A 57,671-nucleotide genomic window follows, 5' to 3' on the forward strand; every position below is an offset into this window, starting at 1 on the left:
CCTGACTCCGATAGAATATCGAACTCAGGCCTTGAAAGCCGCTTAACAGAAATGTCCAACTTTACGGGGTCACTTCATAATGATCGGCTCTTATTAACTATCTTTTAGCTGAGTTAAATGGTGTCCCGCTTATTTAGCGAATTCAACACCAATCTCAATATCGCCATTTAGCGTTTCTAGCATGCTGTCTAGTGCATTGCGTTCGAAGTCGCTCAGTTCACCGTAGCTAAGAATCGCTTCTGCGCCCTCTTTGCCTAGCTTAACTGGCTGTGCAAAGAACGGTGCGTGCTCGCCTTCACCTTCAACGTATGCACACTCAATCACGTTCTCTTCGCCTTGAAGCGCTTTCACTAGAGCAAGACCGAAGCGACAAGCCGCTTGACCCATAGATAGTGTTGCACTGCCGCCGCCAGCTTTAGCTTCTACTACTTCAGTACCCGCATTTTGGATACGAGTTGTTAGCGCTGCGATTTCTTCATCAGTAAACTCTACGCCTTCAACTTGAGAAAGTAGAGGAAGGATCGTTACACCTGAGTGACCGCCGATAACAGGAACACGGATGTCGCTTGGATCTTTATCTTTCAGCTCAGCAACAAACGTTTCAGAACGAATAACATCAAGAGTAGTAATACCGAATAAACGACGCTTGTCGTAAACGCCCGCTTTCTTAAGTACTTCAGCAGCGATTGGTACTGTTGTGTTTACTGGGTTAGTGATGATACCAACACAAGCAGTAGGACAAGTAACTGCGATTTTCTCTGCAAGAGACTTAACAATGCCAGCGTTCACATTGAAAAGATCCGCACGATCCATACCAGGCTTACGAGCAACACCCGCAGAAATAAGCACAACATCCGCACCTTCTAGTGCTGGTGTTGGATCTTCACCCGCGTAACCTTTGATCGAAACAGGTGTTGGGATATGGCTAAGATCGGCAGCGACACCCGGTGTTACCGGAGCGATGTCGTAAAGTGCAAGATCTGAACCAGCAGGTAGGCGGTTCTTTAGTAGTAGGGCTAGGGCTTGACCGATGCCACCAGCGGCACCAATAACAGCTACTTTCATTGTTATTCTCCTTGAGAGATTTCTCTTATAAATTCTTGGTAGGGTAGTTCTTGAGCTAAATTATGGTTAAAAAAATATATTAATCACAAAGTGATTACAATCAATTAACGCCAGCTTTGCGACTTCGCGCAAGTCAATAAAACCGTGCTACACAGCAAGTTCGCATTATGGCGATAATCGACTGAAATAACAAAATAAGTCGACACTAATAACACATTATTCTATTAAATTTTTACAGTGATATGACTAACAAATTGCCGTGATATTTTAGCTAAAATTGAATATGTATGCGAGAATATGCAAACATCTTTGTTAATGAATAAGAATGACATATGCGCAATACAGAAAAACAAGACAACTTAGTTCGTGCTTTTAAATCATTACTAAAAGAAGAACGTTTTGGTTCGCAAGGCGAGATTGTCGATGCCCTCAAACATGAAGGTTTTGAAAGTATCAACCAATCTAAAGTTTCGCGTATGTTAACTAAGTTTGGTGCAGTTCGAACTCGTAATGCAAAAATGGAGATGGTTTACTGTCTTCCTGCTGAACTTGGTGTTCCGACAGTTTCTAGCTCTCTGAGAGAATTAGTATTAGATATCGACCACAACAATGCATTGGTGGTGATACATACCGGCCCAGGTGCGGCGCAGCTTATTGCTCGTTTATTGGACTCATTAGGTAAGTCGGAAGGTATACTAGGTGTCGTTGCAGGCGATGATACTATCTTCATCACGCCAACCTTGTCAGTTACCACGAAGCAATTGTTTGATTCTGTGTGCGAACTGTTTGAATACGCAGGATAATTGGTCACAGTTTCATAACCATAAACCTGATTAATGGATCACGAACACCGATTCGCTTCGTGATCCAAATCACATCCTAGAATATCTATCTCCCCCTCTTCAAACACCACTAAACCATTGATTTTAAAAAACTCAGTAGCAAATCAAACACAAGATCTAACCGTCATTTGTTAGATTTTTTAGCTATATCTTTTAACATTTGAGTAATTTTCTGCCAATTTTTGATATTATTCAGCCACTTTTTCATCACATGGATTGAAAAAGGTGCCGTTTCCAAATAGGAAACTCCAGAAACGACTACACTTGTTTCAGGGTTAATAATGAATAAAGGAAGGGAAATTCATGGCATTTACCAAACTTATTAAAGTTGGGGCTATTGCAGCTGCTGTAATGGGCGCTGGCGCAGTTAACGCTCAAGAGTTCATCACAATTGGTACAGGTTCAGTAACGGGTGTTTACTACCCAACTGGTGGTGCTATTTGTAAGCTTGTGAACAAAGGCCGCAAAGACCACAACATTCGTTGTTCTGTAGAATCTACTGGTGGTTCGATCTACAACGTTAACACCATCCGTGCTGGTGAACTAGATTTCGGTGTTGTTCAATCGGACTGGCAATACCACGGCTACAACGGTACAAGTAAATTCAAAGATCAGGGCGAATACAAAAAACTTCGCGCTATGTTCTCTCTACATACAGAACCGTTCAACATCATCGCTCGTACCGATGCTGGTATCAACAATGTGTCTGACCTAGCAGGTAAGCGTGTAAACATTGGGAACCCAGGCTCTGGTGACCGTGCAACGATGGGTGTTGTAATGGACGCTATGGGTTGGACTAACGATAGCTTCAAGCTTGCTTCTGAACTTAAAGGTTCTGAGCGTTCACAAGCTCTTTGTGACAACAAGATTGATGCATTCATCTACATGGTTGGTCACCCGAACGGATCAATCAAAGAAGCAACGACTTCTTGTGATGCAAAACTGGTTTCTGCAACTGGTCCACAAATCGACAAGATCGTAGCTGAAAACCCATACTACGCATACAGCACAGTTCCAGCTGGCATGTACCGTGGTACAGATGCTGACGTAAACAGCTTCGGTGTTGCTGCAACTATGGTAACAACGTCTGACGTTTCTGATGAAGTCGCATACAACGTTGCTAAAGCGGTATTTGAAAACTTCGCTACATTCAAACGCCTGCACCCAGCATTTGCGAACCTGAAGAAAGAAGACATGGTTAAAGCGGGTATCTCAATCCCTCTTCACCCTGGCGCAGTAAAATACTACAAAGAAGTAGGCCTTCTAAAGTAATTCTACTTTAAGCCTGCTCTACCAATAAGGAGGCATGTCCTCCTTATTGGCTTTTCACGTTTTATAAAAATAACCCAAGTGAAAAGAGACAAACCTTTAAGTTTCTCCAATTTGGCGAACTTACCTTCGTATCAAGCCTAAGACAAAGACGAACAAAAAACGCATTTCCCTATCCATTCGCTACACTAGATAGGAAATAAATAACGTCTCGTTGTTCGTAAGAAAGGCAGACCATCAATAATAAGGATAAAGTACATGACGCAGACAACATCACCGTCTCCAGATGTGCAAGAAATGGTGGCACAATCAGACACTGGTGCGCGTAGCCCTCGCGGTATCCAAGGCCGTATTTTATGGTTTGTGCCTCTATGTTGGTCACTGTTCCAACTTTGGTATGCATCTCCGCTGCCGTTCATTTTTAACTTCGCAATTTTAAACGACACTGAAGCTCGAGCAATTCATCTTACGTTTGCCATCTTCCTAGCCTTTACCGCTTACCCAGCCATGAAAAATTCACCTCGGGATAGAATTCCTGCGGTCGACTGGATATTAGCGCTGGTTGGTAGCTTTTCAGCTTCGTATATCTATATTTTCTATACTCAACTCGCTGAACGTTCAGGCGCACCAACAACATTCGATATTGTTGCTGCTGTATTTGGTATGGTTCTACTGCTTGAAGCAACACGACGCGCTTTAGGTCCACCTCTTATGGTTGTGGCTGCAGTATTCCTACTTTACACCTTTGGCGGTCCACACATGCCAGACGTTATCGCCCATAAAGGTGCAAGCCTGAACAAGGCAATGTCGCATCTGTGGCTAACAACTGAAGGTGTATTCGGTGTTGCTCTTGGCGTATCAACATCATTCGTATTCTTGTTTGTACTGTTTGGTGCAATGCTAGAACGCGCAGGTGCAGGTGCTTACTTCATCAAGGTTGCGTTCTCTTTACTTGGCCACATGAAAGGTGGCCCAGCGAAAGCAGCCGTTGTTGCTTCTGGCCTATCCGGTCTTGTGTCTGGTTCATCTATCGCTAACGTGGTAACCACGGGTACTTTTACGATCCCTCTAATGAAAAGAGTCGGATTCTCAGGTGAAAAAGCCGGTGCTGTAGAAGTTGCCGCTTCAACCAATGGTCAATTAACTCCACCAATCATGGGTGCTGCTGCATTCTTGATGGTTGAATATGTGGGTATCTCGTATGTAGAAGTGATTAAAGCGGCGCTATTGCCTGCTCTTATCTCTTACATCGCCTTGATTTACATTGTTCACTTAGAAGCATGTAAAGCAGGTATGACTGGCCTACCTCGTCGCCACACACCAACTATCGTACAGAGCCTGCTGTCTTTCACTGGTACCATTCTTGGGCTTTGTGTCATCAGTGCTGCGGTTTACTACGGTGTCGGCTGGACGAAAGATGTCTTTGGCGATGCAGCGACACCTATTGTTACCGTTGCTCTATTGATCTCTTATGTAGCCTTGGTTCGAGTATCAGCAAAATATGCCGCTGAAGGTGGCATGGACATCGATGCCGAGCTAACAGAAGTACCCGATCCAGGCCCAACCATTAAATCTGGCCTGCACTTCCTACTGCCTATCGTGGTGCTTGTTTGGTGTCTGACTGTAGAGCGATTCTCTCCAGGCCTTTCTGCCTTCTGGGCAACGGTATTCATGATCTTTATTTTGATTACACAGCGTCCTTTGATGACTCTGATGAACAAATCGGACGATCTTGCAGAGCAAACTAAAGCCGGTTTCGTTGACCTATTAGAGAGCTTGGTTTCAGGCGCGCGCAACATGATCGGTATCGGTGTAGCAACAGCTGCTGCGGGTACGGTTGTTGGCGTGGTGACTCTGACGGGTATCGGCTTGGTAATGACGGACTTCGTTGAGTTCATCTCAGGCGGTAGCATCATTCTTATGCTGCTATTCACTGCGGTAATCAGCTTAATCTTAGGTATGGGCTTACCAACAACGGCGAACTACATAGTTGTATCAACGCTGATGGCTCCGGTAATTGTTACTTTAGGCGCGGCGCATGGCCTGATCATCCCTCTGATTGCGGTTCACTTGTTCGTGTTCTATTTCGGTATCTTAGCCGATGATACACCTCCGGTTGGCTTGGCAGCCTTTGCGGCCGCCGCGATTGCAAAATCAGATCCGATCCGTACTGGTATTCAAGGCTTTACCTACGATATCCGAACCGCGATATTGCCATTCATGTTCATCTTCAATACCCAACTACTGTTGATGGGCATTGATTCTTGGTGGCATCTATTCCTCACTATCTTTTCTTCTGTGACCGCGGTACTTATCTTTGCCGCTGCAACGCAAGGTTGGTGGTTTACCAAGAACAAATGGTGGGAAACGATCCTACTATTGGTTCTAACTTTCTCTTTCTTCCGCCCTGGCTTCTGGTGGGACATGATTTATCCAGAGAAAGTTCTTTCACCTGGAGTTGAGATCGCTCAAATCACAGAAGGTCTATCTGTGGGACAATCTCTTGAGTTAAGAGTGGGTGGCGAAAACTTAGAAGGTAACTATTCTGAGAAGACGGTTCGCCTTCCATTTGAAGATTCTGCGACAACAAGTGAAGACCGCATTGCTTCAATGGGCTTAATGTTGACGAAATCTGAAGGCAAGATGATTGTCGACATGGTTGAATTCGGTAGCCCAGCAGAAGCGGCTGGCATTGACTTTGATTGGGAAATTAAATCAGTTATCCAAGACGCAGAAAGACCAATGAAAGAGTGGGTATTCTTACCATCCCTACTCATTTTGATTGGCTTAGCGATGAACCAAAGAAGGCGTGCTCGTAAGGATGAGATTAGCGCGTAATGGATAGAGCCAAGTAGCGCTCAACTCTATTTGGCTTTATTACATGGAAAGGATAATCACAGCGCTTAGTCAAGACTAAGCGCTGATAAAAAAGAGAAAAACACATGTATAAACAAATCCTTGTTCCTGTTGATCTTAACGACAAAGGCTTTTCTGACAAAGCTGTTGAATTAGCGGTATGGCACGCAAAGCACAGTAATGCTGAAATCCATATTCTGAACGTACTACCTGGCATTCACATGTCGATGGTGGCGTCTTACTTCCCGAAAGATGCAGCAAACCAAATGAAGCTCGATGTGAAAAATCAGCTGAAAGAGTTTGCAGACAAGTACATCGACGATGAAGTGGTTTATAAGGTTCACGTTGCCGAAGGTAAAACCTACACAACGATTCTAGATTACGCAGAAAAGCTTGGGGCAGATCTGATTGTGATGCCTAGTCATAAGCGCTCGAAAATCGACAAAGTGGTACTGGGGTCAGTGGCGAGTAAAGTCGTACAGAATTCACCAATCAATGTATTGGTCATCAAACCTCAAGGCTAAGGCTTCTGACTTCTGGCTTCTGGCTTCTGGCTTCTGGCTTCTGGCAGATAAGCTAAGTCGAACTAAAGACAAAACATCTAAAAAGGTTGGCTCAAAGCCAACCTTTTTTATGTCTGAAGCTGAGTGTATAACCGCTCTTACTGCGAATTAACTGACGAGATTCTGCGGCTTACCAGAAACAAAGGCATCAATGTTATCGATTAAGATATCAGACAGCTTTTGAATTGAGCTATCACTGCCCCACGCTACATGTGGCGTTAATAGTAAATTTGGCAAATGACTATTAGCCAGTAATGGATTTGAGTTGTCAGCCGGTTCTTGTGTGAACACATCCATACCCGCGCCCGCAATCTCTTGATTTTTCAAAGCTTCAACTAAGGCTTGTTCATCCACGAGTCCACCGCGGCCAGCATTAACTAACACCGCATTTGGTTTCATCATTGCTAGCTCTCGCTCTGAAATCAGGTCTCGAGTCGCTTTGGTCAATGGACAATGTAAGCTGATTGCATCTGCTTGTTGTAACACCGTATCAAAAGGCAGATACCCTTCTCGACAAGAGTCAGCCCCTTTACGCTCAGCAAAGATGACATTCATACCAATTGCTTTAGCCAATATCGCTGTTGCTTGTCCTAAGCCACCACTACCGATTAAGCCTAATGTACTGCCTGCAACATCTTGAATCGGATGAGTAAAGAAGCAGAATTGTTGATCCTTTTGCCACTCGCCGGCTTCGATGTCTTGATGATAACCAACGAGATTTCGTTTTAACGCAAACAACATAGCGATAACATGTTCAGGTACCGATTGAGTCGCGTAGCCTTGCACGTTTGTCACCGCGATATTGTTACTCTTACAGTAGCCAACATCGACATTGTTTACACCTGTAGCTGAAACGGCTATTAGCTTGAGCTGTTGTGCTTGAGCTAAATTCGATTCGTTGATCACCACCTTATTGGTAATAACCACATCAGCGCCTTCAATTCGTTCAGACACTTGCTCCGGCGAAGTGAAATCATATTCAACCCACTGATGTTCAAAGCGGAGAGGTTTTAAATGAATTTGAGATGGGATGGTGGCTCGGTCGAGAAAGACCACTTTCAACTTCGGCATTGTACGTCCTTGCATTGGTATTGATTTAACCATTCTAAGCTTTTAGCTTGCTGTAGTCTGGAAGCTCTGGCGCAATTTCAAAGTGCTGTTCAATTTGCGGTGATGCTTGAGGGTAAAACTCACACGGAACAAAGGCTTTGAAAAGCTGATGATTAGCCGGATGATAAAAGCTCAGTTCACACGCGTGCAGAGCTAACCTGTCACTATAGTTAAACGCATCTGGCGTTGCATAAAACTCGTCGCCAACGATTGGATTCCCTAGTTCCATGCAGTGAACACGTAACTGATGAGAGCGGCCAGTGATCGGAAGCAACTTCAACAATGCCGTTTGAGCCTCTTGTTGCTCCACCACATAGCGAGTCTGTGATGGCTTGCCATCCTCGAAGCACACCTTTTGTCTTGGTCGATTTGGCCAATCACAAATGAGCGGCAGATCAATCAAACCTTCTGCTTCTTCTACTGAACCCCATACTCGGGCGTAATAGAGTTTGTGTGTCAGTCGATATTGAAATTGCTTCTTCAAATGACGCTCAGCTTGTTTGTGTTTAGCGAGCAGCATCAAGCCCGATGTCGACATGTCCAGTCGATGCACCACCTGAATCTCCGCAAATTCGACAACCAACCGACTCCACATACTGTCGTAGTGCTCAGGCAATCTCCCCGGCACCGAAAGTAGGCCAGCAGGTTTGTTCACCACTAGAATATCGTCATCTTGATAAACAATATCGATCCACGGTTCACGCGGTGGTGTGTACTGTTCTAACGCCATTAAAGCCTCTTAATTACTAGTAAATAAATAATTTACGGTTGATTCGTTTATGAATAAATACAATTTTCGACATTTTTGTACATAAAAGTTGACGACCTTACAAAACATGGTATTGATAGGGTAACGGATAATAAGAAGTCAGCATCAAAGGAAAAATGATGGAAAGTACGGTTAAAACTACCAGCACAAAAACACCAACCTCAGCTCCCCTATCAAGTTTAATTAAGTCTCTTGGCCCAGGCATTATGATGGCCGCAGCAGCGGTAGGTGGCTCTCACTTAGTAGCCTCAACCAAGGCTGGTGCGATTTATGGTTGGCAGCTAGCCGCGCTTATTATCCTCGTAAACATATTTAAGTACCCGTTCTTCAAAGCTGGTATCCAATACACACTAGGAACGGGGCAAAGCTTGGTGGAAGGTTACTCTAACCTAGGCCGCCCATACCTTGTGATCTTTTCGATACTGAGTGCTATTTCCGCAGTCGTGAATACCGCAGCCTTGCTGTTATTCAGTGCGAGCCTACTCAGTTACTTTATTCCTTTCGATTTAGCCACCAGCACCTTGTGCATGATCGTTTTAGCGACCTGTTTGATCATTCTTTTTGCGGGCCATTACCGCGCGCTCGACACTCTCTCTAAAGCGATAATGGCGATCCTGACCATCACAACCTTAGCTGCTGTTGCGATTGCTATTGGCTCTCCAGTCGAACCTGATGCCGCTTTTGTGCCACCATCACCTTGGTCATTGGCAGCTATCGGATTTATCGTGGTGACGATGGGTTGGATGCCTGCGCCTATCGAGATCTCAAGCATCACTTCTATGTGGCTAAAAAGCCAAAAAGAGAAACAAGACGTGACCGCTCAATCAGCACTGTTCGATTTCAATGTAGGCTACATTGGTACGGCATTGCTTGCATTGGTATTCGTTGCTTTAGGTGCTCTGGTACTTCACGGCTCGGGAGTTGAATTGTCTCGCTCTGGCGTTGGCTTCACTCATCAGTTGGTCGGTATTTACGCCTCGACAATTGGTGAATGGTCTCGTCCACTGATCGCAATCGTCGCCTTCTTCTGTATTTTTGGCAGTACCATTACCGTTATCGATGGCTACTCACGCGTACTTGCTGAATCACAGCGTCTACTGCTTAAAAAAGAGAGCAGCCCAAGAATGCTACAAGGGTGGATAATCATCGTATCTATCGCTGCGCTAGCAATCGTAATGTTCTTTAGTGCAGCCTTGATGCCAATGCTCGATTTCGCGATGATACTCGCCTTTATCACGACCCCATTCTTCGCATTACTGAATTTCATTTTGGTGAGCAAAGCAGAGCTACCTAAAGCGCTTGCGATTGGCACTAAGCTAAAATGGTTGTCTGTAGCAGGCCTGGTTTACCTATTTGGCTTCTTAGCTCTGTTCGTTTGGTGGAAATGGTTGATGTAATCAGCTCTCCAAATTATTAGCCAAACTGCTAACCGAACTCAGAACTAAACTGTTAACCAAGCTACAGATACAAATAAGGCCTTCGTGATGAAGGCCTTATTTCGTTAAAGCGTAAAGCTAGCGATATTCGAGTTCTTGGCTTAGTTGTGAGAAACCACAATCAAGCGTAACGAATCCAGCTGAACCTGAGCCTTACTGATGTAACCCGTCAGTTCATTGATTTGAGCTTCGATAACTTCTAGCTCTTCATCACGAATGTTAGGGTTCACCGCTTTAAGCGCTTGTAGACGCTCTAGCTCACCGTTCAAGTTGGTTTGCATATCTTTCTGGGCTTGCTGACGAACTTCTTCAACCTTCGGCAGTACATGCGTCTCACCAGCTTCAATTAGCTTGTGAATTTCACCCTGTACTGAATTCACCAACTTGCTTGCCAAGTGACGGTTCACAGGACTTAGCTGACGGTTAAAGCTATCGAACTCAACCTGAGCAGATAAATCGTTACCACGACCATCCATCATCAAACGAATCGGCGTCTTAGGTAAGAACTGGCTGATACCGCTGCGCTTTGGCGCTTGTGCATCAACAAGGTAAACCAGCTCAAGCAGGATAGTACCAACAGGTAACGCTTTGTTTTTCAATAGCGATACCGCAGACGCACCCACACCTTCGCTCAATAGCAGATCAATACCGCCCTGAATCATTGGGTGTTCCCAGCTAATGAAGTTCATGTCTTCACGAGAAAGCGCAGTTTCACGATCAAACGTGATGGTTGCACCTTCATAAGGTAGACCTGGGTAGCTTGGAACCATCATGTGCTCAGATGGCGTTACAACTAGCGCATTTTCACCTTTATCGTCTTGGTTCAAACCAATGGTATCGAACAGACTCAGTGCAAAAGACACTAGATTAGTATCACCGTCAGTCGACGCGATCTTTTCTGCAATCTCATGCGCTTTTTCGCCGCCATTTGAGTGCATTTCTAGTAGGCGATCTCGGCCTTTTTCTAGATCCGATTTCAGGCTTTGGTTTAGCTTCGCTGACTCTTCAATCACTTCATCAAGTTGTTCGGTGTTACCAGAAGCCAACATCTCAATAAGAACATCAGAGTACTTGTCGTAAACTGTGCGACCCGTCGGACAAGTTTCCGCAAATGCATTCAGACCTTCATCGAACCAACGCGCTAGAATCGCTTGCGATGTGCCTTTTAGGTAAGGAACGTGAATGTCGATATCACGCAGCTGACCGATACGGTCCAAACGACCAATACGTTGCTCAAGCAAGTCTGGGTTGAATGGCAAATCGAACATCACTAACTGGTTAGCAAACTGGAAGTTACGACCTTCAGAGCCGATTTCACTACAGATAAGAACCTGAGCACCACCCTCTTCTTGAGCAAAGTAAGCCGCGGCTTTATCACGCTCTAGAATTGACATGCCTTCGTGGAATACGGTTGCACGCACACCTTCACGCTCACGCAGTGCTTGCTCTAATTGAAGAGCAGTACTCGCACGAGAGGCGATCACTAGGATCTTTTCGCTGCGCTTATCTTGAATCTTTTCAATCAACCAGTTAACACGTGAATCGAACTGCCACCAGCTTGAATCTTCACCTTCAAACTCTTGGAAGATCTCTTCTGGGTACAGCATCTTCATCGCACGAGCTTCGGGAGCCATTTTGCCACCGATCATGCCTGATACACGCATAGAGGTTGTGTACTGCGTTGGGATATCCATCGGCAGTAAGTTTACATTGCGCTTAGGAAAGCCTTTGATTGCAGCACGTGTGTTTCTGAAAAGAACACGACCTGTACCATGGCGATCCATAAGATTATCAATCAGTTCTTGGCGAGCTAACGCTTGCTCTTCTTCGCTGCTATCGCCCTCGATAACGCGGAATAGAGGCTCAACATCTTGTTCAGATAGAAGCTCAGTGATCTGATTCTTCGCGCTGTTTTCAAGCTTCACGCCAGAGAACAATGCCGTTACAGCATCAGCAACTGGCGCATATTGGTCTTCTTCTTCAACGAATGCTTCGTAATCGTAGAAGCGATCAGGATCAAGCAGACGCAGACGTGCAAAGTGACTCTCACGACCCAGCTGTTCAGGGGTTGCTGTCAGTAGCAGTACGCCAGAAGTATTTTCAGCTAATCCTTCAACCACTTGGTATTCGCGGCTCGGTTTATCTTGGCTCCACTCAAGGTGGTGCGCTTCATCGACAACCAACAGATCCCACTCACCTTCAAGTGCTTGCTCGTAGCGCTTGCGGCTCTTACGTAGGAAATCCAGTGAACACAGAACGTATTGCTGAGTATCAAATGGGTTATCTGATTCAGCAAAAGATTCAATGCAGCGCTCTTCATCAAAGATAGAAAAGTGTAGATTGAAACGACGCATCATCTCGACAAGCCATTGGTGTTGTAGCGTTTCAGGTACCACAATCAGAATGCGTTCAGCACGGCCAGACAACACCTGTTGGTGAATGATCATGCCTGCTTCGATGGTTTTACCTAGACCCACTTCATCAGCCAGTAAAACGCGTGGTGCGTGACGACGACCTACTTCATGAGCAATGTACAACTGGTGAGGAATCAAACCAGCGCGCATACCACACAAGCCACGCATCGGGCTCTTATGTTGTTGGTATTGATTGCTTAACGCGCGGTAACGTAGGACAAAGTTATCCATACGGTCGATTTGACCTGCGTACAGCTTATCTTGCGGTTTGTTAAAGCGGATCTGGTTGCTTAAGAATATTTCACGCAGAGTCACCTCTGTCTCTTGAGTGTCTTCACGAGTGCCCAAATAAGTCAGTAGCCCTTTATCTTCGATAACTTCTTCGACAGTTAGAGACCAACCTTCTTGGCATTCGATGACATCGCCAACATTAAACGTTACTCGGGTTACGGGAGCATCAGTGCGTGCATAGACACGATTCTCTTCTGATGCTGCAAACATTACTGTCACTGTTCGAGCATCCATTGCTACAACGGTACCTAAACCTAAATCGCTCTCCGTATCGCTTATCCAGCGTTGCCCCAAAGCAAATGTCATGAATCGACTACCTCAATCTTATAGTTGGAATTTGGTCATGTTAACTGCAGTTTTAAACAAGAGCGTTATCGCGCTTGAACTAAAAATATAGCTAAAGATGCCTAGTTTGCAGCCACTTTTTAAGTGCGCTCTTAATAATAAATATCTCGAGAAAATGGTGCAGAAAAAGGTCGCTAATCTTACTCGATGCTGTGATTTAGGTCACGCCTAAAGGAGATGATTTCATACTTTTTTTCTGTTTTCGCCAGTGCAATCAAACTGTCAAAAAATCATGGGTAATCTATAGGTAGCAGATTGCTGCTCTCAAACGAATACGCCATATTCATTCACAACGATATGGCGATATTTCTCTAGATGAAGTTTAGGTGAGTAGTTGACTATCACCGGAATGAGATACTAATCTTTATATGAGCTTTATCTACGTTCAATGAATGCAAGGCAAGCCGCACGTCGGCAAGGAGATGCTATGGGCGAGACCAACCGGAAGCTATTTGTTTTAGACACTAATATCCTACTTCACGAACCCTTCGCTATATTTTCTTTCCAAGAGCACGATGTCGTTATCCCCATGACCGTGCTAGAAGAACTCGACAGAATCAAAGACAGTAAAAGAGACGTTGCTCGAGATGCGAGAATTGCGATTCGAACGCTCGAAGACTTGTTCAGGGAAGCCACACCAGACCAAATATCGGAAGGCATTCCTTTTTCTAAAGACATAAACGCATCTGGCAGTATTTCAATACTCGCTGATTACGAACTTCAAGAAAGCATCAAAGCGTTCGCCGATGACAAGGCAGGCGATAACCGAATCCTCAACGCAGTCCTCTACCTTCAAAACAAACGCGCGCCACGCGAAGTGGTTCTTATCACTAAAGACATCAACATGCGCTTACGAGCCAAAGGCGCTGGGGTCCGCTTTGTTGAAGACTATCAAACCGACCAATTGATTGATGACATCCAATACCTCACTAAAGGCTTTCAACAACTCGAAGGCTCATTCTGGGATGGCGTCGATAACGTCGAGAGTAGAAGTTTAGGCGGAAAAACGCTGCACACCCTCGCAAGAGCACCTTTCGACCCAACCTTCCTCAACCAATATGTGATTGACGAAGAAAGTGACTTTGCTGGTCGTGTAGAAGAGATTGAGGCCGAACGCATTACGCTCAGAGATCTCAGTAGAGAAAGGTTAATGAACCGCAAGACATGGGACATTACACCTAAGAATGTCTATCAAGGGATGGCGATTGATGCACTGCTCGACCCTGACATCGATCTGGTGATTCTAACGGGCGCTGCAGGTAGTGGTAAAACACTGTTAGCCATGGCTGCCGCACTTGAACAAACCATAGAGCGTAAACAATTCGATAAGATCATCGTAACCCGAAACACGCCCGATATCGGTGAGTCGATTGGGTTCCTTCCCGGCACCGAGGAAGAGAAAATGCTGCCTTGGTTAGCGGCGGTGACCGATACACTGGAAGCTCTGCACAAGAACGATCACTGCACCGAAGGGTCAATGAAGTACATCTGTGACAAAGCCAATATCCAGTTCAAATCGATTAACTTCATGCGAGGCCGCTCAATTCAAAATGCCTTTGTCCTTTTGGATGAGTGTCAGAACCTCACCGCTTCACAAATCAAAACCATCATCACCCGTTGTGGTGAAGGCACCAAGATCGTCTGTTCAGGAAACCTAGCTCAGATAGATTCATCCTACTTAACCCCTGTAACTTCAGGCTTAACCTACATGGTCGAGCGTTTTAAAGACTTCGAAGGCAGTGCCAATATTCACCTCAATGGTGTGGTACGAAGCCGACTGGCCGAGTTTGCTGAAGAGAACATGTAACGGTTCGGTTTAGTAAATCGTACTCCATAAACAGAAAAACCAGAAACAGAAAAGCGCCTCACATTGGAGGCGCTTTTAACTTTTAGCTTTTAGCTTTTAGCTTTTAGCTTTAACTGCAACTGTAATTTCAACTAGCTTGCTATCACAAATTTGCTGAAGTTGGTCTGAATTACTCAGTACCACCAACCGTTAACGAGTCTAGTTTCAATGTTGGTTGACCAACACCGACTGGTACGCTTTGGCCAGCTTTACCACACACACCAACACCACGGTCAAGGCTTAGGTCGTTACCCACCATAGACACTTGCTGCATCGCTTCGATACCCGAACCGATTAGCGTTGCACCTTTCACTGGGTGAGTGATCTTACCGTTTTCAATCATGTACGCTTCAGAAGCGGAGAACACAAACTTACCAGAAGTAATATCCACCTGACCGCCACCAAAGTTCGGCGCGTAGATGCCTCTTTCAACCGTCGAGATAATCTCTTCAGGAGTATGCTCACCTGGCAGCATGTAAGTGTTGGTCATGCGCGGCATAGGAAGGTGTGCATAAGACTCACGACGACCATTACCTGTAGGCGCTACACCCATTAGACGAGCATTAAGCTTATCTTGCATGTAACCTTTTAGGATGCCGTTTTCGATTAGCGTGTTGTACTGACCATTAACGCCTTCATCATCGACGTTCAATGAACCACGTAGATCCGTTAATGTACCGTCATCAACAATCGTACATAGGCTTGATGTAACTTGCTCGCCCACTTTGCCAGAAAATACTGAAGACTCTTTACGGTTGAAGTCACCTTCTAACCCGTGGCCTACCGCTTCATGCAGAAGAACGCCCGGCCAACCCGAACCAAGAACGACAGGCATTGCACCAGCAGGTGCAGCAACCGCTTCAAGGTTAACTAACGCTTGGCGGATTGCTTCATCAGCAAATTGATAAGCAACCTGAGAACCATTAGCATCACTTAAGAAGAAGTCGTAACCAAAACGACCACCGCCACCAGCACTGCCACGTTCACGACGATCGCCTTTCTGAGCTAGTACGCTAATAGACAAGCGAACCAGCGGGCGAATATCACCAGCGAAAGTACCATCAGTTGCCGCAACCAGCATCTGCTCATGTACCCCACTTAAGCTTACCGATACTTCAGTTACCATCGGCTCTTTAGTACGAATGTAAGCATCAAGCGCTTTAAGCAATTCTGTCTTTTGCTGCTTTTCCCAGCTTGCTAGCGGGTTTACCGCGTCATAGTAAGCTTGGTTAGAGTTGCGCTTGAAAGCTTGTACCTTGCCGTTTTGGCCTTGTTTAGCGATACCGCGAGCCGCGATTGCACTCTGTTTAAGGCCATCCAATTGGATTTGGTCAGAGTAAGCAAAACCGGTTTTTTCACCAGAGACTGCTCGTACACCAAGACCACAATCGATATTGAAAGAGCCGTCTTTAATAATGCTGTCTTCTAGCACTAATGACTCGTGCCAGCTTGACTGAAAGTAAATATCAGCATAATCAATTTGGCGGGTAGCAATGCTCGCCAATGTATCTGCGATATTTTGCTCCGTCAGCCCTGTTGGGGTAAGTAGCGCTTCTTCAATTTGATTAATGCTCATAAATGGCTCTTGTTTGTAATTAAAATTGATTGGTAAATCGAGAGTGTTGCGCGATTGGCATATTTTGCCTAATTGATTCGCAACTGGATGTGTCTATCTCAACCACCATACTTTTAGGATCTTGGTCTAGCTGTGCGACCACTCGTCCCCATGGATCAACCACCATTGAGTGTCCCCATGTTTCTCTTTGACAAGGATGTTTCCCCCCTTGCCCCACCGCGACAATCCACGATTGTGTTTCGATCGCGCGGCATCTTAATAATGCTTCCCAATGCGCTTGACCCGTTACTGCCGTAAACGCTGCTGGTACCACTATGATTTGCGCACCTTGCTTGCGTAACTCTGAATACAAGTGAGGAAAGCGCACATCATAACAAATACTCAAACCTAAGCGACCAAAAGGCGTTTCCGTCGTCACAACTCGTTCACCCGGCGTGAAAATATCCGACTCTCGATAGCACTTGTGCGCATCGGCGACATCCACATCAAACATGTGTAGCTTATCGTAATGAGTCACTAGGCACCCAAAGTCATCAATCACTAGGGTTGTAGTGGTCACACCTTCAGTTGTGCTTATCGGCATACTACCGACAACGATCCACATTCGGTGAAGCTTAGCTAACTCAAATAATTTCTTTTGTAGTGGGCCATCATTTAGAGGCTCTGCATACTGGTGATAGTCGGCTTTACTGCCAAAAACTAACGCGTTTTCAGGACACACAACCCACTTAGCCCCCAACGCTTTGCACTTTGCTACTTCTTGAGCAAGGTAAGCAAGGTTCAATTCAGGGCTAGGGCCAGATGTCATTTGAATCAACCCAACACTATCCATGTGTCTCGCTCCTCTATTCATTATGATTCAGAAATCGGCATTTGACCGTATATTAACCGACTGGCTTGTTATCAACTACTCAGCTAATTTTCTCAATTTTTCGGGTAGCTGGAACTCGCCAGAACTACGAGAAAGCTCACTTACCGTAGGTGAATCCAATGGGCCTTTTACCGAGTAATTCACTTGAGTAAAGACTTCAACCACCGGCGATATAACCGTAGTCACGGCCAATACATACAGCGCCGTTTGAGGCGTTACCGCAAAGGCCGTTAATACTGGAATACCCGAGGTAATATCAGGAGTAAAGTTCACCTCAGCATCGACCAAGCGCGTGTTGAGGTTAGCGATTCCTTTGATCTTCATCTCACCCGCGACCGCATCCATATTCAGATCGTTCGTCAGGAAGATACCATTTTGAATCTTGCCCGTTCCTGTGATGCTATTGAATGCCATGCCTTTATCAAACACATCCGAGAAATCGAGCTGCATCTTACGGATAATCGAATCTAGGCTAAACAACCCCAGCAATCGAGCCGCGCCACTGACATCCGAGATGATACCTTTACCAAACTTAGTTTTAACGTTGCCATCAAGGGTATCCATTTTGATCCCCCATGGCGAACCATCCCAGTTCAGTTGGCCTTCTAACTCGAATGGCGCTTTTTGAATTCCGGATGTAATGCCGAAGCGCTCCATGAGTTCGCTATTGTTTTCACCTTCAATATCAACGGTTAGCGATGAGTGACTCTTGTCACCATTCAGTGCCCACCAGCCACTCACGTCGGCTTTATTGCTCCCGCTACGAACTTGAATCTTGTTCCACTCAAGCCGATCGTCTTGTCTAGTTAACTCAACATCGACGGTACCGACCTTATAGCCTTGTAGCCAAAAATCGTTCAGCGCTAACTTCAGATTAGGCATCGCATCATAGATTTCTCTATCTAGCTTAGAGATCAATGGTGCTTCTTGTTCTTTACGTTGCAGTAGTTGTTCTTGGTTTGTCTTATCACTCCATTCAGGAACAAACAGATGCAGGCGATCCAGAGAAACGGTTAAATCGTAAGGAGGCAGATAATTAATATCTCCTTCGATCTCTTGGCTAGACACTTCCATTTGCCAAGCTTGTTTGTTCTTGCGGGCGCTAAAGTCGACATCATTCCAAGAAATACCACCTAAGATCAGCTCTTTACTCTCAAAGGTAATACGGCTTGGCGCTGGAATGGTTGGCGTGTTCATTTGGCTAAGTATTGCATCTGACGGTTGCACTGGCTCCATCACCACTGATAACCAATCATCAGCATTGAATTTATCCGTACGAATCAACGCATGATGCCCAACGACAGGGCTAATTTTATAGCCACCACGACCCAGCACTAAATTAGTCGCCGTTAACTCGGGAACATCGCCGGTAATATCAATCTCAGCTTGGTATTTAGTGTTCGGCAGTTGCAGACGCGCGGTAATAGCTTCTTGATTACCTGATGCTTGTAGTCGAGCAGAGCCGCTCTCCAAGGATTTTTTAGCCAATGGATACGGGTAATCACTGGCTAAATATTTAAGATCTGACTGTAAGTCTAACTGGTAGCTAAAACCGATATCGTTAAGTTGAATTTCAATCTGGCTTTGCCATTGCGCATGACCTGACAAGCGACTCATCCACTGTTCACCAATATATGGTTCTAAAGGCTTAACGTCCCAATCGCCCAATACATCAATATCAACGGCATAACCAGGCCCATCATTGAGCCCTTTAAAATCGACAGAAATCCCTTGCTTTAATAAATCGGCAGCGAGACCGTTGGCCGTAATCACATCATTATCAAATTCAATACGCCCAGTGGTATTTTCAAGCACCATTGGCGGCGCTTCAATCTCTACATGGTTATCTTTGAGATCAGCATAACCCCATGCTCTTGGCTCTTTTTCGGAATCAAAAGGAATATTGAGTTGGAATTCAGACGATACATCACCACTCACTTGCAGCGCCGTTAAGGCGGCACCCACAGAATCAACCAATGGTGAAGCCGTCATGTAATCACGAACCGCATTACCTGACGCCGTCGCTTTAGCTTCAATTTCAATATGGCCGCCTTCCCCTAAATAAGGAATGCGTCCTGTGATTCGGTCTGCCGTCACATCCATCAATTGAGCGGAACGAGAATCTAAATGCATCGCATCATTTTCAAACAACAGATCAAGTTGAAGATCGGTAATCAATGGCCAGGCGGTATCAAAGCTGAACTTAGCGTCCTCTAAGCCAACCCAAACTTGGAAAATACCATCGTGGTTGGTGTATGGATACTGAGACAAATCGCCATGCCACAACAGTTTTACGGTATCCGCTTTACCCGCTTGAATCGCAGTAGAAAGGTAGTCGGTGAGATCTTGTCCAAGTGCCAATGTAGGTAAGTAACGCCATGTCTCGCCGACATTGTAAGCATCAGCTTCGCCGTAGAAGGATAAGAATGGGCTAGCATCCTTTGGAAAGTCCAAGCGAAATGCGCCTAGGACTTGTAAATCTGGCGTGGCTGCTGTGATTTTATCGGACCAAAGCTTCCAACCGTTTTCATCTTGCTGCCAAACAATATCAACCTGACCTTGTTTGATATTCAAAGGGGCTTGGAATACATCACCATAAGGAAACACATCGTCAATCACATGCAGGCTAGCTTTCGCTTGTGACGCCGAGCCAAACACACTGCCTGAAACTTGGCTAAAGCCCGGAACCAACTCCCATTGCTCAATGGCAAGATCACTAAAACTCGCTGAATAACGTAAGCTTTCGATGCCAGAATCCATTGAGACCCGAATATCAGAAACGGAGCCACCAGGCTTCAACGAATTGATCATTTTGGTTGATTGCGCAGAATCTGGCAGCAACTTGATTAACGGGGTAATAGTTTCTACATCAAGCTCAGAAACATTAAGTTCCCATGGGCCTTTATTCCACTTGAAGGCAACATCTAACTCAGGCCAAGGCCTATCATCCGTTCTGAGATTAAGTGAGTGACCATTCACTTGCCATCCATCATCAATTGGAGACAACTTAAAGACCCCTGACTCAAGCATCAGATCATGTTGGCCATCTTCGTTCCAAGTCAATTCAGAAGGTAACACCTCAACATACGCACTCACTGGTTTGCTGTTTCTCAAGGTCAGCCAGCTATTCAAACTCACTGTACCGGTTTCAACACCAGACTCAGCCTGCATGTAACGGGTTAGCCATGGTTTAACCGAGATGTTATCTGCACTCACATAGAACTCACCGGTTACATCGGTTAATGAGCCACCATCGATAAAGTTAGCACTTACTGACAACGAGTTAAGATTGGCGTCTTTAATGCTAACAACCCCTTCAGCAAGGTGATGTTTATCTGTGTTTTGCCATTTTAAAATGTCGATATCGAGCTGACGATCTTCGCCCGAGACTGAACGATAGAGAAGTGAAGAATCTTTAGCGGTCACATCCACCAAAGTTTTCAATAGTAAATTATCCAGCTCTTTCATCACACGCTTCGAAGAACCGGGATCTTTAGGTTCGTCTGTACCGTTTCCAGCAAACAGATCAATTGAGCGAATATCAAGATACATTTGATTCATGACCAGATCGGCCACAACTGGACGCATCTGAACGAGCGATTGAATCAAGTCAAACTCGACTTCAACACGCTCAACAGAGAAGGTCACATCTTCTGCATTTGGGAGGCTGGCTTTAACGCCTTGTAGAGCAATAGAAGGGTGAGTGTTGCGCCAAAAACCGCCCACATCTTGAATAGAAAACTCAAAACCGGAATGTTGGTTTACCCAAAGCTCAATTTCAGATTGATACTTATTTAAATTGGGTAAGGCTACACGCAGTGTAGTAACAGCAATGGCTAGCGTTACTAAGAGAGTAACCACTAACCATAGACATGCACGAAGAATCAGAGTAACGCTTGAACTCACAAAATATCCATTACATCATAACAACATCAAACTGCTCTTGTATGTACAGAGGCTCAGCTTGGATTTTAACTTGTTTACCAATAAACACTTCAAGCTCCGCAAGCGCATGTGACTCATCGCCCTCTAGCGCTTCGGCAACGGCAGCTGCCGCATAGACCACAAACTTATCAGCGTCATACGCACGATTCACTCGAGTGATCTCTCGAAGGATTTCATAACAAACGGTTTCAACTGTTTTCACACTGCCACGCCCTTCACAGGCAGGACAACTCGAACACAGAATATGCTCAATACTTTCACGAGTACGTTTACGCGTCATCTCAACCAAGCCAAGCTGTGTAAAGCCATTGATATTGGTTTTCACACGATCTTTGTCTAGCGCCGCCTCTAAAGAAGTTAGTACTCGCTTACGATGTTCCTCAGACAACATATCGATAAAGTCGATAATGATGATGCCACCTAAGTTACGCAAACGCAGCTGACGAGCAATGGCTTGCGTCGCTTCTACGTTGGTGTTGAAAATCGTCTCTTCTAGATTACGACGACCGACAAAGGCACCGGTGTTGATGTCGACGGTCGTCATCGCTTCCGTTTGGTCGATAATCAGATACCCACCAGACTTCAATTCGACTTTACGATCCAAAGAGCGTTGAACTTCGTTCTCGGTATCGTACATATCAAAGATAGGCTTGTCGCCTTCATACAACTCAAGCTTTTCAGTCAGCTCTGGCACGTACTCAGAAGTAAATTCTTTTAGGTTTTCATATTCTAAACGCGAATCGACCTGGATTCGGCTCAGCTCAGTACCCACAAAGTCACGTAAGATACGCTGGCTTAGGCAAAGTTCACCGTATAGACGAGTACGAGCTTTGTGTTTACCACGACGCTCTAACACTTTTAGCCATAATCGCTTCAAGAATGCGGCATCTTGTGCCAATTCATTCGAGTCTGCGCCTTCAGCTGCAGTACGGATAATAAAGCCACCGTGTTCGTCGCAGTAACGAGACACCACTTTTTTAAGGCGGTTACGTTCAGACTCACTGTCGATTCGTTGAGATACGCCAACATGGCTTGCGCCCGGCATAAAGACCAAATAACGAGACGGTAAAGTAATATCAGTCGTTAAGCGGGCACCTTTGGTACCAAGAGGATCTTTGACGACTTGAACCACAATGTCTTGTCCTTGGCGAACAAGCTCAGAGATGTCACGAACCTGAAATTGCTTCTTTTCGTTTTCAGCGACACATTCAGTGTGTGGAACAATATCAGAGGCGTGTAGAAAAGCTGCTTTCTCAAGGCCTATATCCACAAAAGCCGCCTGCATTCCCGGAAGAACACGGCTTACACGTCCTTTATAGATATTTCCTACGATACCGCGTCGAGCATCTCGTTCGACATGGATCTCTTGAAGAGCCCCCCCTTCAATCATGGCCACGCGAGTTTCACTCGGGGTCACGTTCAGCAACAATTCAGCACTCATGGTGCACCTCAGATTAGTAATTATAAGAATTCTTGCAGTAGCTGGTCCGTTTCATATAAAGGCAAGCCGACAACGGCGTAATAACTACCTTCGATTCGGGTAACAAAGCGCCCACCCAAACCTTGGATCCCATAGCTACCGGCTTTATCGCATGGCTCCCCTGTTTGCCAGTATTGTTCTATTTCTTGTTCACTGAGGGGTTTAAACCATACGTCGGTAATAATGATTTCTGTTCTTTGTTTTTCTTCTGAAACCACAGAAACCGCCGTCATCACTTGGTGACGCTCGTTTGCTAACTGAGTAAGCATGCGCTTAGAGTCGGCAAAATCGGTGGGTTTCTCGAGCACTTGCCCTTGGCTTACGACGACTGTGTCAGAACCAAGAACCACTGTTTCAGAATCAAGAGAAATAGCATCAGAGTCAAGAGCTACGATGCCAGAGCCAACAGCTACATTATCAACACTAGAAACTACATTATCAGAACTAGGAACGACATGCTGCTTTTCAGAAGGGTTATCTTTCAATAAAGACAACGCAGCTAAAGCTTTATCTAAAGATAGTCGCTTAACGTACTCTTCGGCGGTTTCTTGGGCGTGTTTACACTCTTCAACATCAGTTACAAGGACAGAAAACTCATAACCAAGTTGAGATAGCAGTTCTTTGCGGCGTGGTGAACCGGATGCCAAAACTAAATGCTTCTTTTCCATTGTCACTCTACCTTACATGCCAATGACGACGTACGCGTCTCATTAATAGAAACATCCACGGCCAAAGTATACAGTTTATCAATGCGCTCCATAACGATAATGGATTGAAAACGACATCTTGGATCAAATATTCACCAAAGAAGATCAACACCTCAAACAATACCGTTAACGCAGCAATAATCATCGCTTGTTGCCATAGCGCCATATTACGAATGACTAGGAAATTCATCGCAATAATGTACATAACGATTGCCATCATCATGCCTCGAATACCTAACGTCGAGCCTATCAATAGGTCCCACAATAAGCCAAGAATCAAAGCGCTACCCACGTTAACACGGTGAGGTAGAGCCAAAACCCAATAACAGGTAACCAGTAGCAACCAAGATGGTCTAAATAGATCCAAGCTACCAGGCCAAGGAATCGTTTGCAGAATAAGGGCTACTAAAAATGAGCAGCCAATGACTACCTTGCTTCTTAAAACGCTATTGGCCATCTTCACCCTCTAACAATGCTTGTTCTATGCTGGATTGATCCGCTTGCATCTGTTTGTTTTCATCAGGCCATACTAGCAGCAAGTATCTGAGCTTATCGAACTCAACCACAGGCTCCGCTTTGATAACGGCAAACTCACGTTTCGGGTCGTAATCAACGGCAGTAACGTAGGCGACTGGATAACCTTCTGGATATACGCCACCGAGTCCAGATGTCACCAATAGATCTTCTTCTTGTATATCGGTACTGGTTGGAATGTGCTCTAGCTGGATCTCATCAATCATGCCATTGCCCGAAGCGATCACTCGAATATCGTTACGAATAACCTGAACAGGAATTGCGTTGTTTGCGTCAGTCAGTAACAGAACACGACTATTGTGAGCAGCAACAAAAGTCACTTGGCCGACAATGCCTTTTTCGTTGATCACCGGTTGACCTTCATACACTCCATCAATCTGACCTTTGTCGATCACAACTTGATGACGATATGGTGAAGTGTCTACCGCCATAACTTCTGTGACGACTTTCTTCTCATCACGGATAAATGGAGATCCTAACAACTTACGGAGGCGCTTGTTTTCTTCTTGGTATTGCTCAAGCAGAATCAGCTCGCTCTTCAGACGCAAGACTTCTCGTTTAATATTATGGTTGGATTCGATTAGGCCTTTACGAGTACTAAAACGGTCATAGACACCATCGAACATAGTACGAGGTAAGTTGGCTGCATATTGAATAGGTGCAACCATGCTGTTCAATAGATAGCGTACATTTGAGAAAGCATCTAAACGACTATCAGCCAGCATAAGGCTGGCTGATAAAATTACAGCAAAAAACAGGCGCAATTGTAGAGAGGGACCTCTACCAAAAATTGGCTTCATTCTATATTTGGTCCTAGAGCTACATTTGATCCTATAGACAAGGTCCTAGGCTCTTTACATAAAACTAGATAAGAAAAGAGCCTAACACTAGATATTATTCTTCGCTGAACAGGTCGCCGCCGTGCATGTCGATCATCTCTAGAGCTTTACCGCCACCTAGAGCAACACACGTTAATGGCTCTTCTGCCACAACAACAGGGATACCCGTTTCTTCTGTTAGCAGACGATCAATATCTTTAAGCAGTGCACCACCACCTGTCAGTACCATACCGTTTTCTGAGATATCAGAAGCCAGCTCTGGTGGACACTGTTCTAGTGCAACCATTACTGCAGATACAATACCTGATAGCGGTTCTTGAAGCGCTTCTAGGATTTCGTTTGAGTTTAGGCTAAAGCTACGAGGAACACCTTCAGCAAGGTTACGACCACGTACTTCGATCTCATTGACTTCATCACCAGGGTAAGCTGAACCGATTTCGTGTTTGATCTTTTCTGCCGTTGCTTCACCGATCAAGCTGCCGTAGTTACGACGAACGTAGTTGATGATCGCTTCATCAAAACGGTCACCACCGATACGTACAGAAGACGAGTAAACCACACCGTTTAGTGAGATAACCGCAACTTCAGTCGTACCACCACCGATATCAACAACCATTGAACCCGTTGGCTCAGATACACGTAGGCCAGCACCAATCGCAGCAGCCATAGGCTCATCGATTAGGTAAACCTCACGAGCACCAGCACCTAGCGCTGATTCACGGATAGCACGACGCTCAACCTGAGTTGAACCACAAGGTACACAAACCAAAACACGAGGACTTGGTTTAAGCACACTGTTGTCATGCACTTGCTTAATAAAGTGCTGAAGCATTTTTTCGGTTACGTAAAAGTCAGCAATTACACCGTCTTTCATTGGACGGATCGCTGAAATGTTACCAGGCGTACGACCAAGCATTTGCTTAGCAGCGTGACCAACAGCAGCTACACTCTTTGCAGACCCCGTACGATCTTGGCGAATAGCGACAACGGAAGGCTCATCAAGAACAATGCCTTGGCCTTTTACATATATAAGGGTATTGGCTGTACCTAAATCAATCGATAGGTCGTTTGAAAACATGCCACGAAGTTTTTTAAACATATTCTTCGCTCATCCTGCAAGAATTAGAAGACAAAAATTGCACTAAATGTACCAATGCCTTGCTGTCACGGCAAGGCATTGAAGTATAAACATGGACTGAAACCCGCAATTTCTTACAGATTCCTAACTTAAGGGGCAAAAATTATATTTTTACTGACCTGTTAAACCACTTTCACCTCGGTAGATCACTCGATCGTTACCGCGGTAGATACCGAATGTGACGACGGTGGATGGATCTTCATCACCTAGTTGGCGCCAGTTGTAACGTAGCCATGGTTGATCTTGATCGCTACCTGAACAAACAACAGGGTTTTCACCAGTTTTAGCCGTTGGTGCAGAGTCATCCATTCTTAACCACAGACGGACTTGCTCACGTGGCGAATCTGTACCTGTTAGCGTATTTTGATTTGCTGTGACGTTTTCCTCTCCATCATCAACACTTCCACTGCCATTGAGTGAAGCTAGTGTAGTTTTGACTGCATTACTGGTCCAAATGACTTGCTTACAGAAATTTGAACCATTAAAGGTGCTACGATCATCATCGTCATTCACAACAAAGTCACTACCATCCCAAAACTCAGCACGAAGTGGAATCGTCAAAGTACTACCGGAGTTACCGCCAATATCATCAAGCGCCATTCGGCCATAGCGGGCTGGAGGTTGAATTGGGAAAGCTACCGAACTGGTAACAGGGTCAGAATCCGTAAATGACACCGGATCTGTTCCCTCGATTGTTAAGCCAAAGTTTGTAGCAGTCGAGTTAGCATCTGACGTATTAAACGGTGTGTCTCTGCGGCTAACATCATCTGAATCCACAACTCGTTGAAGCTCAGCTGCATTGTCATTAAGCAACCAATATTTACGATCAGCTGACCATGTTCCAGAGCCCGTATCTAGCAAGAAGCCGTTATCAGTGTTGCTATCATCTAAAACACCAAACTTTGCTTGTAACTCTGTATTAAAGAACCGGTAATTATTAAGAACATTATCCGTATCACCTTCACCAGAAGCCATTGGATATACTTGGTGAACTGTAGAATCATAAGGTTGACTTAGGTATGCGATATCCTTTTGATTGGCGACATTCCATTCCGGAGTACCTTGCACAAAGTATTTAGGGTAAAAGCGGCCAATAGATTTACTACCAGAGAAGCCGCCAAGGATACTTCCGTAGAAGCTGCCAGTTTCAGTTGCGATGAAATTAAAACTACCCACTTCTGAGTATTTTAAGCTCTCGAACTTATAACCTTTATTCGCCTGATCATTCGGCGAAATTTGTTTAGTTAGTTGAGCAACAGGGGTTAAATCACCTAGATCAGCAGCAGGATAATCCGTAATTGAAGGGGTATCTAAAGTTGTTGTAACTTTCACGCTTGCTGTCGACTCAAAGTAATTATTCGTCAACAAATTATCATCAGTACAAACCGAAGATGAGTCGGTATGCTTTATCGGGCGGGTATAAACATCAAATGGAGATCCGGCAGCAGCAAAACTATCTGAGTCTTTCTCGTTGCTGTTTCCATCGGAGCTCTTGTTGGTGCAAATCGCAAATTTCCAAGGGCGAGAGTAGACCGAGAAACTCCCCTCTACATCATAATTCCCATCTTCGGGACAACCAGCGAAACCAGTACAATCAAAACTATTGTCTTTTAAAGTGACATTGAAAAGACCTGATTCAGAAATAGTTAAGCCTGTTGAGGCGCTGCCTTTTTTGAACTCTGGTAAGTAAGTTAACGTTCCATCAGAGCCACTCCAAGAGCTATCAAGCTCATGAGCAATAGTAACTTCATCCCCAGCTTCACCCACATAGTTTTCAGCAACTACGATTGAATCACCAGAATCACACGCTAAAACTTTAGTTACTGTCGGTGTCGCCTGTCCCGCAATAACGTCAAGGCGATTTGTTGGAGTATTGCCATCCACTAAAGAGAATTTAAATGGCACGAACTTGAACTGACTTTCGACCTCTTTGCCAGAATCATCGACTAATGTCGCTGTTAGCTTATAAGCTGTATCAAAATCAATATTGGCAGTATCTTTAGCGACAACTTTTAAAGTTAATTCACCATCGTCATTTGAAACATAATTAGGGTAAGTACCTGAACCTTGTCCTTGTAGTACAGAAACTTCGAATTCATCAGCATCTGGCGCAATACCTACGGTAACGCCTAGACTTTCAGCCACACCATTATTAGAGGTATTAATGGTAAATTGAGGGGAGTCGTCGCCACACATCAAAGCTAAATCGGTTGCCGGTGATATCTCAATTTCATAATCATCCGCTGGTACAATACAGCTCGTTTCTGCATGTACTAAAGCACTTGATGACATATTAATATTTTGGGCAGAAACAGCACCGTAGACTTTCGCAGAGCCGCTCAAATCAACCAATTGTTCACTGTAAACCAATCCGACAAAAGTAGCCCCTTCGCCATTGAAGCTGACATGATTCGCGCCGTTTATTAAAACATTAACTCTAAAATGAGTATCTGCAGCAAGTACCGGCTTTTCACCAATGCTATTAACAATCGGAATACCCGCGTAACCATTATTGTTAACAGATAAATTTTTGGTAAAAATTGTTACGGTATCTCCAGTTTTAACTTTAAGTTTGCCCGTTTCATTGATATCTAGCTTACCAATTTTGTATTTACCTGCCTCAATTTCTACGACACCACCATCACCAATTGTAATGCTATCGTACTCATAAATTTTTACGCCATTCTTAATAATAGGCAAAGATGTGACGTTATTAACCTGTGGAATCACCAATGAGTTTCCAAGGTTATCAGGAACATCTTCTAAAGCCTCTTTGTTGATCAAAAGATCATCTAAACCAAGACACTTCTGACCTTCACAAGCAGAGTTTGTACGGTCAAAAGTATTTGTGTCTAAAAAACCAACATAACGTTGACCATCTTCACGCAACGCTCCAACAATCTGTGGCGACAAACCTTGAGAGCCATTTATCTCAAGCGAGCCACCGGATCCTAGCCAAGTTTGAACAGGGCTTTTGTTGTTAAAGCCCTCACAGATACCAAGTTCATTAGGTCGGTCAAACATGAAGAAGCCGACATCTTCAGCAACGTGAGAGCGTTCACTGTCCTTGTCCATGTCTTCCTCAACAATAAAATAAACTTTATCTTTCGTGATATCACAGCGACGAATCCAACCGCCATTATTTCCACTGCGAGAGTTTTTATTGGCAACTAATATAGGAGGGGCATCAAAGCCGGCATCTACTATTGAAGTAAATTCTTCACAACCAATTTCTATGGGAGAAATAACCTTTTCATTTAGCGTAGTTGTCACCCTTGTTTCAGCATTGCCAAGGAAAAAACGGGCACCTTGAATAAACCCAGAGCCTTCGCCAGCCACAAAAGCTACATTCTCTTTCGATGATATTGAGTTACTTTTGATGACTTCAGATTTCTCTAATGCCAAGGAAAAACTATCAACTCCTACACCGCGAGCCATTCCGGTAAACCACGCCGATGTGTTATTTTTTGTTTGAGGTTGAACTAAAATGCCTGGCTTAGAATTAAATGAGTCTAAACCATAATCCTCATAGCGAATAATATCTGCATTATTTCTTTCAGAAGAAATTTGAGAGGCGGCAGTGTTTGTATTTACAAGACCTGCAACAATTTGACTTTCACCATTATTTAAAGAGATCACACCTTCTTCGATAACAAAATAATCAATATGATTACTATTTTTTAAAGGGTCACTTTGCCCACTCATAGGGGCATTTAAGTAAGTAATGTTGTTTGTCTTTTTCTTAGCACTTGGTGCTATTTCTTGAACTATTGTCGCAGATTGCCAAGTTGTATTGATTACAGACGCTGTAGAAGGAAGCTCAGTTGTCCCATTACTCCTAACGGATAAGCTTGCATCAATGGTTGGCATGACAAACACGAGCGGCTTAGGTTTCGCTATGTCATAGGTATTATTAAAATTCAGCGTACAAGTCACGACTTGTTTGTTATCAGGCCCTGGAGATGAAATCGTACAATTATTATCCGTAAGAGTACCAAACTCGAATTGTGGATTTTGGTTGATAGGGGGAGTTCCTGAACATGCATCAACTGGATCTGTCCTATACAGACAGGTTCCATGAACCACACTATCATCATCTTTAAAGTATATCGTTGCCCAATTATTGTTAGCAGCAGTAGCATTTCCATGAATGATAGTGTCATCATCTAAGTTAATATTATGACTCCTACTATCAATATCACCCACAATCTCTGAATCAGAAATATTCAACTGCCCTATTGCAATAACGCTCCCACCAATACGAGAGTCATCAGTAATTATTATCTCGTTATTATTCCTATTTGACACATCACCCACAACTTCAGAATCATCAATGGTAATTTTTGTCCCTCCGTCGACATCGCCTTGCACTGTAGAACCATTTTTTATTTCTATTTCATTTAAAGAGCGATTCAACACATTATTATTAACAATTGAGTCATCGATAGTTATTTTTGAACCTGCATTGACGCTACCCCAAACCGAAGACTCATCTTTTATTTCGATGTCATTATTCGTTCTGTTAGTAACCCAACCGTTAACTTGTGAATCCGATATGGTAATTTTAGTACCACCATCAACGTTTCCTGAAACCCATGAATCCGACTCTAAAATAATCTCATGGTTACTAACATTAGATACTGAGCCTCTAATTATCGAATTTTTAGTTGTCACCTTGTTGTTTACAGCTATATCAGCACGCAAGTCTGAGTTTTCAAAATAACTAGAACCGCTGGCACCACCTTCTAAGAAAACTTTATTGTTATTGTGTGTGATATCACTGTTAATCAGTTTAAATCCACCACTAGCCCACAATGTTGAATCACTGTTCATTTTTATATATGCGTTATCTGCGTTAAATATTCCGTTACAGGAATAAGTCTTGGGATTACCACCACTAACACTTGTGTTACCAGAACATAGAGAGTCGAAGTGCCCCCCGTTATTTAAGTTGTAATTAGTCTGAGCGTAAGAACCAAAAGACCAGCACGAAAATAAAAAAAATAGGGGAAGGGTTCTTAGAAACTTTATACTATTCATGTCACTACTCCTTCACCCAAACTTCTTGAATTCGTTGCACTTGGTTAATACCTGAACCACAAATGGCAGTAGATTCTATTTTGAAAAAGCCAACACCATCTAACACTCCGATCTGACTGCAAGTTAACTCATCGACGGTACAGATAGTCGACATACCACTACTCACTTGGTTTGAGTTTAAGTTGCTACACACAGTGCTCACACTGGTTGAAACCGCAGGCGAAACCGTTAGTGGATAAACTTGAGTAAGTGCCCACTCATTCGCGGAGTGTGCAAGCAGCCAAGCCTGAGTTCCAAGCTGCTTACGTGTCAATGTGTCGTGATTTGACCACTGGACCTGTACTAAAGAAGTCGCAAGGAAGCCCATCACCACAATAACAAATATCGCGACGATCAAAACACTGCCTTGTTGAGATGATTTTCTATGGCGCATTGAGTACCTGCACATCTTGTTGGTAAACGCTTACTTCACTGTTTTGCTCAAGCACAAGATCGATGTGAATCACGCCACCTCGCTGCAAGCTTGGCTCTTCGTAGCGGAAGTTACTTTGAGCATAATTGATGCTATCCGCAACGGTGATTCCATTGCGCTGAATTAGGCCTTGGTTCTGAACGGTATCATTCACTAAACAGTAACTCACCGAAGCACTCTCATCGTAAATATAATGACGTTTAGCAATAGATTGACTACTCAAACTTACGGAAGAAACGGTAAACACATTGTTAGTTGAGACTAACCCCGACACAGGAATTCGCTTAGTCGAATCCTCTCCGAACTCTGAATAATCCGTTGGGTTAATAATTAGAAAATCGTCTGCGTCGAGTATTGGGGAGTCTTGGCCGATAATAAAATTCAACTCATCTGTCGCTTCATCAAGGTGATAAAAACCTGAGTATTTAATAGCGTAAAAGGTGAGACATTTTTGAGCAAAGGCCGAAGTAGGGGTAATACTCGAATCAAAACTGTTGGGAACCGCGTGACTGATTTCTCGCGACATTTTCTCAACAACAAATTGCCCTTTCACTTGCACCTTTTGCCGGTCAATAGTCTCAACATACCCTTTCATGCCATATTCAACAAAACCTGCGATAGCGAGACCGATGACGGCAACCACAACAATGGTTACGATCATTTCTATAAGAGTAAAACCACGTTGTTTCATTAGTAGTTCCCCTTATAGGCAATCACGCTGTAGCGGTTATTACCACCAAAGATCTGTACTTCAACGCGCTTCATCGTACCAATAGTATTATCGTTAACACCGTCCATGTTTTGATCATACACCACCGAAATCTCAACACGAAAATTGGCATAACTGTCTTCAATGTTTTCGTCTAGGATATTAGCGAGCGGGTACTTCGTTGATGAGACACACGCTGACTCCGTAGTATCGGTGTACCAACAACCGATATAGTCATCAACATCATTGAAAGCTGCGGGGGTTGCCTCTGAACCATCCACTCCGAGTTCATTGGGAGCAGAACAAGCGGTCGCACCTGCATCACCACAGCGCACCAGACCACCATCAAAGTCACTATGTTCGTCAAAGCCACGCGCCAAAATTTGATTCATCAAACTCTGCCCTAACGCCACTGAACGATTTTGATATTGCGGGTCGGCCGAGCTTGCCACTTGAGGTGCTAAAAAGCTGGTAATCGTGACCATCGCAATACCCAATACGATAATCACCACAATGCTTTCAATTAGAGTAAAGCCACGTGAGCGAATCATAGGCACGTCCCTTCACGCACATAGCCTTGAGAATTAATACACACCTGAGCGCTATTACTAGAGGCATTTGAATTAATAGTAATATTAACCCCAGCGCTCACCGAAGGATTACCTAATAAATCAAAATCGATAATTGTATTCGCTGGAGAAAATGAAATATCGGACTCACGTACATAGTCACTACGCGCATCAGCTTGTGATTTTTGAGCGCTATTCGATAGATTTAGACTGCATGCCGTAACTGAACCTAGACAATCACTATTGATAGCAAGACGAAAGCTGTCATTAGCAGCGGAAACGTTTGATTGCATTCGATTAACTTGGATTTGACGGATAACAGAGATGACCTGCTCTTGGGCAGCAAAGGTAGAAAAACTAGAGGTTCCAGCGAAACGACTCGCGGCAAAAGTTGAAATAATACCGAGGATAATGATAACGATGATCAGCTCTACCAGAGTAAAGCCTTTGGAGATGGGGCTGTTATCCATAATGAGCCTCTAACTGCCTAGCGAATACTGATTATACAAGATAACGAAGCTTACGATATTATGTATATGAATAGCTTTGATCTTTGTGTGCTTTGGATAGAAAAAAGGCCAGCAGGAGCTGGCCTTAAAATAACAATTTATCTTACTGACAAACTTTAGCATTACCCGTAGAAACACCATCAACAACACGTGCAGTTGCTTGTGCTGCAGACGTAGCAGCAGTGTAACGCACACATTGAGTAGTATAACCAGTTAGACCGTAGTCTACAGTCGCCCCTTCGGTTGCGGCAGTACCAGCTTTCAAGACAACAAAGCCATCTAGGTCTGTTGCAGCACCAATACCTGCAGATGTTGCTTCAGGATAACCATAAACGGTTTGGATAGTTGTATTCCCTTCTGAAACAGCTGAATCTGCAATCGCTTCAACACCATCAATCGCGGCCTTACCAAAAGTGATTCCTGCTGCACCGTTCATTGCTCCAGCTAAACCTTGAAGTGCAGATTCTTTTGCATCATCTTGCAGGTTAAGGAAACGTGGTGCCGCAGTTACAGCAAGAATACCCAGAATAACAATTACAACCACTAGTTCGATTAGGGTGAAACCGCCTTGTCTTTTCATAGTTAAGCTCTCTCTATGTTTAATTTTACGCAGACTTACTGCAAAGTTACGGTCACACGACCAGTTTTAATTTCGTAAACAAATTGGTGCTCGGTATTACCTTCTAACTGAATGTAAGTACACGTTGCATCACCTGAATTCGCTTGCGCTGAATATTTGTAATTTGAGTCGCTAGCAACATCTGAAACCGCACCGACTTTAGGGGGGTTTTGCAGTAAGTTTTCCATCAACTCAGAACAGGTTTCATCTGAAATATCTTGTGGTGCAGTGCTCGAATCGTTGTTCAGAGTCCATGGGTAGCCATCTCTAAAATCGGTATCGACATTGTTACTGTTCTTTGATCTTGTTAACCAAAAATCAACACCATCATAATTTACAGTATTGTATGTTTCAACACCTATATTCTCTGACGGCCTAGCTTCTGCTTCCCACTGTGCTCTTGCCGACAAAACGGCGGTTGCAAAACCACCAGCGACACCTTCAATACTTGATTTCTTGGCTGCATCCGTCACATCTAAGAAACGAGGTAAAGCAGCAACCGCCAATAAACCAACGACAACAATCACTATAACCAACTCGACTAGGGAGAAACCCTTTTGATTTTTAAGCATTTTCTACCTACTCATCTAATTGCTAACGCGCATTATACATTTGCACACGTATAAAACCACAGAAAAACTGTCAATATTCTCACAAAGCCAAAATATTGGCTTTTACACTAAATCTTTCTTTTTCGAGCAATATATCTATCTGATACTTATCACTATAATGATAACGACAATGAAACTGTATGTTATCACTTTTATCTTCAATACTCGGTGAACTGAGCCCTAAAATGCTCTCTTGAGGGTATAATTCCTCAAGCCAATAATGACAGTCTCGCTCATCTCCTTGAATCGGCATTATCCAGCCTGTTCGGCTATAACTTTTAGGATGTTCCGAGCTATTGTTTTGCTCAGCACTCGATAACAAATACTGTTGTTTGAACAAATTTGCTTGCTCTAAAATCCGCTTGCTCGCGACGATCAATGCCGTGTTAGTTGCTTCTTCTTCTACCGTTTTAAAGGCAGAGAGCACCCCCACAATAAGAAAAAGAATAACGACACTCCAAATAACAAAACGTGAGCGTTGTAGGTTATTTAGCATTCCCTAGCCTTTGATTGCATCCAGCATTCCCCACATCGGTAGGAAAATACCCAGAGCTAAGATCAGCACCATACCAGCTACAACCACCAATAAAATAGGTTCAATCCTTGCGGTTAAGGTCTTTAAGTCATAATCGACTTCTCGATCATAAAAATCGGATACCTCAAGTAGCAACTCATCAATACGGCCGGTTTCTTCACCCACCGAAATCATTTGTATCACCAGTGGGGTGAAAATTTCGCTATTGATCGCTGTTGAAGAAACCGTACTACCGGCTTCTATTGCGGCTTTCATCGCCTGAACTCTCAACTCAAGAAATCGATTATCCAATGCTTCCGCAGACAACGACAGTGATTGATTCAGTGGTACACCGGCTTTTAGCATCAAGGCGAATGTGCGTGAAAATCGCGAAAGTAGCGCTCGATTCACTACCCCACCAATCACGGGTATTTTTAAGCGTAACCTGTCCCACTTTTCCAATCCTTTGTCTGTCTTAACCCATGCTTTGAAAGCAAAAATAAGACCAAAGATAACCGCGAGCATTAAGCCCCAGTAATTAACAAAGAACTCGGACATTCCAATCAAGATACGAGTTGGGAGCGGCAGGTCGACACCAAAGCGCGCAAACATACTAGAGAACTGTGGAATAACCTTAATATTGAGAATGAACATCGCGACCAAAATAAAGCTGATCACAAAGGTTGGATAACGCATCGCAGTCTTGATTCTCTTACGAGTCTCGACTTCTTGCTCATAGTATCCAGCCAATTGCAGCAAAGATTGGTCTAGACGACCGGTATTCTCACCAACCCCTATCATAGAGACAAACAGCGGACTGAACACCTTGGGATGCATCTGCATTGATGCTGATAATCCACGACCATTGGTTAACTCAGCAACCACATCTTCTAAGGCTGCTTTCAACTGCTTATTTTCACAGTTTTGGGTCAGGCCTTTCATCGACCTTAATAGTGGTACACCCGCCTTGGTTAGGCTGTATAACTGTCGACAAAATAGAACCAAGACTTCAAGCGGAACATTGGGTGAAAACAGACTCGATACATCCATATCCAGCACTGAACCACCACTTTTACCCAGTTTGATTGAGGTGGGAATAATCCCCTTACTCATCAAACTTTCTGCGGCAAGATCTTCGTTATTCGCATCTAACTGGCCAGTCACTTGGCTGCCATCAGAACTGCGACCTACATAACGATACGTTGGCATATCGCTCTACCCCTACAGATAAATTGGGTCAGTGGCACCGGAAGCATCGCCTTCACCAAGGTGCATGATCTCATCGAGGCTCACGACACCTTGCAAAGCTAACTCCATCGCAGAAGCCAACAACGGTTTGTAGTTTTTAGACCGCCTTGCCGTTTGAGCAAAGCCAACCGCATCATTCGCTCTGAGTGCATCCATCATGTCTTGCTCTAGCTCCAACATTTCAAATACACCAATACGCCCTCGATAACCGGTTAGGTTACAGTTCTGGCAACCACGACCTTTCATGAATGGCACAGCCACTTGATTAGGGAAACGTACGCTCAACCACTGCTTACGAGGTTCATCCAATTCATCCTCAACCTTACAATCAGTACACACTTTACGAACTAATCGCTGTGCCACTACCGCTCTCACGGCACTTGCCACAAGATAACCGGGAGCACCCATGTCCATCATACGCAGCGCACTGTCTACTGCATCGTTGGTATGCAGCGTACTTAACACTAAGTGGCCAGTCAGTGCGGCTCTCAAGCCAATCTCAACGGTTTCGTGGTCGCGCATCTCACCAATAAGGATGATATCGGGATCCTGACGAAGGAAAGTTCTGAGGATAGTAGAGAAATCGAGATTGATCTTAGGGTTTACCTGAACTTGGTTCACACGAGGAAGGCGGTATTCCACCGGATCTTCCGCGGTAATGATCTTTTTGCCCGGCTCGTTTAATTCGCTTAGCGCACCATAAAGGGTGGTTGTTTTACCTGAACCCGTCGGGCCAGTGACCAAAATCATGCCATGTGGGCGGCGTAACTGTTGACGAAGTCGAACCAACAGATCACTTGGTATACCTGACGCCTCTAACTTACGAAGGCCGGCGGATTGGTTGAGAAGACGCATAACCACAGACTCACCATGTTGCACGGGCATAGTCGACATACGAATATCAACAGACTGACCTTTGGCTCGAATGTTAAAACGACCATCTTGAGGAAGACGCTTCTCTGAGATATCGAGGTTTGCCATTAACTTCAAGCGCAGTACGAGTGCAGAAGCAATATTGACTTCATTCAGCAGTGTTTCATGCAGCACGCCATCAATACGCTGACGAAGACGCAATACGTTTGAATCTGGCTCAATATGAATATCAGATGCACCGACTTGGATTGCATCTTCAAATAGCGAGTTGATCAGCTTAACGACCGTAACTTCGTCACTGTCTTCACCAGCAATATCAAAATCAAAGGCGTCATTGACTTGGTGTTCGGCATGAAGCTGCTCGGCGAAAGACGCTATTTCTTTGGTTCGGCGGTAATAGCGATCAAAGCCATCCACTAATTGTCTTTCTTGAGCGACAACGAATTCAAGCGCGTAGTCACCTAGTTGGCCAAGCAAAGATTCCTGAGCAAACAAGTCCGCAGGATCACTCATGGCGACACGTAACGTATCGCCTTGGCGTCCAATCACCAATGCACGAAGACGACGAGCATGCACTTCAGGTAAAAGCTGTACCGCTTCAACATCAACAACGGCTCGACTTAAATCAATCAGAGGAATAGCGAGTTGCTGAGACAAGAAACTCAACATCTGTTGTTCTGATAAGAAACCAAGTTCAATCAGCGCATCACCTAGCTTACGACCGGTACTTTTTTGAGCAGAAAGAGCTTGTTCAACTTGGGCCTCAGTGATGATTCCCTCTTCGACGAGCAAATCACCTAGCCTTTTTCTTAATCTAATTTGCATCGCCACTCTCCTCTAAAGCTTTGATTATTTTTAAGCGGTCACGCACAAAGTTTTGCGATTGAGATGAGATTCCAACTCTGGTTAAGGCACCTTGGTATGACTCTTTTGCAGCAGAAAAATCAAGTTGACGCTCTTGTTGAATCGCAAGGCCAAGCCACCAGCGAGCATTATCTGAATCAACCTCGACTAACTTTTGGTAACTCTCGAGCGCGATGTCTTCTTGCTGAGATTTTTGACTCAACGCCGCACGCATAGCTAAATAATCTTGAGTAGGATTTGGTGGCAGGTGGATTAACGGGCTTAAAGCTGCTTCTGCTTGGTTAGCTTTAACCAGAAGTTTAGATAACCCTAATCGCAGTTTTTCACTGTTGATGTTGAGCTTGATACCAGACTGATACAACTCATAGGCTTTGCGAGTATCGCCTTTACCAAAATAGAGAATCGCAAGTTTCTGACGGACATCTTCATTTCGTGGCGTGTAGCGTAGAGCTTCAGTGTAACCTTTCAAAGCACCAGTAAGATCATTCGCATCAAGCGCTTTCTGAGCTCGCCCTTGTGCATTCACTGATAACTGCTCAGGCGTTAGCTCTACCTGCTCAATCAACATTTCGCTATTTTCTGAACTGTCAGAAGATTCTTTCTCATTAGAGATAGGAGCCGGATCTTTTTTTGCCACGCTAGCAACGTAAATCGGCTTGGGAATGTCAATGTTACTCGCTTTAGCCGTGCTTAACGGTTTAGGCGTAACGTCAGGGGTTCTCGCTTTAGAAGTACTCGACGTTGTCGTTGGCTTAACTTGAACGTTATTTGCCGCTACTGTGCTTTCTGCGGAACGGGGCGTTAAATCTAGCGTCACTAATTTCTTGGTTGGCGATGAGAGTGTTTGAGTAACAACATCTTGCATTTCTCCAGAACTCTCTAAGACAGAGACCTGAACTTGTGCATCTCGAGTTGAGATTGAATGTTCAACGGTAGGGCCTTGTGATATCGCCCAACCACCCATCGCTAAACTCAAAGTAAAGCCCGCAACAACCCAAACCAATGGGGAACGCGTTTTTACTTTAGGTACGATTGCTGCTTCAATCGAAGTCGCTGACTTTTTCTTTGCCAATTCAGACAAGGCGTTATTTATGACGCTCATAATTAATTCCAACCCCACAATATTGGCGTTTTAAATTTAGGCTTACATACATCGTAAGTTTCATGCATGGCTGAAAACAGGTGCTGGTTGTCGATACTTTTCTTATCTTCACTGAACGAGAGCAAAAGAGCCTTATGGCATAGTTGATTTATCAATCTTGGAATACCTAACGAGGAGCGACAAATCGCCTTTTTTTGATTCAAACTGAACAATTCAGGATTGCCACCAGATTTAGCGATCCGATTATCAATATACGCCACCGTTTCATCGAGAGTGAGCGGCCTCAGTGTTGAACTAAACGTGATTCTTTGACGAAACTGCCTAAGGTGATAAGCCTCTAATCGATCATCCAACTCAGGTTGCCCTAATAAAACAATTTGCAGCAATTTTTTATCTTCAGTTTCAAGGTTACCGAACAACCTTAATGTTTCGAGAGCTTCATCCGATAGAGCTTGAGCTTCATCAAGAATCGCTACCACTCTTAAACCTGAGTTGTGTAACTCAATGAGCTTATGCTGAATGTTATCAACTAAGGTTGCTTCATTATCGATAGTCAAACCCAGTTCTTTCGCAACAGCTTGGCGTAAATCAGCACCAGAAAGTACAGGGTTTGGCAGGTAAATAAGAGCCGTACAATCATTTAGGTGATTGACCAACATCCGACAAACCATGGTTTTTCCAGTACCAACCTCTCCGGTGACCTTAATCACGCCCTCGCCCATTTCTAACGCTGAGATCACCGTCTGAATCGCTTCGAAATGAGGCGCTAAACCATAAAATAAATCGGTATTCGGCGTTAAAGTAAATGGCAGTTGTTCAAAACCAAAGTGAGCTTGATACATCAGTGACCTAGCTTAGTTAGATGCTGCCAATCTACATTGAGAAAGTGAGCGATTACTCTTCATCAGGGAACCACTGCTGCAGCAGATCTCGAGAGCGTTCTAACTCAGTTTGCCAAGTGTTGACGCCAACAATCGTTGGTTTTAGTAAGATCACAAGCTCAGTTTTTTGCGTCAACTGACTGGTATTACGGAACAAATGACCGAGTGCTGGGATATCGCCAAGGAATGGGACTTTCGACGTTATATCACTGGTGTTTGATTTCATTAATCCACCAATCACCACAACATCACCATCTTGTGCACGAATCACTGAGTCAGATTCACGAATAGAGCTTTTTGCCAATGGAAGTGAAACAATACCTGTAGTTGAACCAAGATTAAGCTCTTTCACCTCTTCTGCAACCTCAATAACGGCTGGGTGGACATGCAAGAACACACTGCCTTTATCATCGATCTGAGGTGTCACATCTAAAGAGATACCAGAGAAGAACGGAGTTAACTCAACCTCAGGGGCCACATTCGCGTTATCACCACTACCAACTGCACTTGATAAGTCAGTTACGTAGTATTCGTCGGTACCCACTTTTATCACTGCTTTTTGGTTATTAGCAGCAGTCACCCTTGGGCTAGATAGGACGTTCAAGTCACCCTGTGTACCCATGAAACTCAATACTGCTTCAAAGCTACCACCAGAGACAACAAGGTTAGATTGACCACCTAAAGCAGCACCGATTGGGTCCATACCTGGCAATGTACCCGGGATAATTGCACCAGCGGCATCTTTAACAATAGAGCCCATACCTATCGTATAGTTAGTACCATTCGACGAGAACATCTTGGTCCAGTTGATGCCTTGTTGATAGCCATCACTTAAGGTCACTTCCATGATTTTGGCTTCCAAGATAACTTGGCGCTGCAAACGCTTCTGAGAAATGCCTAAGAACTCTCGAACCTCACGAATTTCGTCAGGGTAAGCACGAACCGTAATCACGCTGGCTTGTGGCGTTACCACTACGCTTTGCCCATCACCAGAACCAATGAGGTGAGCAACTGCCGCTTCAAGCTGTGGCCAGAAATCACTTTCAGAGGTCGTTTCAATCTCTGTTCCGCCATTCGATGTCGAATTCGATGAGTTAGAAGAGTTGGATGAATTTGACGAGTTTGAGTTCGAGCTTGAAGAGCTCGATGAATTCGAATCTGAGTTAGAGATCGTTCCGGTGGTGATGGTCGTCAATGAGCGACCTGAACGCTTCACTTGTAAGTAATCAACCGGGATCGTAACCGTGCGCAGACCAGCAGGGTAAATCTGAATAACTTTGCCACGTTTTTCTATATCGTAGCCATACATATCCTGAGCAACAGCCAACACTTCATCTAACGTCACGTCAGTTAAATTAAGAGTAAGGTTTCCAGACACTCCAGGGTGAATAGCCGCGCTGTATTCAGTGCCTTTTACCAAGCTAGCAAAAAAGGTTCTCGCTTCAACACCTTTAGCTTGAATACGAAAACGCTTAACGGTTTCCATACCCGGAGACATGGCATCCGAATTAAGCTGAGGCATCAGGTCATCTTGTACCGACGAAGGAAGATCACGAAGCGCTTTGCTATTCGCTTCATTAATCGATTCGTTTAAAGACTCTTTGATCTCAACGGGATCTCGATGCCCCATCGAACAGCCGACTAAAGATGACACTAGGATTGCTACTACAAGTTTACGCATGTCTTCACTCTAACCTTAATTATTCTTAACATCTAAAGAGAACATCTCTAATTTCCACTGCTTAGAGCTTCTCTGCAGAGTGACGTATTCTGGATCTATGTTCTTAACTCGGTACCCTCTGATCGTTTCTCCTTGACCGAGAATCTGACCATTCATAATGGCATAGCAAGGTGTATCGCCTTTGCACACAATGCTTTCTAGAGAAGGTAAGCGGTAACGAGTTGGCGCCTTTTTAGCTGACGTTGTTTTTTGTTGTGGCGTCAACCAGCCTAATGGCGCTGTAGGATCCTGTTCGGCCCAAGCCATTTGGCTACTAAAAAGTAATGACAACAAAAGAGTTCTAACCACCGATAAACTCCTGTCTAGTACCTAGTGTGTAAACCTCAAACACCAGTCGAGCTTTAGGGTATTCTTCGACCGAATACTGAAATGTGCGCCAGTAATAACTGACAGGAAGAGACTCAAGCGCTTGAAGATAAGCGGAAATATCAAAGTAACTGCCCGTTAATTCCATTCTTACAGGGTGAAGAAAGTAGCCTGAATATTCACTGGTCTCTTGATTATTCGAAATTGCTTCTGGTTTTAACGACTCTAGCGATTCGAGCTTAAGTCCATTCCCGGCATTAAGAACACTCTCCAATAACTGAGACATTTGAGAAGGCGTGATCAGTCCATCGACAATCTGGGAAAGCTGAAGAGACAGATCTTGGCTCTCCACCAGCAGTTTTTTGTACTCTCGATTTATGTCTTTATCTGGGTCTTTGTTTAACTTAGCTTGAAGAACGAGCAACTCACCTTGCTGTCTCTGGTTTGACTGAGTCAGATTCATCGTCTTTGCATTTTTAGCCTGTAAATCGAGATACGCAGGCTCAACCAACAAGGTGAACAACAACATGAATAGGCCAACAAAACCACACACGAAAAGTAGCCATTTTTCTCTCTGACTTAATGCAAGAAACTTATCGCTGAGCTGGTTCCACTGCTGCATTATTTACTCTCCCTGCGAGTACTTAGCTCAAACGTCACCACATCCTGATCATTGCGACCAATTTTTAGTTTTTCAAAAGCACGTCCAACTAAATTAAGCTCACTTTTAAACTGACCAATCCAGTTAGGAACCACATTTGCGTTACGAGCAAAGCCACTAAGATCTAAAGTATCGTGAGTCATGTAGATGTGCGAAAGAGAGATGTCATTTCGGCCTAATTTAGCTAAGGAATTCATGACGCCAGAATACCCGACTTGTTGTGATTCGTCGTATTGTCCTACCGCCTTCAAAGCCTCTTTTTTAGCCTGAGTCTCACGTTTGAGACGCGCAACTGCCGCCACTTTCTCTGGAGACGGTTTATGCTGAGTTAACTTACTATTCAATTGGTTAACTTGCTTGTTAAGCTGGTTCGAGTCATGTTGCAAAGCTGTTAGGGCTTTATCTAGATTAGAAGCTTGATACTGCATTACAAAGTAACCACCAAGTAGCAGTACACAAACGAGCCCCCAACTCGCAACAACATTGGTCAGCGTAAAATATTCTTTCTTAGGCTTGAGATGTTCAGGGTAAAGATTGACATTAAAAGCCTCTTTTTCAGCCGCGAGCTTAACCAACAAACTCTCTGAATTATCACGCTCACCTTCAACGAGCAGAGAAACTGTCGAACTCAATGTGTTATTTAACGCGCCTTGTAACTCAGACTCATCTTCCTCATCACAGCAGATTTTCAACTGATGAAGTTGAGTACCTTTAATTTGAGAAGAAAGGTAATCAATCGAGCGTTGGAGTTCTAGAGCAAGGCCATCTAACTGCAGAGCGCTTGATGCAACACCCGTTAAAGGTGGAACAACACTACGGATGGTTCTTTGAAAGCAAACAGTATTTTCAACAAACGCACCCAGCTTAAAGTGTGAATTGGCGCTGCGCTGCAAAAGGATGAAATTAGACAGTTCGCCAGCACTGTAACCCCAGATTTCATCTTCAGGAGCAACGCCTATTAATTCAACCTGAACCGAATTAGCAATATTCAAAAGCTTGTCTAACAGTTTTTTAGGCAGAACATACACTTGTAGCTTATTCGACGTCGGTAACGCGACCGCACTCGCGATAATTTCAGTCACTCTTTCAGAGACAAGATCTTTGAGTAAAAAAGGCAGGGCAACCGACCATTCACTCTCTGGAATGTCCGGTTTATCAATTTGGTAGGTTTGGTAGTAGTTAGCACAGACAATCAGCTGGAGGCTATTACTGGTAAACACCTCACTGCTAAGCGATTTTTTTAGCGCACTCTCCCAGTCCCCATTAACCACGGGAATGCTGGTTACTTGAGGTTCTTGTTCTGTCGATGAAATATAAATGGCATCGTTGCCTAACATGACAACTTGAGAGCTGCCTTTATTATTCGTTGGCTTTATCTTGTCTAAAATCGCTTTAAAATTCATTGTTAACTACTACTCTTACGCCATCGATTTCTTCGTCCAACTTTCACAACAGATTCCGCTTTCGCGACCTTTTCAGCTTGATTAGGCAAAGGGATAATTTGTTGTTCTTCGTCGAAATATCTCCCTTGATAGCCGTTAATGCCTAACTCTATCAAGGTGTTCTTTTCTTGTTTTGTCTCGACTCCAACGGCAATAACTTGAGTTGGGGAGTCACCGCATGCCCCAATTAAGCTTCGGACAAACAGTTGGTTCTCATGCCTTTGATCGATTTTCTTTATTAAGCTTCGATGAAGCTTAATGTAATTAACCTTTAAGTCTTTTATATAGTGAGTGCTAACAATGGTTCGTCCAGCTTGGCCAACCACCACTTTACACCCTAAACCTCGCAGCATCTTTGCCACCGGTCTCATATAATCAAGATGGGCAATCAAGTGCCCTTCTGGAAACTCAAACGCAAGCTGAGAGCGGTGCTGAGCAGAGAGCTGTAACAACTCACTTCTAAACCACTTAAAATGCTGTTTATTCGCAAATGGAGTAACATTCAGATTCACCGAATAGTTGAGAGGCTGAGTTGACTCTTTCAGCGATTTCAACAATACCTTTAGAACCGATTGGTCCATTTGAGCTTGATAACCCACTTGCTCTACCGCAGGCATAAATCGAGACGATTTCAATAAACCTTTATCAGGATCCTGAATTCTAGTGAATATTTCTCTATGTAATTCATTAGCTTGACCAGATTCCGGCATAAGATAACATCGCTGAGCAAAGATTACTAAATTTTCAGGAAGCAGCGCTTTATCCAATAATGTTCTCCAACGAACACTGCCTCTATCCAACTCATTTGTATTCTGCTTAGGGTAACGGCTCCAGTTATTAATACGCTCCAGCTGGGCACTCTTTAATGCTGTTTCCGTTTCATCCATGATCTGACTGTGACGCTCACCTTCGGTATACATGGTTACGCCAATATGGCACCAATTATCAGAATCTAAAGGCTCTGGCGGGGTTAGTTTATCTAACTGTCTTAAACACTGAGCCGCCAAGGTACCAATATCTTTAGCCCCTTGATGCGGAATAAATACGGCAAAATCAGCATCGTAATAACGAGAAAAAATGACATCAGGATAGCGTTGAACAATATTCGACAATACTTCGCCAACTTCGATAATAAAGCCGTCAGTGATTTGCTTGTCATTAACATCACGAACTTGCTCCCATTCGTCGATACGTATCAATAACACACCACCTCGAGCACCGCTTTCATGCAAAGCCGATTCAAGCTTGTTATCGAATAAGACTCGGTTTGCCGTGCCTGTGAGTTTGTCTAGGAAGGTATGGGTACGAATAAAGGTATCGAAGCGGCTTCTTTCTTGACGAGCATCTTGCAGCTCTTCGATCAAGACATCCAAGGCTTCACTTGCCGTGTATGGCCATTCAAGTTCATCTCCCTTTGCATGAGCCTCAACTTGCCCTGCGAGGATCATTCTTCCTCGCTCTTCCAAGATCTCAGAACCCATCAACTGTTCCTTCAACCAACGAACACCACGAGCCAGACAGAAAAGGATCAATGCAACTGCCAAAGTAATTGACCACATTGCTTCCATTGAGTAGCTATAACCAATATAAGGAGGCAATGCTTTAAACTCGATTCGATAACCTTCATTGCGCTCTAAAATGAAGCTTCTTTCATAAAGACGGTTGGGATCAATTTGTGGGGAGGTATCTTTGAAACGATAAACGATGCCAGTCTGGTTCGAGAGTTTCATCTCAACAATATTGCTCGCCTGCAACATCTTAGGCATCCAACGTTGCATCGAATACGCGGCGTCAGGATCTTCCATCTCTTTATCTACAACGTCGACAATACCAACCAAATAATGGTCTAAATATTCCTGTCCGATACGCTTAAAGGAAAGTGTGCCACCAATAAAAAGAATGAACATCGCACTGATCACTATCACAGTGACAAATGCGACCAATCGAGTGCTCAATTTTAGTGTCGGGGTATATCTCATGAATAACGAAATCCTTTTCAACTCACATTATACCGTATTGCTACTTATACTATAAATTGACGTTGTAAATAAAGCGTTAAGAATTCTAGGTAACAAAAAGCCGCGATAAACGCGGCTTTTTCCAATTTAATACTGTCTTTATAATATATTAAAAACAGGGCTTAAAATGGGATGTCATCATCAAAATCCATTGGCGGCTCATTATATTGAGGTTGAGCCTGCTGAGGAGCTTGTTGAGGTGCTTTCGGCTGCTGTTGAGCTGGAGCACTGTATTGTTGTTGTGCTTGTTGCTGCTGTTGTGGCTGCTGTGGCTGACCCCAACTACCTTGCTGTTGGTTGTTACCCATACCACCTTGAGCAGGAGCACCGCCTTGAGCACGACCGCCAAGCATTTGCATTACACCGTTGAAGCCTTGAACAACGACTTCTGTTGTGTAGCGATCTTGACCGCTTTGATCTTGCCATTTACGCGTTTGAAGTTGACCTTCAATGTAAACTTGAGAACCTTTACGTAGGTACTCACCAGCAACTTCCGCCAGCTTGCCAAACAGAGCAACACGGTGCCATTCTGTTTTTTCACGCTGTTCGCCAGTTGCTTTATCACGCCATGACTCTGACGTTGCAATGGTAATGTTCGCTACTGCACCGCCATTGGGCATGTAACGAATTTCAGGGTCATTACCTAGGTTACCCACTAATATAACTTTGTTAACTCCACGGCTAGCCATGATTTGCTCCGTCTAAATTCATAGTCTCAGAAAATTTTAGCGCACAAGAATAGCATGCTTTTCTGCAGTGATAAATCGCATTCCTATTCTCGCCTCACTACAAAGAATAAAAACGTAACAAATCATGATATTCAGAGCGATGTTGCTTTTTTCTCCACTTACAAACCACTCATTTACTTTGATAATTGATATTCAACGCAAGTCACCATTAAGGCGCTAGAGAAGCGAGAGCCTGCATGACAACGTGGAATCTAATTCTACTTAAACAGGACGTTTCAATGAGAAAATCTCGATACGCTCGCACTTTGCATTTTCTGTGCATCGACCCAAACGACACCTATCTACATGTAAAAGAGATAGAAAAACACTTATCTATTATTCTCTACAAAATGACACCGGACGATTTGATGTTATTTGATCGAAAGCAGAGCAACCGAATTTTACTGGTTGATTACAAAGAGGTGCCTCGATTAATCAACCTTCATCCAAATCTACCTGTGATGTGGAAAAATCATGAGATCATTTTATTCAACGTCCCCAAAGCTCTTCCCACATCGGAGTTGATTACGTTTGGCGTATTAAAAGGTCTGTTTTACAACACTGAAGAGAAAGCCAAAATAGCAAAGGGGCTTGAAGAGGTCATTAATGGAGACAATTGGCTACCTAGAAAAGTGGCAAGCCAATTGTTGTTCTACTATCGAAATATCGTGAGCACCAATACCACCCCTACTAATGTCGACTTAACCATCAGAGAGCTGCAAGTGATTCGCTGCCTTCAATCAGGCTCATCAAACACGCAAATAGCCGATGACTTGTTTATTAGCGAATTCACCGTCAAATCTCATCTTTATCAGATATTTCGTAAGTTAGCCGTTAAGAATCGAGTCCAAGCTATTGCATGGGCAAACCAGAACTTGCTTGCATAATTGATCAGCCTCTTAAACTGACGATAATTTTGAGGAAAACTCTAGTGAACCATACGGATTGTTGCTGAATTTTCGACATAACTTATGCTAGAGTTGCCCTCAGAAATATCAACCACTCAGGTTGAATCCATAATTATTATAGATAAAGGGTCTTATCATGATCAAAAAGTGCCTTTTCCCGGCAGCTGGCTACGGTACTCGCTTCTTACCAGCAACTAAGTCAATGCCGAAAGAAATGATGCCTGTCGTCAACAAACCTCTGATTGAATACGGCGTTGAAGAAGCAATTGAAGCCGGTATGGATGGCATGTGCATTGTTACTGGCCGTGGTAAGCATTCATTGATGGACCACTTTGATAAGAACTATGAGCTTGAGCACCAGATCAGTGGCACCAATAAAGAAGATTTGCTGATCAATATCCGTGAGACGATTGAAGCAGCAAACTTCACGTACATTCGTCAACGTGAAATGAAAGGCCTTGGCCACGCTATCTTGACGGGTCGCGAGCTTGTGGGTGATGAACCTTTTGCAGTAGTGCTTGCTGATGACCTTTGTGTTAACGAACAGCAAGGTGTACTGGCTCAAATGGTTGCACTATACAAACAGTTCCGTTGCTCAATCGTTGCTGTACAGGAAGTACCTGAAAACGAGACTCACAAGTACGGTGTTATCTCTGGCGAAATGATTAAAGATGACCTTTTCCGTGTTGATGACATGGTAGAAAAGCCAGAACCAGGCACTGCGCCAAGCAACCTAGCAATCATTGGCCGTTACATTCTGACTCCAGATATCTTTGAGCTTATCGAACAGACTGAACCAGGCAAAGGCGGCGAAATCCAAATCACTGATGCATTGCTAAAACAAGCAAAAGCAGGTTGTGTGTTGGCTTACAAATTTAAAGGTCAACGTTTTGACTGCGGTAGTGTTGAAGGCTACATCGAAGCAACAAATTACTGCTTTGAAAACCTATACAAAAAAGACCAGCAACAAATCGAGCTAGGTAAGCACTCAACAACAAAAGAAGCTTAATCGCTAAATTTGGCTTACTCACTGTTTAGCTACTGAGCGGTTTAACTATTTAGCTATTTAGCTATTTAGCTATTTAGCTATTTAATTAATAGCAATTAGCGGTTAGTTAACAGCACATTAAATGATTCCAAGGGTGACTCAAAAGAGTCGCCCTTTTTTGTTTACTGTTTTTTTATCCAGTAAAACTTTGCACAAATCTCACTCTATGTAATACTTTAGCCACTTAAAATTACATGGTCTATTGAGATGGATAAAATAGAAATTAGAGGCGCTCGTACGCATAACCTCAAAGACATTAACCTAACCATACCCCGTGATAAGCTGACGGTTATCACTGGTTTATCAGGTTCTGGAAAGTCGTCACTTGCGTTTGATACTCTCTATGCGGAAGGTCAACGTCGTTATGTTGAGTCTTTGTCGGCCTACGCCCGTCAATTTCTATCTCTTATGGAAAAACCCGATGTCGACCACATCGAAGGTTTATCTCCAGCCATCTCGATAGAACAAAAATCGACCTCTCACAACCCTCGTTCAACCGTCGGTACTATCACTGAAGTCTATGATTACCTAAGACTGCTTTACGCTCGAGTCGGCGAGCCACGCTGCCCTGATCACAATATCCCCCTCGCGGCGCAAACCATCAGCCAAATGGTCGACAAGGTATTAGAACTGCCTGAAGGCTCAAAGATGATGCTGATGGCACCGATCGTCAAAGAACGTAAAGGTGAGCATGTAAAGACACTGGAAAACCTAGCCGCACAAGGCTTTATCCGAGCTCGTATTGATGGCGAGACCTGTGATTTGTCCGATCCACCCACATTGGAACTGCACAAGAAGCACACCATTGAAGTTGTGGTAGACAGATTCAAGGTTCGTCCTGATCTTCAACAACGTTTAGCCGAATCGTTCGAGACCACATTAGAACTATCTGGTGGTATCGCTGTTGTCGGTTGGATGGATGATAAAGAACAAGAAGAGATCGTGTTCTCAGCTAACTTTGCTTGTCCAAAGTGTGGCTACAGCATGCAAGAGCTTGAGCCGCGCCTATTCTCATTCAACAATCCTGCAGGTGCATGTGGTACGTGTGATGGACTTGGTGTTCAACAATATTTTGATCCAAGTCGAGTGATTTTAGATGAGAACCTAAGCATTGCAGAAGGTGCAATAAAAGGCTGGGATCAGAAGAATTATTACTATTTTCAGATGCTGACATCGCTGTCAGACCATTATGGTTTTGATCTGTATGTGCCATTCAACTCTCTGCCTAAAAAGACTCAAGAGATCATTCTTAAAGGATCAGGGCGTACTGAAGTGGAATTCAAGTACATCAATGACCGAGGTGATATTCGAGTCAAACGCCATCCGTTTGAAGGCATCTTAAATACGCTAGAACGTCGCTACCGCGATACTGAATCTAGCGCAGTACGTGAAGACCTTGCCAAGTACATATCAACGAAGTCGTGTTCTAGCTGTGATGGTACGCGCTTAAGATTAGAAGCTCGAAATGTCTTCATTGGCGATACCACACTGCCAGAAATCGTTCAGCTCAGCATTGCTGATGCACTAGAGTTTTTCCAAAACTTATCGCTCAGTGGTCAGCGTGGTCAGATCGCTGATAAAGTAATGAAAGAGATCAATGATCGTCTGCACTTCTTGGTGAACGTTGGTTTGAATTACCTGAACCTATCACGCAGTGCAGAAACGCTGTCTGGTGGTGAAGCGCAAAGGATTCGTCTAGCAAGTCAAATTGGTGCTGGTTTAGTGGGTGTTATGTATGTACTCGATGAACCATCAATTGGCCTCCACCAGCGCGATAATGAACGTCTACTGCAAACTTTGGTTCACCTCAGAGATCTAGGAAATACCGTGCTTGTTGTTGAACATGATGAAGACGCAATCCGTTGTGCTGACCATGTTATCGATATCGGCCCAGGTGCGGGTGTGCATGGTGGACACGTGGTCGCAGAAGGCACCATGCAAGACATCATCGAAAACCCGAATTCTTTAACCGGACAATACCTGAGCGGCGCTAAAGAAATTGCGATACCAAAACAAAGAACGCCTATCGACAAGAAAAAGGTCGTCGAGATCGTTGGCGCAACGGGGAACAACCTAAAGAATGTCACTGCGACGATCCCTGTAGGCTTATTCAGCTGTATTACGGGGGTATCGGGGTCAGGTAAATCTACACTAATCAATGACACCTTCTTTAAAGTTGCCCACACTCAATTAAACGGTGCAACAACTGCAGTTCCGGCAAAGCACAAAAAGATAAAAGGCTTAGAGCATTTCGACAAAGTGATCGATATTGACCAAAGCCCTATCGGTCGCACACCAAGATCAAACCCTGCAACCTACACTGGTATTTTCACGCCAATTCGAGAGTTATTTGCCGGTACCCAAGAATCACGATCTCGTGGCTACAAGCCAGGTCGATTCAGTTTTAACGTTCGTGGTGGTCGCTGTGAAGCGTGTCAGGGAGACGGTGTCATCAAAGTAGAGATGCACTTCTTGCCAGATGTGTATGTGCCGTGTGATGTGTGTAAAGGTAAGCGTTATAACCGTGAAACTTTAGAAGTTCGCTACAAAGGCAAAACCATTGACGAAGTTCTAGAGATGACAGTGGAAGATGCTCGAGAATACTTCAACCCTGTTCCTGTTATCGCTCGTAAGCTGCAAACATTGATGGATGTTGGCCTTTCCTACATTCGCCTCGGACAAGCAGCGACGACCTTATCTGGTGGTGAAGCGCAACGCGTTAAATTAGCGCGTGAATTGTCTAAACGAGACACGGGAAAAACCTTATACATTCTTGATGAACCAACAACAGGTCTTCATTTCCACGATATCCAGCAGCTATTGACGGTATTACATAGGCTGCGTGATCACGGTAATACGGTTGTCGTGATTGAGCACAACCTAGATGTCGTCAAAACAGCAGACTGGATCTTAGACCTTGGTCCAGAAGGTGGTCAAGGTGGTGGTGAGATTGTTGCAGAAGGTACACCTGAAGATGTGGCGTTAGTCGAAGGTTCGCACACTGCTCGCTTCCTTAAGCCTATGTTAAATTTGAAGTAGGTGTAAAATAGCGCCCTGCGAGCAGACAGAAAAATGTTAAAGTAACAGAGCTTGTTTCAGAAGGAACAAGCTCTGTTTTTATAAGGTTAGGGATTTATGGCAACAATACACACTAGCGGTACCCAACTAGAAAATCAGGTAACTCAGCTACCACTCAATAAAGCATTTCTGGCTTCTTTAGCTGTTGTATTCTTGTTAGCCATGCATTTTTTCATGCCGAATCCTGGAGGCTCAGGCCTTGCGTTATCGTTTAACCCAACCACCTGGTTAGCTCTTAGCTTTACGTTAGCAATTGGCTTCTACCAACTCGCGACTAACCGAGTACTTAAATATTCCAAGTTAACCGTTGGCTTGCTGATCAGTTGCGTGATACTTACGCTACCCACGCTCTACAGTAACGCCTTTCCTCAAGCCGCATCTGGTCGACTACTGGGATTGTGGGCGGGCTTCGCTTTATTCGTCGTACTTCAGCAATTTAAGTTCAGCAATAAACACAAGCAACGCATGTTGTGGTTCATTGTGCTTGCTGTGGTTATACAAGCACTCTTTGGTTACGTGCAATATTTCTTACTGGAACCCGGCAATCTATTTGGTTACAACACTGCGGCTAATCGACCTTATGGGATATTCCAACAACCGAATGTAATGGCTAGCTTTTTAGCTACTGGTTTTGTGCTTTCAGCGTATCTTTTAGCGAGACAGCCCGCTAAATATAATCACAAAATTAGCGAGTCATTCTTACTATACCTAACCCCGACCTTAACCGTACCTTTGCTGATCATCATTGCATCACGTACCGGATGGTTGGCTGCCGTCATTGGGTTTGTCTGCATTCTGCCTTATCTATACAAGTTCTCGACCAAGAAACGCTTCTACGGATGGTGCGCATCAGTGCTAGTCGGTATCGTGGTCGCTTTTTCGGTAATCAGCCTCAGTACAACTGATAGCCTCGCAAGTAAAAGGGCTAACTTAGAAAGCCCACGAGCTTATACCTTTCCACAAGCGCTCGATATGATGATCGAAAAGCCATTTACAGGGTATGGCTACGGGAAGTTCGAATCCGAGTACACGCTATACACAGCTCGCCAACATCAACTCAACCCAAATTATCATCCAGGCCTTCCTTCAATGGATCACCCGCACAATGAATTCATGTTTTGGGGGGTTGAAGGCGGAATAGTACCAATCATCGGGATCTTGATTGCTGCGTTCTTAGTCATGTCACGTATAGCAAACTCAGCGAAGGGAACACGTCTAGCACTGCTCGCACTATTTATACCGATACTCTTACATTCTCAGCTCGAGTACCCTTTTTACCACTCAGCGATTCACTGGATAACCTTTATCATTTTGATTTACTGGGTCGATCAACGAGCTTCTCGTCACTATCAACAGCCGTTCAGTATCGTTAGTAAAACCCTGTTTAGAGTGTCTAGCTTGGTGGTTCCGATCTTGGTGAGTTTCTATATGTTGAGCGCGCTGCATACCAATTATGTCCTGACTCAATTTGAACTTTCTAAACCCAGAAACCCGGATATTCTTAAGCAGGTAACGAACCCTGTAGTCTGGAAAGATCGCTATGATTGGGACGTATACAGCACCTATCTAAATATCGGCCTCTACAAAGCTGATCCTAGCTTGATCCAACCTTATATAGATTGGTCGTTAGAGATCATAAAACGTAAGCCAAGGCCTGCTTTCTACAGCAACCTGATTCTAGCGTATCAAGGATTAGGCGATCACAGTAAAGCCGAACAAATTCGTAGTGAAGCGAGCTTCTTGTTCCCAAATAGAGACTTTTCCAAGGTTCAATATAAGAAAATATCGGAAGCTGAAAACAACATTTCTTCTGCTAAATGACGTCACGGAATCTAGAGTTAATTCACCATATTGACGTTTAGTCTAGACACAAAAAAGCGCACGATCTCTCGTGCGCTTTTCTTTTGAACTTGAGTTTATTACCGCTATTTTAAAACGTCTTGCAACGCTTTTAAGCACAAAGCGACATTCTCTTTTCGAGCGCCATAACCCATTAAACCAATACGCCAAGCCTTGCCAGCCAAAGAACCAAGTCCTGCGCCAATTTCAAGGTTATATTCTTCTAGAAGTTGTGTTCTGATTTTGGCTTCATCGATTCCTTCAGGGAAATAAAGCGCATTGAGCTGCGGAAGACGACTCTCTTCATCAACCACAAACTTTAATCCTAGTGCTTCTACGCCTTCTTTAAGCTCTTGGTGCATCGCATGGTGACGTGACCACGCATTATCCAGGCCTTCATTTTTCAATAAAACCAACGACTCATGCAGAGCATACAGGCTATTCACGGGTGCCGTATGGTGGTAGCTACGCTTGCCTTCTCCACTCCAGTAACCCAATACTAAGCTTTGATCTAGGAACCAGCTTTGTACCGGAGTTTGACGTGCCTTCATCTTCTCAACCGCACGTTGAGAGAAAGTCACCGGAGACAGGCCAGGAACGCAAGATAGACACTTTTGGCTGCCAGAATAAACCGCATCAAGCTGCCATTCATCGACCAACAGTGGCACACCACCTAATGATGTCACTGCATCAACAATCGACAATGCATCAAACTGACGAGCGACGGCTGAAATCGCTTGAGCATCCGATAACGCTCCAGTAGACGTCTCTGCATGCACAAATGCAACAGCAACTGCATCGGGGTTTTCTGCCAATGCCTTTTCGACCTTTTCAACGGAAACGGGCTTGCCCCACTCATCATCTACAAGGATCGCTTCACCACCACAGCGCACAACATTCTCTCGCATACGTTCACCAAAAACGCCATTGCGACAAACAATTACCTTCTCACCGGGCTCAATCAAGTTAACAAAACAGGTTTCCATACCTGCGCTGCCCGGCGCAGAAACAGCAATCGTAAACTCATTTTCAGTTTGGAATGCATACTTAAGAAGTTGTTTCAGTTCATCCATCATCGCGATAAATAACGGGTCGAGGTGACCAATAGTTGGACGGCTCAAGGCCTGTAAAACTTGAGGAGAAATGTCTGAAGGCCCCGGCCCCATTAACGTTCGGTGTGGCGGATAAAAGCTCTCGATAGCAGTAGTGAGTGTTAAATTAGACATGTACATCCCTTACGTTAATGTTGTGAACAATCCACCCTAAAGCAAATCGATACCGTCATCAATTAGCTAAAAGTATTGAGGTCACACCAGTGTCACATAATTGTTAAAATTATTTTTTAAATATCTCCAGTTACGGATTGACATTGTTACCGCAAACACGTTCAATGAAATGGCTATCTAGCAGAAGAGGAGCACTGCCCAGGCAGATGTTTTGTGGAACCGCATTTCCAATACAAAGCATCAAGGGGGAGCAGTGCCGAGATAATAAAAGGATGCAGGACCTTTATTATCGGTTGAGCGGGCTGAATCCCGGCAACTGTCGCCATTTCTATATGGTGAAGAGCTTCTGAGGTTACTATTCTAATAATTCCTCTCTTTTTGCTCTAAATACTCTCTTCGAAAAACATCGGACGTTGGATTACCCAACAGTAATTTTATTTTAGGAAGTCGTGGGAGATATATCGTGAGTGCATCTAATGTAGCTGGTTCTTTTAATGTCGCTAAGTTTGGTGGAACAAGTGTTGCCAACTTTGAAGCAATGAGCCGTTGTGCTGCCATTATTGAAAATAACTCGAATACTAAACTGGTTGTGAGCAGCGCGTGCTCAGGCGTCACCAACTTGCTGGTTGAACTAGCGAATGGTGTCCAAGACAAAACTCGTCGTCAGGAATTATTGACGCAATTGACTGACATTCATAACGCGATTCTTGATCAGCTAGCTGACCCAATTAGCATTGAAAAAGATGTGCACTGTATTCTCGATGACATTGCGAGTGCAGCCGAAGCGGCATCATTCCAAGCCAGTACTAAACTCACCGATCACCTAGTGGCATGTGGCGAACTGATGTCGACACATATCCTCGCTCAAATCATTCGCGAGCGTGGCACACCCGCTGTCCGTTTTGATATCAGAGAAGTGATGCGCACCAATGGTGACTTCGGCAAAGCAGAACCACAGTTAAAAGATATTGCAGCCTTAGCGCAACAGAAATTGATTCCACTATGCCAGCAGCAAGTTGTCGTTACCCAAGGCTTTATCGGCGCCGATAGCGAAGGTAACACCACAACGCTAGGTCGTGGTGGTAGTGATTACTCAGCAGCACTGATTGCAGAATCTGTACAAGCGATTGGTTTAGAAATCTGGACTGATGTTCCGGGCATCTACACCACGGATCCACGTATCGCATCGAAAGCATCTCCTATCCCAGAGATCAGCTTCAGCGAAGCATCGGAAATGGCAAACTTTGGCGCGAAGATCTTACACCCATCGACTCTAGTCCCGGCACTACGCCATCAAATTCCGGTATTTGTCGGCTCATCAAAAGCACCAGAGCTCGGTGGCACATGGATTCGTCAACAAGTTGAAAGCTCCCCTCTGTTCAGAGCGCTTGCCCTACGCTGCAACCAAACCATGGTTACGCTACGCAGCGCCAATATGTTCCATGCTTATGGCTTCCTCGCAAAAGTGTTCGAGATCCTCGCTAAGCATAAGATCTCTGTCGATCTTATCACTACCTCAGAGATCAGTGTCTCACTCACTCTCGATCAAACAGATACATCGGGTGGTGCTCCTCAGCTACCAGAAGCCGCTCGAATTGAGCTTGAAGAGCTGTGTTCTGTGGATATTGAACACGACCTATGCCTTGTTGCTCTTATTGGCAATAACATGAGTGAAAGCAAAGGCTATGCGAAGCAAGTATTCGGCACGCTTGAAGACTTCAACCTACGTATGATTTGTTACGGAGCGAGCCCACATAACCTGTGCTTCTTGCTTGATGAATCTGTCTCCAAGTTAGCGATTCAAAAGCTGCATCAAGAGCTGTTTGAATAAAACGACGGTTGCTCGATTAGTTTAAAATCACCAAACGACAGATACAAAAAGGGTTGCTCTTAAGCAACCCTTTTATTTTTACGAATCAAAACCCGTTATAGATTCAAACTAGTTAATGTTTGGACCTAACCACTTCTCAGCTTCCAACATATCCCAACCTTTACGATCAGCATAGCTATCCACTTGATCCTGTTGAATCTGTGCAATAGCAAAGTATCGGGCATCAGGATGAGAGAAGTACATACCAGACACTGAGGCACCTGGCCACATTGCGTAACTCGTGGTTAGCGACATGTCGATTGCTTTTTCAACGTCCATCAACTCCCACAACGTGCCTTTCTCTGTATGCTCTGGGCAAGCAGGGTAACCCGGGGCTGGACGAATACCTTGGTACTTCTCTCGAATCAAATCGTCGTTAGACAAATTCTCATCAGGTGAGTAGCCCCAAATGTCCTTTCTCACTTCTTTATGCAAGTATTCAGCGAACGCTTCAGCCAATCGGTCTGCAACCGCCTGAATCATGATCGCGTTATAGTCGTCGCCTTTCGCTTTGTAATCATCAGCCAGCTCTCGCTCACCAATACCACCCGTTACTGCAAAACCACCAATCCAATCCGCTTTACCGCTGTCTTTTGGCGCAATGTAATCTGACAAACAGTAGTTAAATCCTTTGGGCTTTTCGGTTTGCTGACGAAGGTTGTGCAGAACCTTTAATACTTCAGTACGCGATTCATCGGTATACACTTCAATATCATCGCCAACACTGTTCGCTGGGAACATGGCACACATACCACGAGCTTCAAGCAACTTCTCTCTTTGTACTCGATCTAACAAATCATTGGCGTCTTTAAATAAGCGCTTCGCCTCTTCGCCTACTTCTTCATGATCAAAAATTGCCGGGTACTTACCAACCAAAGACCACGTCATAAAGAACGGAG

At 44.2% G+C, this 57,671-nt stretch carries 43 protein-coding genes and 1 riboswitch (1 of these 44 running past the window's edge); of the genes, 11 read left to right on the forward strand and 32 right to left on the reverse strand.

Annotated elements, in window-relative coordinates; genetic code table 11:
• Positions 1-129: 129 nt before the first annotated feature.
• Complete coding sequence (mdh, locus tag NX845_RS21095) at positions 130-1,065, reverse strand: malate dehydrogenase (RefSeq protein WP_004735908.1); 936 nt, start codon at positions 1,063-1,065, stop codon at positions 130-132.
• Between the two features lie 332 nt (positions 1,066-1,397).
• On the opposite strand from mdh, the gene argR reads away from it, so the two are divergent.
• The 4 genes from argR to NX845_RS21115 all read left to right on the forward strand — a co-directional run bounded on the left by argR (position 1,398) and on the right by NX845_RS21115 (position 6,556).
• The gene (argR, locus tag NX845_RS21100) at positions 1,398-1,868 is read left to right on the forward strand and encodes a transcriptional regulator ArgR (RefSeq protein WP_004735909.1); all 471 of its coding nucleotides are present in this window, start codon (positions 1,398-1,400) and stop codon (positions 1,866-1,868) included.
• Positions 1,869-2,210: 342 nt separating this feature from the next.
• A complete protein-coding gene (locus NX845_RS21105) occupies positions 2,211-3,179 on the forward strand; it encodes a TAXI family TRAP transporter solute-binding subunit (RefSeq protein WP_017078819.1) in 969 nt (322 codons plus the stop codon).
• Between the two features lie 255 nt (positions 3,180-3,434).
• Positions 3,435-6,014 (forward strand): TRAP transporter permease, encoded by a 2,580-nt coding sequence (locus tag NX845_RS21110; protein WP_017095997.1) that lies wholly within the window; start codon positions 3,435-3,437, stop codon positions 6,012-6,014.
• Between the two features lie 104 nt (positions 6,015-6,118).
• A complete protein-coding gene (locus NX845_RS21115; RefSeq protein ID WP_004735912.1) occupies positions 6,119-6,556 on the forward strand; it encodes a universal stress protein in 438 nt (145 codons plus the stop codon).
• Positions 6,557-6,703: 147 nt separating this feature from the next.
• On the opposite strand, the gene NX845_RS21120 is transcribed toward NX845_RS21115, so the two are convergent.
• Positions 6,704-7,666, reverse strand: a complete 963-nt coding sequence (locus NX845_RS21120; RefSeq protein ID WP_260257123.1) for a D-2-hydroxyacid dehydrogenase — start codon at positions 7,664-7,666, stop codon at positions 6,704-6,706.
• Between the two features lie 34 nt (positions 7,667-7,700).
• Positions 7,701-8,435, reverse strand: a complete 735-nt coding sequence (gene rluA, locus NX845_RS21125; RefSeq protein ID WP_102501126.1) for a bifunctional tRNA pseudouridine(32) synthase/23S rRNA pseudouridine(746) synthase RluA — start codon at positions 8,433-8,435, stop codon at positions 7,701-7,703.
• Between the two features lie 158 nt (positions 8,436-8,593).
• Between rluA and NX845_RS21130 the strand changes: the two genes are divergently transcribed.
• Entirely contained in the window at positions 8,594-9,871 is a 1,278-nt protein-coding gene (locus NX845_RS21130) for an NRAMP family divalent metal transporter (protein ID WP_054541394.1), read from the forward strand.
• A gap of 140 nt (positions 9,872-10,011) precedes the next feature.
• Here NX845_RS21130 and rapA read toward each other — a convergent pair whose 3' ends face one another.
• A complete protein-coding gene (gene rapA / locus NX845_RS21135) occupies positions 10,012-12,921 on the reverse strand; it encodes an RNA polymerase-associated protein RapA (RefSeq protein ID WP_065681816.1) in 2,910 nt (969 codons plus the stop codon).
• 466 nt (positions 12,922-13,387) lie between these two features.
• On the opposite strand from rapA, the gene NX845_RS21140 reads away from it, so the two are divergent.
• A complete protein-coding gene (locus NX845_RS21140; RefSeq protein ID WP_004735919.1) occupies positions 13,388-14,767 on the forward strand; it encodes a PhoH family protein in 1,380 nt (459 codons plus the stop codon).
• A gap of 169 nt (positions 14,768-14,936) precedes the next feature.
• Here the strand turns inward: NX845_RS21140 and tldD are convergent, their stop codons facing one another.
• The 26 genes from tldD to NX845_RS21270 form a co-directional block, all read right to left on the reverse strand.
• On the reverse strand, positions 14,937-16,382 hold the full coding sequence (gene tldD, locus NX845_RS21145; protein ID WP_017090478.1) for a metalloprotease TldD: 1,446 nt from the start codon (positions 16,380-16,382) through the stop codon (positions 14,937-14,939).
• A gap of 19 nt (positions 16,383-16,401) precedes the next feature.
• Positions 16,402-17,214 carry a carbon-nitrogen hydrolase family protein gene (locus tag NX845_RS21150; protein WP_102501129.1) on the reverse strand — a complete coding sequence of 271 codons (813 nt, stop codon included), beginning with the start codon at positions 17,212-17,214 and terminating at the stop codon, positions 16,402-16,404.
• Positions 17,215-17,289: 75 nt separating this feature from the next.
• Positions 17,290-21,159 (reverse strand): YhdP family protein, encoded by a 3,870-nt coding sequence (locus tag NX845_RS21155; RefSeq protein WP_260257124.1) that lies wholly within the window; start codon positions 21,157-21,159, stop codon positions 17,290-17,292.
• 10 nt (positions 21,160-21,169) lie between these two features.
• The gene (rng, locus tag NX845_RS21160; protein ID WP_004735923.1) at positions 21,170-22,639 is read right to left on the reverse strand and encodes a ribonuclease G; all 1,470 of its coding nucleotides are present in this window, start codon (positions 22,637-22,639) and stop codon (positions 21,170-21,172) included.
• A gap of 20 nt (positions 22,640-22,659) precedes the next feature.
• On the reverse strand, positions 22,660-23,346 hold the full coding sequence (locus tag NX845_RS21165; protein ID WP_017090476.1) for a nucleoside triphosphate pyrophosphatase: 687 nt from the start codon (positions 23,344-23,346) through the stop codon (positions 22,660-22,662).
• Positions 23,347-23,353: 7 nt separating this feature from the next.
• Entirely contained in the window at positions 23,354-23,842 is a 489-nt protein-coding gene (gene mreD, locus NX845_RS21170; RefSeq protein ID WP_004735926.1) for a rod shape-determining protein MreD, read from the reverse strand.
• A complete protein-coding gene (mreC, locus tag NX845_RS21175) occupies positions 23,832-24,719 on the reverse strand; it encodes a rod shape-determining protein MreC (RefSeq protein ID WP_004735927.1) in 888 nt (295 codons plus the stop codon). The genes mreD and mreC overlap by 11 nt, the downstream gene beginning before the upstream one ends.
• Positions 24,720-24,813: 94 nt before the next feature.
• Positions 24,814-25,857, reverse strand: a complete 1,044-nt coding sequence (locus NX845_RS21180) for a rod shape-determining protein (protein WP_017090474.1) — start codon at positions 25,855-25,857, stop codon at positions 24,814-24,816.
• A gap of 150 nt (positions 25,858-26,007) precedes the next feature.
• Positions 26,008-30,729 carry a DUF6701 domain-containing protein gene (locus NX845_RS21185; RefSeq protein ID WP_260257129.1) on the reverse strand — a complete coding sequence of 1,574 codons (4,722 nt, stop codon included), beginning with the start codon at positions 30,727-30,729 and terminating at the stop codon, positions 26,008-26,010.
• Between the two features lie 211 nt (positions 30,730-30,940).
• Entirely contained in the window at positions 30,941-31,369 is a 429-nt protein-coding gene (locus tag NX845_RS21190) for an MSHA biogenesis protein MshP (protein WP_260257125.1), read from the reverse strand.
• A complete protein-coding gene (locus NX845_RS21195) occupies positions 31,359-32,099 on the reverse strand; it encodes a prepilin-type N-terminal cleavage/methylation domain-containing protein (protein WP_260257126.1) in 741 nt (246 codons plus the stop codon). The genes NX845_RS21190 and NX845_RS21195 overlap by 11 nt, the downstream gene beginning before the upstream one ends.
• A complete protein-coding gene (locus NX845_RS21200; RefSeq protein ID WP_260257127.1) occupies positions 32,099-32,668 on the reverse strand; it encodes a prepilin-type N-terminal cleavage/methylation domain-containing protein in 570 nt (189 codons plus the stop codon). Before NX845_RS21200 ends, NX845_RS21195 begins: the two co-directional genes overlap by 1 nt.
• Positions 32,665-33,156 carry a prepilin-type N-terminal cleavage/methylation domain-containing protein gene (locus tag NX845_RS21205; protein ID WP_017096099.1) on the reverse strand — a complete coding sequence of 164 codons (492 nt, stop codon included), beginning with the start codon at positions 33,154-33,156 and terminating at the stop codon, positions 32,665-32,667. Before NX845_RS21205 ends, NX845_RS21200 begins: the two co-directional genes overlap by 4 nt.
• Positions 33,157-33,298: 142 nt before the next feature.
• Positions 33,299-33,775 (reverse strand): type II secretion system protein, encoded by a 477-nt coding sequence (locus NX845_RS21210; RefSeq protein ID WP_017086987.1) that lies wholly within the window; start codon positions 33,773-33,775, stop codon positions 33,299-33,301.
• A 35-nt stretch (positions 33,776-33,810) separates the two neighbouring features.
• Positions 33,811-34,386 (reverse strand): prepilin-type N-terminal cleavage/methylation domain-containing protein, encoded by a 576-nt coding sequence (locus NX845_RS21215; RefSeq protein WP_017096097.1) that lies wholly within the window; start codon positions 34,384-34,386, stop codon positions 33,811-33,813.
• Between the two features lie 79 nt (positions 34,387-34,465).
• On the reverse strand, positions 34,466-34,921 hold the full coding sequence (locus NX845_RS21220) for a hypothetical protein (RefSeq protein WP_017096096.1): 456 nt from the start codon (positions 34,919-34,921) through the stop codon (positions 34,466-34,468).
• Positions 34,922-34,924: 3 nt separating this feature from the next.
• Complete coding sequence (locus tag NX845_RS21225) at positions 34,925-36,148, reverse strand: type II secretion system F family protein (RefSeq protein WP_017096095.1); 1,224 nt, start codon at positions 36,146-36,148, stop codon at positions 34,925-34,927.
• A 12-nt stretch (positions 36,149-36,160) separates the two neighbouring features.
• A complete protein-coding gene (locus tag NX845_RS21230; RefSeq protein ID WP_017078837.1) occupies positions 36,161-37,885 on the reverse strand; it encodes a GspE/PulE family protein in 1,725 nt (574 codons plus the stop codon).
• Positions 37,875-39,026, reverse strand: a complete 1,152-nt coding sequence (locus NX845_RS21235) for a lipopolysaccharide assembly protein LapB (protein WP_029406098.1) — start codon at positions 39,024-39,026, stop codon at positions 37,875-37,877. Before NX845_RS21235 ends, NX845_RS21230 begins: the two co-directional genes overlap by 11 nt.
• 2 nt (positions 39,027-39,028) lie before the next feature.
• Positions 39,029-39,868, reverse strand: a complete 840-nt coding sequence (locus NX845_RS21240; RefSeq protein ID WP_017092365.1) for an ExeA family protein — start codon at positions 39,866-39,868, stop codon at positions 39,029-39,031.
• A gap of 52 nt (positions 39,869-39,920) precedes the next feature.
• Positions 39,921-41,588: a pilus (MSHA type) biogenesis protein MshL gene (gene mshL, locus NX845_RS21245; protein ID WP_017096093.1), complete on the reverse strand. Its 1,668-nt coding sequence runs from the start codon at positions 41,586-41,588 to the stop codon at positions 39,921-39,923.
• 15 nt (positions 41,589-41,603) lie between these two features.
• Positions 41,604-41,936, reverse strand: a complete 333-nt coding sequence (locus tag NX845_RS21250) for a hypothetical protein (protein ID WP_004735948.1) — start codon at positions 41,934-41,936, stop codon at positions 41,604-41,606.
• Positions 41,929-42,576, reverse strand: a complete 648-nt coding sequence (gene pilO, locus NX845_RS21255) for a type 4a pilus biogenesis protein PilO (protein WP_065606686.1) — start codon at positions 42,574-42,576, stop codon at positions 41,929-41,931. Before pilO ends, NX845_RS21250 begins: the two co-directional genes overlap by 8 nt.
• Entirely contained in the window at positions 42,576-44,018 is a 1,443-nt protein-coding gene (locus tag NX845_RS21260; protein WP_108092223.1) for an MSHA biogenesis protein MshI, read from the reverse strand. Before NX845_RS21260 ends, pilO begins: the two co-directional genes overlap by 1 nt.
• A 2-nt stretch (positions 44,019-44,020) precedes the next feature.
• Positions 44,021-46,036, reverse strand: coding sequence for an RNase E specificity factor CsrD (csrD, locus tag NX845_RS21265; protein WP_102447072.1), 2,016 nt, complete (start codon positions 46,034-46,036; stop codon positions 44,021-44,023).
• Positions 46,037-46,197: 161 nt separating this feature from the next.
• On the reverse strand, positions 46,198-46,764 hold the full coding sequence (locus tag NX845_RS21270) for a single-stranded DNA-binding protein (protein WP_017078845.1): 567 nt from the start codon (positions 46,762-46,764) through the stop codon (positions 46,198-46,200).
• A 278-nt stretch (positions 46,765-47,042) separates the two neighbouring features.
• Between NX845_RS21270 and NX845_RS21275 the strand changes: the two genes are divergently transcribed.
• The 4 genes from NX845_RS21275 (at position 47,043) to NX845_RS21290 (ending at position 53,658) form a co-directional block, all read left to right on the forward strand.
• Entirely contained in the window at positions 47,043-47,690 is a 648-nt protein-coding gene (locus NX845_RS21275; protein WP_102450784.1) for a LuxR C-terminal-related transcriptional regulator, read from the forward strand.
• Between the two features lie 157 nt (positions 47,691-47,847).
• Positions 47,848-48,720 carry a UTP--glucose-1-phosphate uridylyltransferase GalU gene (gene galU, locus NX845_RS21280; protein ID WP_004735975.1) on the forward strand — a complete coding sequence of 291 codons (873 nt, stop codon included), beginning with the start codon at positions 47,848-47,850 and terminating at the stop codon, positions 48,718-48,720.
• A 246-nt stretch (positions 48,721-48,966) separates the two neighbouring features.
• Positions 48,967-51,798, forward strand: a complete 2,832-nt coding sequence (gene uvrA, locus NX845_RS21285; RefSeq protein WP_017080852.1) for an excinuclease ABC subunit UvrA — start codon at positions 48,967-48,969, stop codon at positions 51,796-51,798.
• A 96-nt stretch (positions 51,799-51,894) separates the two neighbouring features.
• On the forward strand, positions 51,895-53,658 hold the full coding sequence (locus NX845_RS21290; protein WP_260257128.1) for a PglL family O-oligosaccharyltransferase: 1,764 nt from the start codon (positions 51,895-51,897) through the stop codon (positions 53,656-53,658).
• Positions 53,659-53,762: 104 nt separating this feature from the next.
• On the opposite strand, the gene NX845_RS21295 is transcribed toward NX845_RS21290, so the two are convergent.
• On the reverse strand, positions 53,763-54,902 hold the full coding sequence (locus tag NX845_RS21295; RefSeq protein ID WP_004735978.1) for an alanine--glyoxylate aminotransferase family protein: 1,140 nt from the start codon (positions 54,900-54,902) through the stop codon (positions 53,763-53,765).
• A gap of 176 nt (positions 54,903-55,078) precedes the next feature.
• Positions 55,079-55,256, forward strand: a riboswitch (Lysine riboswitch).
• Between the two features lie 109 nt (positions 55,257-55,365).
• Here NX845_RS21295 and lysC point away from each other — a divergent pair.
• Positions 55,366-56,733, forward strand: a complete 1,368-nt coding sequence (gene lysC / locus NX845_RS21300; RefSeq protein WP_004735980.1) for a lysine-sensitive aspartokinase 3 — start codon at positions 55,366-55,368, stop codon at positions 56,731-56,733.
• A 108-nt stretch (positions 56,734-56,841) separates the two neighbouring features.
• On the opposite strand, the gene metH is transcribed toward lysC, so the two are convergent.
• Positions 56,842-57,671, reverse strand: the 3' portion of a protein-coding gene (gene metH / locus NX845_RS21305) for a methionine synthase (RefSeq protein ID WP_102501140.1). The gene runs 2,848 nt beyond the window's last position; only the last 830 of its 3,678 coding nucleotides appear in the window; the start codon falls outside the window, past its right edge; the stop codon is at positions 56,842-56,844.

It is taken from the genome of Vibrio sp. NC2, from assembly GCF_025195005.1.
In the GTDB taxonomy this organism is placed as follows: domain Bacteria; phylum Pseudomonadota; class Gammaproteobacteria; order Enterobacterales; family Vibrionaceae; genus Vibrio; species Vibrio splendidus.

Excerpts from the sequence above, each read along its gene's own strand:
- mdh (WP_004735908.1), bottom strand. The coding sequence starts at position 1,065 with ATGAAAGTAGCTGTTATTGGTGCCGCTGGTGGCATCGGTCAAGCCCTA.
- argR (WP_004735909.1), top strand. The coding sequence starts at position 1,398 with ATGCGCAATACAGAAAAACAAGACAACTTAGTTCGTGCTTTTAAATCA.
- NX845_RS21105 (WP_017078819.1), top strand. The coding sequence starts at position 2,211 with ATGGCATTTACCAAACTTATTAAAGTTGGGGCTATTGCAGCTGCTGTA.
- NX845_RS21110 (WP_017095997.1), top strand. The coding sequence starts at position 3,435 with ATGACGCAGACAACATCACCGTCTCCAGATGTGCAAGAAATGGTGGCA.
- NX845_RS21115 (WP_004735912.1), top strand. The coding sequence starts at position 6,119 with ATGTATAAACAAATCCTTGTTCCTGTTGATCTTAACGACAAAGGCTTT.
- NX845_RS21120 (WP_260257123.1), bottom strand. The coding sequence starts at position 7,666 with ATGCCGAAGTTGAAAGTGGTCTTTCTCGACCGAGCCACCATCCCATCT.
- rluA (WP_102501126.1), bottom strand. The coding sequence starts at position 8,435 with ATGGCGTTAGAACAGTACACACCACCGCGTGAACCGTGGATCGATATT.
- NX845_RS21130 (WP_054541394.1), top strand. The coding sequence starts at position 8,594 with ATGGAAAGTACGGTTAAAACTACCAGCACAAAAACACCAACCTCAGCT.
- rapA (WP_065681816.1), bottom strand. The coding sequence starts at position 12,921 with ATGACATTTGCTTTGGGGCAACGCTGGATAAGCGATACGGAGAGCGAT.
- NX845_RS21140 (WP_004735919.1), top strand. The coding sequence starts at position 13,388 with ATGGGCGAGACCAACCGGAAGCTATTTGTTTTAGACACTAATATCCTA.
- tldD (WP_017090478.1), bottom strand. The coding sequence starts at position 16,382 with ATGAGCATTAATCAAATTGAAGAAGCGCTACTTACCCCAACAGGGCTG.
- NX845_RS21150 (WP_102501129.1), bottom strand. The coding sequence starts at position 17,214 with ATGGATAGTGTTGGGTTGATTCAAATGACATCTGGCCCTAGCCCTGAA.
- rng (WP_004735923.1), bottom strand. The coding sequence starts at position 22,639 with ATGAGTGCTGAATTGTTGCTGAACGTGACCCCGAGTGAAACTCGCGTG.
- NX845_RS21165 (WP_017090476.1), bottom strand. The coding sequence starts at position 23,346 with ATGGAAAAGAAGCATTTAGTTTTGGCATCCGGTTCACCACGCCGCAAA.
- mreD (WP_004735926.1), bottom strand. The coding sequence starts at position 23,842 with ATGGCCAATAGCGTTTTAAGAAGCAAGGTAGTCATTGGCTGCTCATTT.
- mreC (WP_004735927.1), bottom strand. The coding sequence starts at position 24,719 with ATGAAGCCAATTTTTGGTAGAGGTCCCTCTCTACAATTGCGCCTGTTT.
- NX845_RS21180 (WP_017090474.1), bottom strand. The coding sequence starts at position 25,857 with ATGTTTAAAAAACTTCGTGGCATGTTTTCAAACGACCTATCGATTGAT.
- NX845_RS21185 (WP_260257129.1), bottom strand. The coding sequence starts at position 30,729 with ATGAACAGTGATTCAACATTGTGGGCTAGTGGTGGATTTAAACTGATT.
- NX845_RS21190 (WP_260257125.1), bottom strand. The coding sequence starts at position 31,369 with ATGCGCCATAGAAAATCATCTCAACAAGGCAGTGTTTTGATCGTCGCG.
- NX845_RS21195 (WP_260257126.1), bottom strand. The coding sequence starts at position 32,099 with ATGAAACAACGTGGTTTTACTCTTATAGAAATGATCGTAACCATTGTT.
- NX845_RS21200 (WP_260257127.1), bottom strand. The coding sequence starts at position 32,668 with ATGATTCGCTCACGTGGCTTTACTCTAATTGAAAGCATTGTGGTGATT.
- NX845_RS21205 (WP_017096099.1), bottom strand. The coding sequence starts at position 33,156 with ATGGATAACAGCCCCATCTCCAAAGGCTTTACTCTGGTAGAGCTGATC.
- NX845_RS21210 (WP_017086987.1), bottom strand. The coding sequence starts at position 33,775 with ATGAAAAGACAAGGCGGTTTCACCCTAATCGAACTAGTGGTTGTAATT.
- NX845_RS21215 (WP_017096097.1), bottom strand. The coding sequence starts at position 34,386 with ATGCTTAAAAATCAAAAGGGTTTCTCCCTAGTCGAGTTGGTTATAGTG.
- NX845_RS21220 (WP_017096096.1), bottom strand. The coding sequence starts at position 34,921 with ATGCTAAATAACCTACAACGCTCACGTTTTGTTATTTGGAGTGTCGTT.
- NX845_RS21225 (WP_017096095.1), bottom strand. The coding sequence starts at position 36,148 with ATGCCAACGTATCGTTATGTAGGTCGCAGTTCTGATGGCAGCCAAGTG.
- NX845_RS21230 (WP_017078837.1), bottom strand. The coding sequence starts at position 37,885 with ATGCAAATTAGATTAAGAAAAAGGCTAGGTGATTTGCTCGTCGAAGAG.
- NX845_RS21235 (WP_029406098.1), bottom strand. The coding sequence starts at position 39,026 with ATGAGCGTCATAAATAACGCCTTGTCTGAATTGGCAAAGAAAAAGTCA.
- NX845_RS21240 (WP_017092365.1), bottom strand. The coding sequence starts at position 39,868 with ATGTATCAAGCTCACTTTGGTTTTGAACAACTGCCATTTACTTTAACG.
- mshL (WP_017096093.1), bottom strand. The coding sequence starts at position 41,588 with ATGCGTAAACTTGTAGTAGCAATCCTAGTGTCATCTTTAGTCGGCTGT.
- pilO (WP_065606686.1), bottom strand. The coding sequence starts at position 42,576 with ATGCAGCAGTGGAACCAGCTCAGCGATAAGTTTCTTGCATTAAGTCAG.
- NX845_RS21260 (WP_108092223.1), bottom strand. The coding sequence starts at position 44,018 with ATGAATTTTAAAGCGATTTTAGACAAGATAAAGCCAACGAATAATAAA.
- csrD (WP_102447072.1), bottom strand. The coding sequence starts at position 46,036 with ATGAGATATACCCCGACACTAAAATTGAGCACTCGATTGGTCGCATTT.
- NX845_RS21270 (WP_017078845.1), bottom strand. The coding sequence starts at position 46,764 with ATGGCTAGCCGTGGAGTTAACAAAGTTATATTAGTGGGTAACCTAGGT.
- NX845_RS21275 (WP_102450784.1), top strand. The coding sequence starts at position 47,043 with ATGAGAAAATCTCGATACGCTCGCACTTTGCATTTTCTGTGCATCGAC.
- galU (WP_004735975.1), top strand. The coding sequence starts at position 47,848 with ATGATCAAAAAGTGCCTTTTCCCGGCAGCTGGCTACGGTACTCGCTTC.
- uvrA (WP_017080852.1), top strand. The coding sequence starts at position 48,967 with ATGGATAAAATAGAAATTAGAGGCGCTCGTACGCATAACCTCAAAGAC.
- NX845_RS21290 (WP_260257128.1), top strand. The coding sequence starts at position 51,895 with ATGGCAACAATACACACTAGCGGTACCCAACTAGAAAATCAGGTAACT.
- NX845_RS21295 (WP_004735978.1), bottom strand. The coding sequence starts at position 54,902 with ATGTCTAATTTAACACTCACTACTGCTATCGAGAGCTTTTATCCGCCA.